Source organism: Streptomyces sp. CA189, assembly GCF_056428985.1.
Map to the genome: position 1 here is coordinate 56955 of NZ_JBWJVM010000006.1, position 57061 is coordinate 114015.

52 protein-coding genes, 1 tRNA gene and 1 pseudogene (2 of these 54 only partly in view) are annotated in these 57061 nt (G+C 71.0%); 16 read left to right on the forward strand and 38 right to left on the reverse strand.

Annotated elements, in window-relative coordinates; all coding sequences use genetic code 11:
* The 5 genes in view from AC061S_RS07010 to AC061S_RS07030 are tightly spaced (at most 55 nt apart) and all read right to left on the reverse strand, a layout consistent with a single transcriptional unit that may run on beyond the window.
* A protein-coding gene (locus tag AC061S_RS07010) for a YbaK/EbsC family protein (protein ID WP_478684961.1) crosses the window boundary here: on the reverse strand, positions 1-202 show its 5' end (the start). The gene continues 272 nt to the left of window position 1, outside the view; the window shows 202 of its 474 coding nt (coding positions 1-202); it begins with the start codon at positions 200-202; its stop codon lies beyond the left edge, outside the window.
* Between the two features lie 55 nt (positions 203-257).
* Positions 258-1448 (reverse strand): serine hydrolase domain-containing protein, encoded by a 1191-nt coding sequence (locus AC061S_RS07015; RefSeq protein WP_478684962.1) that lies wholly within the window; start codon positions 1446-1448, stop codon positions 258-260.
* A gap of 28 nt (positions 1449-1476) precedes the next feature.
* Positions 1477-2259, reverse strand: a complete 783-nt coding sequence (locus AC061S_RS07020; protein ID WP_478684963.1) for an energy-coupling factor ABC transporter ATP-binding protein — start codon at positions 2257-2259, stop codon at positions 1477-1479.
* Entirely contained in the window at positions 2247-3008 is a 762-nt protein-coding gene (gene cbiQ, locus AC061S_RS07025; RefSeq protein ID WP_478684964.1) for a cobalt ECF transporter T component CbiQ, read from the reverse strand. The genes AC061S_RS07020 and cbiQ overlap by 13 nt, the downstream gene beginning before the upstream one ends.
* 1 nt (position 3009) lies before the next feature.
* Positions 3010-4077, reverse strand: coding sequence for an energy-coupling factor ABC transporter permease (locus tag AC061S_RS07030; RefSeq protein WP_478684965.1), 1068 nt, complete (start codon positions 4075-4077; stop codon positions 3010-3012).
* Positions 4078-4272: 195 nt separating this feature from the next.
* Between AC061S_RS07030 and AC061S_RS07035 the strand changes: the two genes are divergently transcribed.
* Positions 4273-4725 carry an SsgA family sporulation/cell division regulator gene (locus AC061S_RS07035; RefSeq protein ID WP_478684966.1) on the forward strand — a complete coding sequence of 151 codons (453 nt, stop codon included), beginning with the start codon at positions 4273-4275 and terminating at the stop codon, positions 4723-4725.
* Between the two features lie 128 nt (positions 4726-4853).
* Here AC061S_RS07035 and AC061S_RS07040 read toward each other — a convergent pair whose 3' ends face one another.
* Both AC061S_RS07040 and AC061S_RS07045 read right to left on the reverse strand, forming a co-directional pair.
* Positions 4854-7061, reverse strand: coding sequence for an MMPL family transporter (locus AC061S_RS07040; RefSeq protein ID WP_478684967.1), 2208 nt, complete (start codon positions 7059-7061; stop codon positions 4854-4856).
* A 144-nt stretch (positions 7062-7205) separates the two neighbouring features.
* A complete protein-coding gene (locus AC061S_RS07045) occupies positions 7206-7796 on the reverse strand; it encodes a TetR/AcrR family transcriptional regulator (RefSeq protein ID WP_274553102.1) in 591 nt (196 codons plus the stop codon).
* A gap of 209 nt (positions 7797-8005) precedes the next feature.
* On the opposite strand from AC061S_RS07045, the gene AC061S_RS07050 reads away from it, so the two are divergent.
* Positions 8006-11302, forward strand: coding sequence for a S41 family peptidase (locus AC061S_RS07050; protein WP_478684968.1), 3297 nt, complete (start codon positions 8006-8008; stop codon positions 11300-11302).
* 124 nt (positions 11303-11426) lie between these two features.
* On the opposite strand, the gene AC061S_RS07055 is transcribed toward AC061S_RS07050, so the two are convergent.
* The 4 genes from AC061S_RS07055 to AC061S_RS07070 all read right to left on the reverse strand — a co-directional run bounded on the left by AC061S_RS07055 (position 11427) and on the right by AC061S_RS07070 (position 15093).
* Positions 11427-11594 carry a hypothetical protein gene (locus AC061S_RS07055; protein ID WP_478684969.1) on the reverse strand — a complete coding sequence of 56 codons (168 nt, stop codon included), beginning with the start codon at positions 11592-11594 and terminating at the stop codon, positions 11427-11429.
* A gap of 78 nt (positions 11595-11672) precedes the next feature.
* Complete coding sequence (locus tag AC061S_RS07060; RefSeq protein ID WP_478684970.1) at positions 11673-12557, reverse strand: SDR family oxidoreductase; 885 nt, start codon at positions 12555-12557, stop codon at positions 11673-11675.
* Positions 12554-13546, reverse strand: a complete 993-nt coding sequence (locus tag AC061S_RS07065) for an alpha/beta fold hydrolase (RefSeq protein ID WP_478684971.1) — start codon at positions 13544-13546, stop codon at positions 12554-12556. Before AC061S_RS07065 ends, AC061S_RS07060 begins: the two co-directional genes overlap by 4 nt.
* A complete protein-coding gene (locus AC061S_RS07070; protein WP_478685107.1) occupies positions 13543-15093 on the reverse strand; it encodes a flavin-containing monooxygenase in 1551 nt (516 codons plus the stop codon). The genes AC061S_RS07065 and AC061S_RS07070 overlap by 4 nt, the downstream gene beginning before the upstream one ends.
* 220 nt (positions 15094-15313) lie before the next feature.
* On the opposite strand from AC061S_RS07070, the gene AC061S_RS07075 reads away from it, so the two are divergent.
* On the forward strand, positions 15314-15994 hold the full coding sequence (locus tag AC061S_RS07075) for a MerR family transcriptional regulator (protein WP_478684972.1): 681 nt from the start codon (positions 15314-15316) through the stop codon (positions 15992-15994).
* Here AC061S_RS07075 and AC061S_RS07080 read toward each other — a convergent pair.
* The 4 genes and pseudogenes from AC061S_RS07080 to AC061S_RS07095 form a co-directional block, all read right to left on the reverse strand.
* Positions 15976-16779, reverse strand: coding sequence for an exodeoxyribonuclease III (locus AC061S_RS07080; protein WP_478684973.1), 804 nt, complete (start codon positions 16777-16779; stop codon positions 15976-15978). The two genes, AC061S_RS07075 and AC061S_RS07080, sit on opposite strands and share 19 nt — an antisense overlap.
* A gap of 35 nt (positions 16780-16814) precedes the next feature.
* Positions 16815-17216, reverse strand: a complete 402-nt coding sequence (locus AC061S_RS07085) for a hypothetical protein (RefSeq protein WP_478684974.1) — start codon at positions 17214-17216, stop codon at positions 16815-16817.
* 270 nt (positions 17217-17486) lie between these two features.
* Positions 17487-17924, reverse strand: a pseudogene (locus AC061S_RS07090) (recombinase family protein); the annotation flags it as partial.
* Positions 17843-18319, reverse strand: a complete 477-nt coding sequence (locus tag AC061S_RS07095; protein WP_478684975.1) for a recombinase family protein — start codon at positions 18317-18319, stop codon at positions 17843-17845. The gene AC061S_RS07095 and the pseudogene AC061S_RS07090, both read right to left, overlap by 82 nt.
* 136 nt (positions 18320-18455) lie before the next feature.
* Between AC061S_RS07095 and AC061S_RS07100 the strand changes: the two genes are divergently transcribed.
* A complete protein-coding gene (locus AC061S_RS07100) occupies positions 18456-18704 on the forward strand; it encodes a hypothetical protein (RefSeq protein ID WP_478684976.1) in 249 nt (82 codons plus the stop codon).
* A 98-nt stretch (positions 18705-18802) separates the two neighbouring features.
* The gene (locus AC061S_RS07105; protein ID WP_478684977.1) at positions 18803-19303 is read left to right on the forward strand and encodes a GNAT family N-acetyltransferase; all 501 of its coding nucleotides are present in this window, start codon (positions 18803-18805) and stop codon (positions 19301-19303) included.
* On the opposite strand, the gene AC061S_RS07110 is transcribed toward AC061S_RS07105, so the two are convergent.
* The 9 genes from AC061S_RS07110 to galU all read right to left on the reverse strand — a co-directional run bounded on the left by AC061S_RS07110 (position 19300) and on the right by galU (position 26098).
* On the reverse strand, positions 19300-19962 hold the full coding sequence (locus AC061S_RS07110; protein ID WP_478685108.1) for an MFS transporter: 663 nt from the start codon (positions 19960-19962) through the stop codon (positions 19300-19302). The genes AC061S_RS07105 and AC061S_RS07110 overlap by 4 nt on opposite strands.
* On the reverse strand, positions 19911-20591 hold the full coding sequence (locus tag AC061S_RS07115; protein WP_478684978.1) for an MFS transporter: 681 nt from the start codon (positions 20589-20591) through the stop codon (positions 19911-19913). The genes AC061S_RS07110 and AC061S_RS07115 overlap by 52 nt, the downstream gene beginning before the upstream one ends.
* A 107-nt stretch (positions 20592-20698) precedes the next feature.
* A tRNA-Ala gene (locus tag AC061S_RS07120) sits at positions 20699-20772 on the reverse strand.
* Between the two features lie 78 nt (positions 20773-20850).
* Positions 20851-21876 carry a divisome protein SepX/GlpR gene (gene sepX / locus AC061S_RS07125; protein WP_478684979.1) on the reverse strand — a complete coding sequence of 342 codons (1026 nt, stop codon included), beginning with the start codon at positions 21874-21876 and terminating at the stop codon, positions 20851-20853.
* A 172-nt stretch (positions 21877-22048) separates the two neighbouring features.
* Complete coding sequence (locus AC061S_RS07130; RefSeq protein WP_478684980.1) at positions 22049-22654, reverse strand: GNAT family N-acetyltransferase; 606 nt, start codon at positions 22652-22654, stop codon at positions 22049-22051.
* 17 nt (positions 22655-22671) lie between these two features.
* The gene (locus AC061S_RS07135; protein WP_478684981.1) at positions 22672-23274 is read right to left on the reverse strand and encodes a MogA/MoaB family molybdenum cofactor biosynthesis protein; all 603 of its coding nucleotides are present in this window, start codon (positions 23272-23274) and stop codon (positions 22672-22674) included.
* Positions 23271-23774 (reverse strand): cyclic pyranopterin monophosphate synthase MoaC, encoded by a 504-nt coding sequence (gene moaC / locus AC061S_RS07140; RefSeq protein WP_243335354.1) that lies wholly within the window; start codon positions 23772-23774, stop codon positions 23271-23273. The genes AC061S_RS07135 and moaC overlap by 4 nt, the downstream gene beginning before the upstream one ends.
* Positions 23775-23847: 73 nt before the next feature.
* The gene (glp, locus tag AC061S_RS07145) at positions 23848-25191 is read right to left on the reverse strand and encodes a molybdotransferase-like divisome protein Glp (protein ID WP_478684982.1); all 1344 of its coding nucleotides are present in this window, start codon (positions 25189-25191) and stop codon (positions 23848-23850) included.
* 4 nt (positions 25192-25195) lie between these two features.
* Positions 25196-26098, reverse strand: a complete 903-nt coding sequence (gene galU / locus AC061S_RS07150; RefSeq protein WP_478684983.1) for a UTP--glucose-1-phosphate uridylyltransferase GalU — start codon at positions 26096-26098, stop codon at positions 25196-25198.
* A 92-nt stretch (positions 26099-26190) separates the two neighbouring features.
* Here galU and AC061S_RS07155 point away from each other — a divergent pair, with 92 nt between their 5' ends.
* A complete protein-coding gene (locus AC061S_RS07155; RefSeq protein ID WP_478684984.1) occupies positions 26191-26802 on the forward strand; it encodes a 5-formyltetrahydrofolate cyclo-ligase in 612 nt (203 codons plus the stop codon).
* 9 nt (positions 26803-26811) lie between these two features.
* Here AC061S_RS07155 and AC061S_RS07160 read toward each other — a convergent pair whose 3' ends face one another.
* Complete coding sequence (locus AC061S_RS07160; RefSeq protein WP_478684985.1) at positions 26812-29658, reverse strand: penicillin acylase family protein; 2847 nt, start codon at positions 29656-29658, stop codon at positions 26812-26814.
* A 325-nt stretch (positions 29659-29983) separates the two neighbouring features.
* Here AC061S_RS07160 and AC061S_RS07165 point away from each other — a divergent pair, with 325 nt between their 5' ends.
* The 7 genes from AC061S_RS07165 (at position 29984) to mscL (ending at position 36752) form a co-directional block, all read left to right on the forward strand.
* Positions 29984-31549 carry a potassium/proton antiporter gene (locus AC061S_RS07165; protein ID WP_478684986.1) on the forward strand — a complete coding sequence of 522 codons (1566 nt, stop codon included), beginning with the start codon at positions 29984-29986 and terminating at the stop codon, positions 31547-31549.
* A gap of 365 nt (positions 31550-31914) precedes the next feature.
* Positions 31915-33255 carry an MFS transporter gene (locus tag AC061S_RS07170; protein ID WP_478684987.1) on the forward strand — a complete coding sequence of 447 codons (1341 nt, stop codon included), beginning with the start codon at positions 31915-31917 and terminating at the stop codon, positions 33253-33255.
* A 67-nt stretch (positions 33256-33322) separates the two neighbouring features.
* Positions 33323-33634, forward strand: coding sequence for an FmdB family zinc ribbon protein (locus tag AC061S_RS07175; protein ID WP_327253141.1), 312 nt, complete (start codon positions 33323-33325; stop codon positions 33632-33634).
* Between the two features lie 105 nt (positions 33635-33739).
* The gene (locus tag AC061S_RS07180) at positions 33740-34573 is read left to right on the forward strand and encodes an S-methyl-5'-thioadenosine phosphorylase (RefSeq protein ID WP_478684988.1); all 834 of its coding nucleotides are present in this window, start codon (positions 33740-33742) and stop codon (positions 34571-34573) included.
* Between the two features lie 20 nt (positions 34574-34593).
* Positions 34594-35376, forward strand: a complete 783-nt coding sequence (gene pyrF, locus AC061S_RS07185) for an orotidine-5'-phosphate decarboxylase (RefSeq protein ID WP_478684989.1) — start codon at positions 34594-34596, stop codon at positions 35374-35376.
* Positions 35377-35534: 158 nt separating this feature from the next.
* Positions 35535-36128 carry a hypothetical protein gene (locus AC061S_RS07190; protein ID WP_478684990.1) on the forward strand — a complete coding sequence of 198 codons (594 nt, stop codon included), beginning with the start codon at positions 35535-35537 and terminating at the stop codon, positions 36126-36128.
* Positions 36129-36248: 120 nt separating this feature from the next.
* Positions 36249-36752: a large conductance mechanosensitive channel protein MscL gene (gene mscL, locus AC061S_RS07195; RefSeq protein WP_478684991.1), complete on the forward strand. Its 504-nt coding sequence runs from the start codon at positions 36249-36251 to the stop codon at positions 36750-36752.
* 13 nt (positions 36753-36765) lie between these two features.
* On the opposite strand, the gene AC061S_RS07200 is transcribed toward mscL, so the two are convergent.
* From AC061S_RS07200 to nirB, 12 genes are all read right to left on the reverse strand, one after another.
* Positions 36766-37008, reverse strand: a complete 243-nt coding sequence (locus AC061S_RS07200) for a hypothetical protein (RefSeq protein ID WP_478684992.1) — start codon at positions 37006-37008, stop codon at positions 36766-36768.
* A 37-nt stretch (positions 37009-37045) separates the two neighbouring features.
* On the reverse strand, positions 37046-38473 hold the full coding sequence (locus tag AC061S_RS07205) for a NarK family nitrate/nitrite MFS transporter (protein ID WP_478684993.1): 1428 nt from the start codon (positions 38471-38473) through the stop codon (positions 37046-37048).
* Between the two features lie 2 nt (positions 38474-38475).
* Positions 38476-38844, reverse strand: coding sequence for a hypothetical protein (locus AC061S_RS07210; RefSeq protein ID WP_478684994.1), 369 nt, complete (start codon positions 38842-38844; stop codon positions 38476-38478).
* Entirely contained in the window at positions 38841-39524 is a 684-nt protein-coding gene (locus tag AC061S_RS07215; protein ID WP_478684995.1) for a QcrA and Rieske domain-containing protein, read from the reverse strand. The genes AC061S_RS07210 and AC061S_RS07215 overlap by 4 nt, the downstream gene beginning before the upstream one ends.
* Entirely contained in the window at positions 39521-40120 is a 600-nt protein-coding gene (locus tag AC061S_RS07220; protein WP_478684996.1) for a 4Fe-4S dicluster domain-containing protein, read from the reverse strand. Before AC061S_RS07220 ends, AC061S_RS07215 begins: the two co-directional genes overlap by 4 nt.
* Positions 40121-40126: 6 nt before the next feature.
* Positions 40127-42445 (reverse strand): molybdopterin oxidoreductase family protein, encoded by a 2319-nt coding sequence (locus tag AC061S_RS07225; protein WP_478684997.1) that lies wholly within the window; start codon positions 42443-42445, stop codon positions 40127-40129.
* Positions 42446-42680: 235 nt separating this feature from the next.
* A complete protein-coding gene (locus AC061S_RS07230) occupies positions 42681-43775 on the reverse strand; it encodes an MFS transporter (RefSeq protein ID WP_478684998.1) in 1095 nt (364 codons plus the stop codon).
* Positions 43776-43868: 93 nt separating this feature from the next.
* Positions 43869-44696, reverse strand: coding sequence for a pyruvate formate-lyase-activating protein (gene pflA, locus AC061S_RS07235; RefSeq protein WP_478684999.1), 828 nt, complete (start codon positions 44694-44696; stop codon positions 43869-43871).
* Between the two features lie 110 nt (positions 44697-44806).
* Positions 44807-47077, reverse strand: a complete 2271-nt coding sequence (gene pflB, locus AC061S_RS07240) for a formate C-acetyltransferase (RefSeq protein ID WP_478685000.1) — start codon at positions 47075-47077, stop codon at positions 44807-44809.
* Between the two features lie 332 nt (positions 47078-47409).
* Complete coding sequence (locus AC061S_RS07245) at positions 47410-48690, reverse strand: RNA-guided endonuclease InsQ/TnpB family protein (RefSeq protein ID WP_478685001.1); 1281 nt, start codon at positions 48688-48690, stop codon at positions 47410-47412.
* Between the two features lie 102 nt (positions 48691-48792).
* A complete protein-coding gene (locus tag AC061S_RS07250) occupies positions 48793-50214 on the reverse strand; it encodes a NarK family nitrate/nitrite MFS transporter (RefSeq protein WP_478685002.1) in 1422 nt (473 codons plus the stop codon).
* 164 nt (positions 50215-50378) lie between these two features.
* A complete protein-coding gene (gene nirB, locus AC061S_RS07255) occupies positions 50379-53165 on the reverse strand; it encodes a nitrite reductase large subunit NirB (protein WP_478685003.1) in 2787 nt (928 codons plus the stop codon).
* Between the two features lie 271 nt (positions 53166-53436).
* Here nirB and AC061S_RS07260 point away from each other — a divergent pair, with 271 nt between their 5' ends.
* From AC061S_RS07260 to AC061S_RS07270, 3 genes are all read left to right on the forward strand, one after another.
* Entirely contained in the window at positions 53437-54159 is a 723-nt protein-coding gene (locus AC061S_RS07260) for a sirohydrochlorin chelatase (protein ID WP_478685004.1), read from the forward strand.
* A 28-nt stretch (positions 54160-54187) separates the two neighbouring features.
* Complete coding sequence (locus AC061S_RS07265; RefSeq protein ID WP_478685005.1) at positions 54188-55342, forward strand: low temperature requirement protein A; 1155 nt, start codon at positions 54188-54190, stop codon at positions 55340-55342.
* A gap of 85 nt (positions 55343-55427) precedes the next feature.
* Positions 55428-56690, forward strand: coding sequence for a cytochrome P450 (locus tag AC061S_RS07270; protein WP_478685006.1), 1263 nt, complete (start codon positions 55428-55430; stop codon positions 56688-56690).
* Between the two features lie 115 nt (positions 56691-56805).
* Here AC061S_RS07270 and AC061S_RS07275 read toward each other — a convergent pair whose 3' ends face one another.
* On the reverse strand, positions 56806-57061 hold the 3' portion of the coding sequence (locus AC061S_RS07275; RefSeq protein ID WP_478685007.1) for a DUF5949 family protein. The gene runs 239 nt beyond the window's last position; the window shows 256 of its 495 coding nt (coding positions 240-495); its start codon lies off the right edge, out of view; the stop codon is at positions 56806-56808.

A 57061-nucleotide genomic window follows, 5' to 3' on the forward strand; every position in this document is an offset into this window, starting at 1 on the left:
GGGAGGCCCCGTCCATGAGGACGAGCACGGGGACCCCGTCGGCCGCGAAGATCAGCGACTTCACGATCTGGCTGAGCTCGCAGCCGATCGCGGCGGCCGCGTCGGCGGCGGTCCGGGTGCCGTCGGGGAAGCTCCGTACGTCGGGCTCCAGCCCCAGTGCGGCGAGGGCTTCGGCGAAGAGGGGATGCGCGGTGGTCGTCATGGGGGCACGCTAGCGCTCCCCGCACCGGCCTCGCGACGTCCTTTCGCGGACCCGGCTACAGCGCCGAGCGCAGGGCCCGGACCAGGGCCTGGGCGCGCGGGTCGGCGGTGACCGACTTGGCGAGGGCGTTGGTGACGTAGCCGAAGCCGATCCCCGCCTCCGGGTCGGCGAAGGCCAGCGAGCCGCCGCGGCCGGGGTGCCCGAAGGAGGCCGGGGACAGCAACGGGGAGGCCGGGCCGTGCAGCATGTAGCCGGGGCCGAAGCGGGTGTTGACCACCAGGACGCGGTCCGGTCCGGACGAGAGCTCACGGCCGGCGAGTGCGGTGGTGGCCGGGGTGAAGATCCGTGCCCCGTCCTCCACCACGCCGATGGTGGCCGCGTAGAACCGGGCCAGGGCGCGGGCCGTGCCGATGCCCGCGGAGGCCGGCAGCTCGGCCGCCCGGTAGGCGGGGTCGTTCTCGTCGGGCAGCGGGTCGATGGCCGCGAAGGCGCGGCGGGTGAGGGAGTGCGGGTCGGCGTAGGCCTCGGAGACGTTGCGCCGCGGCCGGGTCCTGAGCAGGCCCGCGCTCTCCGGCGGATCGACCGGCGCCACCCGGCCCACCCGGTGGGCCTCGGTCTCCGGCAGGCCGATCCAGAAGTCGATGCCCAGCGGCTCCGCTATCTCCTCGGCCAGGATGGAGCCCAGCGAGCGGCCGGTCGCCCGCAGCACCAGCTCGGACAGCAGCCAGCTGAAGGTCTGCGCGTGGTAGCCGTGCTCGGTGCCCGGCTCCCAGAAGGCCTGCTGGGCGGCGACCGCGCGCGGTCCGGTGACCCCGTCGGCGGCCTCGGCCGCGGTCAGCCCGCGGTCCAGGGCCGGGACCCCTGCGCGGTGGGCGAGCAGATCGCGGACCCGGGTGCGCTCCTTGCCGCCCGCCTTGAACTCCGGCCAGTACGAGCCCACCGGCGCGTCCAGGTCGAGCAGTCCGCGCTGCTGGAGCAGCAGCGGTACGGCGGCGGCCACGCCCTTGGTCGCGGAGCGGACGAGCTGCGCGGTGTCCTCGGCCCAGGGCTCCGCACCGTCGCCGCCGTCCGCGTCGGCGTCCCCGCCGCCGTCCGCGTCCTTGGTGCCGGCCCAGAGGTCCACGACCTTGCGCCCGTCGCGGTACACGGCCACCGCCGCGCCCCGGTCCCCGAGCACCTGGAAGTTGCGTACGAACGCGTCCCTGACGGGCTCGAAGCCCTCCGCCACCACACCCTTGATGTCCACGGGGTGTGCAACAACCTCCGACCGGCGCTTATGCCACCGTTACGGAGCGCGGGTCGAAGCCGAAGGGCAGCTCCAGCCGGTGCGCCCGCATCAGCTCCTCGTCGCACAGCACGTCCTGGGTCCTGCCGTCCGCCACGATGGTGCCTTCGCTGAGGATCACCGCGCGCGGGCAGAGCTCCAGCGCGTAGGGCAGGTCGTGGGTCACCATCAGCACGGTCACGTCCAGCGAGCGCAGGATGTCCGCGAGCTCGCGGCGCGAGGCCGGGTCCAGGTTGGAGGACGGCTCGTCCAGTACGAGGATCTCGGGCCGCATGGCCAGTACGGTCGCCACCGCGACCCGGCGGCGCTGCCCGAAGGACAGGTGGTGCGGGGGGCGGTCCGCGAAGGCGGCCATCCCGACCTGCTCCAGGGCCTCCCGGACCCGTTCCTCCAGCTCGGCGCCGCGCATTCCGCCGGCGGCCGGGCCGAAGGCCACGTCCTCCCGGACGGTCGGCATGAAGAGCTGGTCGTCCGGGTCCTGGAAGACGATGCCGACCCGGCGGCGGACCTCGGCGAGGTTGCGCTTCTCCACGGGCAGGCCGGCCACGGTCACGGAGCCGACGCCGCCGGTCAGGATGCCGTTGAGGTGCAGCACCAGGGTGGTCTTGCCGGCGCCGTTGGGCCCGAGCAGCGCCACCCGCTCCCCGCGCCCGACGGAGAGGTCGACTCCGAAGAGGGCCTGGTGGCCGTCGGGGTAGGCGTAGGCGAGGCCGGCGACTTCCAGCGAGGGCGGGGTGGGGGCCGGGGCCGGGGCTGCGTTCACAGGGTCCATCCGATCAGACAGACGGCGAGCGCCGTCACCGGGAGTGCGGCCGCGTACGCCCACTGCGTGCCGGTGGCCGCCACCTCGTCGATCACCGGCATGGAGCCGGCGTAGCCGCGGCTGACCATCGCGAGGTAGACCCGCTCGCCGCGCTCGTAGGAGCGGATGAACAGGGCTCCGGCGGTCTTCGCGAGGACCCCCCAGTGCCGGATCCCGCGCGCCTCGAAGCCGCGGGAGCGCCGGGCGATGGACATCCGGCGCAGCTCGTCGCTGATGACGTCCCCGTACCGGATCATGAAGGAGGCGATCTGGACGAGCAGCGGCGGCAGCTTGAGCCTCTGGAGGCCCAGCAGCAGGGCCCGCAGCTCCGTGGTGGAGGCGAGGAGTACGGACGCGGCCACGCCGAGGGTGCCCTTGGCCAGGACGTTCCAGGCGCCCCAGAGGCCGGAGATGCTGAGCGACATGCCCAGGACCTCCACCCGCTCGCCCTGGGCCACGAAGGGCATCAGGACGGCGAAGGCCACGAAGGGCACCTCGATCAGGAGCCGGCGCAGCAGGAAGCCGGCCGGGATCCGGGCCACGGCCGCGGCCGCCGCGATGAGGACGGCGTACAGGCCGAAGGCCCACACCTCTTCGCGCGGTGTGGACACGACGACGATGACGAAGCCGAAGGTCGCGGCGAGTTTGCAGTGCGGCGGCAGGCCGTGGACCGGGGAGTTCCCGGGCCGGTAGAGCTTGTGGGCGTGGCCCGCGCCCATGTCAGGCGGCCGGTACGGCCGTGGAGGCGGCCGTCAGGTCGGCACTGCGGCGGCGGCGCACGGTCCAGAACACGCCGGTGCCGACCGCGACGGTCGCGCCCACGCCGATGATTCCGGCGAGGCCGCCGGAGAGGCGGGCGTCGGAGACGTCCTTGACGCCGTAGTCGGCGAGCGGGGAGCCGGCGGCCGCGTGCTCGGTAACCTTCTGGTCGATGCCGTTGTCGGCGGCGACCTTCTCCAGTCCGTCGGGGCTGGCGGAGGCGTAGAAGGAGACGAAGCCGGCCAGGGCCAGCGCGGCGACCAGGCCGGTGATCCACACGGGCTTCGTGGAACGGGCCGCGACCGGCACGGCGGCGGGGGCGGGAGCGGGAGCGGCCGGGGCGTCGACCAGTTCGCCGCCGACGCGCAGCTTCAGCGGGGCGGACAGGCCGCGGGCGCCGTGGACGAGGTCGGGGCGGACGGCGATCACGGCGCCGACGGTGGCGGCGGTGATGACGGCCTCGCCGATGCCGATGAGGACGTGGACTCCGACCATGGCCCCGAACACCTTGACCAGCGGGACGTCGGTGGTGCCGCCGACGGCGAAGAGGAGGGTGAAGAAGGCGGCCGAGGCGGGCACGGAGAGCAGGGCTCCGGCGAAGGCGGCGACGGTGACCGAGCGGCGGCTGTCGGGCAGCAGCTTGACCAGCCCGCGGAAGACGGCGTAGGCGACGACCACGGTGACGACGCCCATGGTGACGATGTTGACGCCGAGGGCGGTCAGGCCGCCGTCGGCGAACAGGAGGCCCTGCATGAGCAGGACCACGGACACGCACAGCACACCCGTGTAGGGGCCGACGAGGATCGCGGCCAGCGCGCCTCCCAGCAGGTGGCCGCTTGTTCCGGCGGCGACGGGGAAGTTGAGCATCTGGACGGCGAAGATGAAGGCGGCGACGAGGCCGGCGAGGGGCGCGGTGCGCTCGTCGAGCTCCCGGCGGGCGCCGCGGAGGCTGACCGCCACGGCTCCGGCGGCGGCGACACCTGCGGCAATGGAGACGGGGGCATCGATGAAGCCGTCGGGCACATGCATGGTTCTGCTCCGCTTCCTGCGGTCCGGCGAACGGTCCGTTGACCTGACAAAATCTTTAACCGTTCAAGAATAGGGCCTTCTTGCGAACGCTTGGCAAGAGCGGTGGCGTCACAAATAGCTCCGCGCGGATTCGTGGGAATGTGCGAGGCTGGGGGCAATACGGACGCAAATGTTCCGATTCGAGGAGTCTTGTCGATGTCAGCCGCCGCCGAGAATCCATCCGCAGGTGCCACCGCGACCCGGGCCGCGACCGCCACGACCCCCCTCATCGAGGCCCCCTTCACCGAGGCCCCGTTCATCGAGGAACGTGTGCGCGCCCGAGTGATCACCGACGACCCGCTCTACCGGGCCATCCCGGTCGCCCTGCGCTTCGTCCCCGACGAGCCGCTGGCCGTACGGATCGTGTTCCCCGCCGACCTCTCCCCCGAGGGCACCGACAACGAGTGGGTCTTCCCCCGCGCCCTCCTGGAGGCCGGCCTCCAGGCCCCGACCGGGACCGGGGACGTACGCGTCTGGCCCTGCGGGCGCGTCCAGGCCGTCGTCGAGTTCCACTCCCCGGAGGGCGTCGCGGTGGTCCAGTTCGACATCGCCGCCCTGCGCCGCTTCCTGCGCCGGACGTACGCACCCGCGCCCGCGGCCACCCGTTAGGCCCAGCCGGGCCCGCCCGATCCGGACGTCCTGTGCCCGGCCCGGCCCGGGCGCACGGGAACGGCCCCGCACCTTTCGGTGCGGGGCCGTTCTGCGTGCGTGGTGCGTGCGTGGCGCCGACCCGCGGGTCAGACGTTGGCCAGCTCGCGGTCCTTGTCGGGACCGGAGCCGTCCGAGGACTCCCCGAGGTGCTTGCGCAGGCTCTCGCCCTCCACGTCCACGTTCGGCAGGATCCGGTCGAGCCACTTCGGCAGCCACCAGGCCTTGTGGCCGAGCAGTGCGAGGACGGCCGGGACGATGGTCATGCGGACGACGAAGGCGTCGAAGAAGACGGCGATGGCCAGCGCGAAGCCGATCATCTTCACCATCTGGTCGCTCGCGCCCATGAAGCCGGAGAACACCGCGATCATGATGACCGCCGCGGCCACGACCACCCGGGCGCTGTACTGGAACCCGGTGACGACGGCCTGGCCCGGCCGCTCCCCGTGGACGTACGCCTCACGCATGCGGGTGACCAGGAAGACCTCGTAGTCCATGGCCAGGCCGAAGACCACGCCGACCATGAAGATCGGCATCATCGACATGATCGGGCCGGTCTGCTCCACCCCGAAGAGCGAGCCCAGCCAGCCCCACTGGAAGACCGCCACGACGGCGCCGAGGGCGGCGACCACCGAGAGCAGGAAGCCGAGGGCCGCCTTGAGCGGGACCAGGATCGAGCGGAAGACGAGCATCAGCAGCAGGAAGGCGAGGCCGACGACGAGTGCCAGGTAGGGCAGCAGCGCGTCGTTCATCTTCTGCGAGAAGTCGATGTTCATCGCGGTCGCGCCGGTGACGAACACCTTGCCGCTGTCGCTGCCCTCGCGGATCTCGCGGACCAGGTCCTCGGTCGCCACGGAGGACGGACGGTCCTTCGGGACGACCGTGATGACGGCCGCGTCCTTGGCCTCGTTCTGCATGGCCGGCATGACGGCGGCCACGCCGTTCAGGCCCTTGATCCGCTCGACCGTCTGGTCGGCGAGCGCCTTGTCCCCGTCCACGACGACCATCAGCGGGCCGTTGAAGCCGGGGCCGAAGCCCTCGGAGAGCAGGTCGTACGCCTGGCGCTGGGTGGTGGACACCGGCTGGGCGCCGTCGTCGGGCAGGCCCATCTCCAGCTTGCTCGCCGGGATGGCGACGATGCCGAGGCCGATCACGCCCGCGAGCAGCACCATGACGGGGCGGCGCAGGATGAAGCGGGCCCAGCGGGTGCCGCCGTTGGGCTTGGCCTCGGCGCCTTCGGCGGCCGCCTTGCCCTTGCCGAGGAAGCGGGACTTCGTCCCGGCGGGCAGCACCTTCTTGCCGGCGAATCCGAGCATGGCCGGGACCAGCGTCAGGGCGACGAGGACGGCGATGACCACGGTGCCGGCGGCGGCGAAGCCCATCTTGCTGAGCATCGGGATGTTGACGACGGCCAGGCCCACGAGAGCGATGACCACGGTCAGACCGGCGAAGACCACGGCGGAACCTGCGGTTCCGACGGCCCGTCCGGCGGCCTCGTCGCGCTCACGGCCCTCGGCGAGCTCCGCGCGGTAGCGGGAGACGATGAAGAGGGCGTAGTCGATGCCGACCGCGAGGCCGATCATCATCGCGAGGGTGGAGGTGGTGGTGCCGAGGTCCAGCACGTTGGCGAGAGCGGTGATGGAGGAGATGCCGATGCCCACGCCGATGAGCGCGGTCAGCAGCGGCAGCCCGGCGGCGATGAGCGAGCCGAAGGTGATGACGAGGACGATCGCGGCGATCGCGATGCCGATGATCTCGCCGGAGCCCGTCTCGGGGGCGGCCTGCAGGGCGTCGCCGCCGATCTGGACGTTCAGGCCGCCGGCCTTGGCGGCCGTGGTGGACTCCGTGATGGCCTCACGGGTGGCGTGGGTCAGCTCCATGCCGCTGACCTTGTACTTGACGCTCACGTAGGCGGTGGAGCCGTCCTCGCTGACGGCCTTGGCCTCGTACGGGCTGGTGACCGAGGAGATCTGGTCCTTGCCCGGACCGTCCTTCAGCTCGCTGACGATCTTCTCGACCTGGGGCTTGACCGCCTCGGAGTCGACCTTCTCGCCGGCCGGGGCCTTGATCACGATGCGGGCGGTGGCGCCGTCGGCGGCCATCCCCGGGAAGCGCTGGTCCAGCAGGTCGAAGGCCCTCTGGGCCTCCGTGCCGGGTATGGAGAAAGAGCCTGAGGTGGGTGTGGACGCGGTTGCCGCGCCGAAGCCGGCGACGAACAGCAGCGCCACCCAGACGAGGGCGACGAATCGGCGGCGCCGGAAGGCACCTCTGCCGAGTCGGTAAAGGAAGGTGGCCACGTCGGTGGTTCTCCCGTTCGGGTCGTGGGATGGATCAGGGCATGGAATGCCGTTCCGACGACGAGAGCGGCGTGTCAGGAGAGGCAGGAATCGAGCGCGGGGACAGCGCGGGCGGGCGGCTGCCGGGTGAGCAGCCGGGCAGGATCAGACGCCGAGGGCGGGGAAGACCACGGCGTCGATGAAATCACCGAGGAAGGTCCGGTCGACGGACCGGTCCTCGATGAGCGGAAGGGCGATGAACGCCCCGATGAGCATGTGCGGCACGAAGGCCAGGGCCGGACAGTCCGGAGCGATCTCGCCCCGGTCCACCGCCCTTTGCAGCATCTCTTGCAGACCGTTGATCTCCGGATCGACCAGCAGGTCCCGCAGTGCCTTGTGGAGCTCGGGGCTCTCGTGCACCGCGTGGGTCAGGCCCCGCATCAGCGCGGTGTCCTTCGCCATCTGGGCGTCGTCGGAGTTCTCGATCATGACCCCGAAGTCCCCGCGGATGCTGCCCGTGTCGATCTCCCGGAGGGAGACCGGCTGGGTGCAGCGCAGGGCCTTCGCGACCAGCTCGGGCTTGCTCCCCCACTGGCGGTAGAGGGTGGCCTTGCTGGACTTCGTACGGGCGGCGACCGCGTCCATGGTCAGCGCCTCGTAGCCGACTTCGCGCAGGAGGTCGAGGACCGCCCCGTGGAGTTCGGCTTCCCGCTCGGGGGTGATCCGGCTGCGACGCGACATGACCTCTTCGACCATCTCGGCATCTCCTCCCGACCTTGCCCAACCGAACGAAACCGTTTCGTACGGATCGACCATACCCCGGCACCAAACGAAACGAAACCGTTCCGTTTCGCTTAGCGGGTGGTGTCGGTCACACCCCGGCGACCGCCCGCCGCCCCGGCGCGAAGCGGCATGGATCACCTGTACGAGTTGCCAGCCCCCCTCCGCGCGGAAAGCATTGGGGGGTGAGTCACGACGCGGCGTACCTCCGGTTCCCCCATCTCCACGACGATCTGCTGTGCTTCGCCACCGAGGACGACCTCTGGGTGGCGCCCCTGGTTCCTCCCGGATCGCCCGCGGGCCGGGCCTGGCGGATCACCGTCGACCGGACCCGGGTGGGCCACCCCCGGTTCTCCCCCGACGGCAAGCACATCGCCTTCACCACTTGGCGCAGCCTCGACCCCGAGATCCACCTGGCCCCCGTCGCGGGCGGCCCGGCGCGCCGCCTCAGCTACTGGGGCGCCACCGACACCCGGGTCTGCGGCTGGACCCCGCCCGACAAGGACGGCCGCAGCGACATCCTGGCCGTCTCCTCGCACGGCCAGCCCTTCTCCTACTTCGCCTGGGCGTACACCCTCCCCACCGACGGCAGCCCCGGCGGCCGGCTCCCCTGGGGGCCCGTCTCCGACATCGCCGTCCACGACGAGGCCTCCGACGGGGAGGAGCCCGGTGAGCGCCGCACCCTGCTGCTGACCGGCAAGCCCCCGCACGAGCCCGCCGCGTGGAAGCGCTACCGCGGCGGCGCCACCGGCCGGCTGTGGCTGCACGGCGAGCGGCTGCTGGAGGGCATCGAAGGCCACCTGGACTCACCGATGTTCGTGGACGGCCGGATCGCCTTCCTCTCCGACCACGAGGGCATCGGCAACCTCTACTCCTGCCTGCCCGACGGCACGGACCTGCGCCGGCACACCGACCACGCCGAGTTCTACGCCCGGCACGCCTCCAGTGACGGCTCGCGGATCGTCTACCAGTGCGCGGGCGACCTGTGGATCGTCGAGTCGCTCGCCCCGGACGCCTCCCCGCGCAAGCTGGAGGTCCGCCTCGGCGGCCCCCGCGCGGGCCGCCGCACCTACCAGGTCCCGGCCGCCAGCCACGTCGACTCCCTCTCCGTGGACGCCACCGGGCGGGCCAGCGCCGTCGTCGTGCGCGGCAGCCTCTACTGGCTCACGCACCGCGACGGGCCCGCCCGCACCATCGCGGACACCCCGGGCGTACGGGTCCGTCTGCCCGAGATGCTCGGCAGCGGCGGGCAGGTGGCGTACGTGACCGACGCGGAGGGCGAGGACGCGATCGAGATCGCCTACCTGCCCCGCGCCTCGGGCGACCGCGAGCCCCGCCGGCTCGCCTCGGGCGCGCTGGGCCGCGTACTGGAGCTGCTCTCCGATCCGGACGGGGAGCGGCTCGCGATCGCCTCCAACGACGGCCGGCTGCTGCTCATCGACGCGACGGAGGAGTCCAACGGGGAGGCCAGCGAGCTGATCCGGTCGGACAACGGGCCCGTCACCGACCTCGCCTTCTCCCCCGACGGCTGCTGGCTGACCTGGTCGCACCCGGGCATCGGCCGCTCGCTGCGCCAGATCAAGATGGCCCGGATCTCCGGTCCCGGCGCGCGCACGATCGTGGACGTCACCAACGGCCGCTTCGAGGACGAGAACCCGGTCTTCACCCGGGACGGGCGCTACCTCGCCTTCCTGTCCTGGCGCGGTTTCGACCCCGTCTACGACGTCCACACCGGCGACCTGTCCTTCCCGCTGGGCTGCCGCCCGTACCTGGTGCCGCTGTCCTCGGCCACCCCCTCCCCCTTCGCCTTCTCCCCCGACGGGCGCCCGGCGGCGGGCGGACTCGACCCGGTCGAGGGGGACTCGGAGTCCGGCGACGGAGCGGTCACCGTGGAGGTGGAGGGCCTGGAGAGCCGGGTGACGCCCTTCCCCGTCTCGGCCTCCAAATACTCGGCCCTGTACCCGGTGCACGGCGGCGGGCTGGTGTGGCTGCGCTGGCCGATCTCGGGCGCGCTCGGCGAGACCTTCGCCAACCCGGCCGACGTCAGCGGCAAGCCGACGCTGGAGTACTTCGACCTCACGAAGGCCCGCAAGACGGAACTGGCCTCCGGGCTGGACTGGTTCGCGGTCAGCGGCGACGGCACCCGGCTCGTGGTCAACGAGGACGGCGACCTGCGGGCGGTCCCGGCGACCGAGTCGGGCGACAGCGACTCCACCGTCTACCTCGACCTGCGGCGCATCCTGCACGAGGTGGACCCGGCGGCCGAGTGGCGCCAGGCCTTCGAGGAGGCGGGGCGGCTCATCCGCGCCTACTTCTGGGAGCCCGGGATGTGCGGCATCGACTGGGACGGGGTGCTGCGCCAGTACCGCTTCCTGGTCGAACGGGTCGCCTCCCCGGACGAGTTCGCCGACCTGCTGCGCGAGGTCCTCGGCGAGCTCGGCACCTCGCACGCGTACGTGTCCCCGGCCCGCCGCAACGAGGGGCCCCCGCACTACCAGCGGGCCATCGGCCTGCTCGGTGCCAACCTCTTCCCCCGCGACGGGGCCTGGGTCGTCGGCCGGATCCTGCCCGGCGAGTCCTCCGACTCCAAGGCCCGCTCCCCGCTCGCGGGCACCGGCATCCGCGAGGGCGCGGTCCTCACCCACGTGGACGGCCGGCCGGTGGACCCGGTCGCCGGGCCGTACCCGCTGCTGTCGGCGGCCGGCGGCACCACCGTGGAGCTCACCTTCGAGCCCGCCGAGGGCCAGGGCCGCTCCCGCCGGGTCGCGGTCGTCCCGCTGATCGACGAACGGCCGCTGCGCTACCAGGACTGGGTGGCCAAACGCCGGGCCGTGGTCCGGGAGATCAGCGACGGCAAGTGCGGCTACCTGCACATCCCCGACATGGGCGGCTCCGGCTGGGCGCAGTTCAACCGCGACCTGCGCGCCGAGATGGCGAAGCCGGCCCTGCTCGTGGACGTACGCGGCAACGCCGGCGGGCACATCAGCGAGCTGGTGGTGGAGAAGCTGACCCGCTCGATCCTCGGCTGGGACCTGACCCGCAACGCGCAGCCCGTCTCCTACGCCTCCAACGCGCCCCGGGGCCCGATCGTGGCGCTGGCCGACGAGGCGACCTCCTCCGACGGGGACATGATCACGGCCGCCTTCAAGCTGCTGGGACTCGGCCCGGTCGTCGGCCAGCGCACCTGGGGCGGGGTGGTCGGCATGACCGGCCGGCACACCCTCGGCGACGGCACGGTGATCACGGTGCCGATGAACGCGGCCTGGTTCCCCGAGTACGGCTGGTCCGTGGAGAACCAGGGTGTGGAACCCGACCTGCCGATCCTGCGCACCCCGCTCGACTGGGCGGAGGGGCGGCACGCGCAGCTCGACGACGCCGTGCACCTGGCGCTGGAGCTGCTGGAACAGGACCCGGCGGCGGTACCGCCCGGCTACACGGAGGTGCCGGACCGGCGCCGGCCGAAGCTGCCGCCGCGGGGGTGAGCGGGCGGGGCGGGAGACCGTATCCGTAGGGCATGCGAAAGGGGTGCGACCCGGGAACGGCGGGTCGCACCCCTCAGCGCGTGTTTCTAGGTACCGCGCGTGTTTCTAGGTACCGCTACTGCCGCTACTTGTCGAAATTCTCGACGGCCCCGTCGAAGGGTTCGCGGGCCCTGTCCTTGGCCTGGTCGACGGCCTGCGAGGCGCGCTCGGACGCCTCGTCCTGCTTGCCGGAGGCCTTCGCCCGCTCCGCGAGTTCCTTGGCCTTGTCCTGGAACTGGTCCTTGATACCCATGTGTCCTCACTCCTGTAGCGGTGTTCGGTAAGGGGAACCCGACCAGTCTCGCCCAGGTGGACATTCATCGCATTCCGGTCAGCGGCTCTGGCTGCGCTCCTGCTCGTCCGCGGCCCCACCGGCCCCCACAAGTCCCTTGGAAACACTGGCCAGTCGAGGTTCGAACCGCTTCATCTCGCGCTGTCCGACTGCCGAGATGATCCCGGGCAGGTACCCGCGGAACCCCTGCATGCCGCGCAGCCACCACTGCGCGTACACGTGCGCGGAACGCCGCTCGATGCCCGCCACGATCCGGTCGACGGCCGGCCCCAGCGGGTAGGTCCGGTTCGACGGCCACGGCAGCCGCTGGCGCAGTTCGCGCATGACCTCGTCCTGGTCGGCGCCGCGCACCATGTCGGTGTCGGTCCAGGACAGGTAGCCGACGCCCACCTTGACCCCCTTGTAGCCGACCTCGGCGCTCAGACAGTGCGCGAAGGCCTCGACCCCGGACTTGGAGGCGCAGTAGGCGGTCATCATCGGCGCCGGGGTGATCGCCGCGAGGGAGGCGATCTGCAGGAAGTAGCCGCGGCTCTCCATCAGCACCGGCAGGAAGGCGCGGGCGGTGACGGCGCCGCCGATGAGGTTGACCTCGATGACCCGGCGCCATGCGTCGGGGTCGGAGTCGGCGAAGGGCCCGCCGGAGGCGACGCCTGCGTTGGCGACGACTATGTCCACCTTGCCGAAGCGCTGCTTGACCTCCTGCGCGACCCGGGCCATGGCCTCGTGGTCGGTGACGTCGGCGTACCAGTGGTCACTGTCGGTGTGCAGCCGCTCGGAGACCTCCTTGAGGGCCTCCGGCTCCAGGCCCACGAGGGCCACCTTCGCGCCGCGGGCGGACAGTTTGCGGGCGAGCAGTTCACCGACTCCGCGCGCGGCACCGGTGACGACGGCGACCTGGCCTTCCAGACTCCTGCGAGCACTCACGGCGTCTTCTCCTTGGCGGGCTTGTGGTTCGGGGAGGTCGGGGAGGTCAGGGCGTGAGGGGCGATGGGAGCGGCGGGGGCGGCGCCCGCGGCGAGGTACACCTCGGCGAGTTCGCGCACGGCGGCGGTGACGGCCTCCGGAGCCTCGATCGGGCTCATGTGCCCCACCCCGGTCAGTTCGGTGAGCCCCACGCAGTGGGGCAGCGCGGCCGCCAGCCCCCGGGCGTGCACGATCGGCGTCAGCCGGTCGCTCTTCCCGCCGAGGACGGCGGTGGGCACGGTGAGCGCGGCCAGCTGCGCGTCGAGGTCCAGGGAGGCCAGCACCCCGGACCAGGCGTGCCGCACCCGGGTGGGGCAGGCGTGGACGATCCGCGCACAGGCCTCGACCTTGTCGGGCGCGGAGCCGGGGCCCATCGTGGCGTACTTCAACACCTTGCGGGCGACCGGGGTGACGGGCCCGAGCGGGGCCCGGGATCCCAGGACCGCCCCGGTGATACGGGTCCTCGCGCGGCCCGCCCGCCACGGCAGGACCTGTGCCTCCGCGACCAGCCGGCCGCTGCCGGTGCTGCACAGCAGGGCGGCCGCGGCGTGTTCGGCGAACTCCGGCCGGGCGGCGGCGGCCATGACCGTCATCCCGCCCATGGAATGGCCCGCTATGACGGCACGCTCGCCGGGGGCGAGGGTGGCCCCCAGGACGGCGACCAGGTCGTCGGCGAGGGCGGCGGTGCCGTAGCCGGAGCCGGCCGGGCTCCGGCCGTGGCCCCGCTGGTCATAGGCGATGACCCGGTACCCGGTGGACAGGGCCCGTATCTGCGCGGCCCAGAAGGCCGTGGAACAGGTCCAGCCGTGCGCGAGCACGACGGCCGGGGCCCCGTCCTCGCCGTGCACCTCCACGTGCAGGCGCGAACCGTCGGCGGAGGTGGCGACCAGCTCCCGGCGCGCGGCCGGCGGGGCGTACGGCCCCGCGGTCACGTACGTCAGGCGGCTCACGCCGCCCCCTCCGTCACCGCTTCGGCCGCACCGGCCACCGGGACCCGTTCGCGCTCGCGCTCGCGGACCCGTACGACCTCGTACTCGCTCAGGTCCACGCCGAGCGTCTCCCGGCGGAACTCCCCGGTCGTGCCCGGCCAGACGGTGGTGTTGCGCCCCTGCGCGTCCAGGTACCAGCTGGTGCAGCCGCCGGTGTTCCACACCGTCCGCTCCATGCGGGTCTGGACCTGCCGGTTCCACGCGTTGACCGCGGACGGCCGCGCGGCGAGGGCGACCCGCCCTCCCAGACCGCTTCCACCGAGGAGGGCGAGCTGGCGCATGTAGTCCGCCATGTAGTTCAGCTGCGATTCGATCATCAGGATCATCGAGCTGTTCCCGAGCCCGGTGTTCGGCCCGATGATCGTCATCCAGTTCGGGAAGCCCGCCGCGGTGGCCCCGCGCAGCGACTGCATCCCGTCCTTCCAGACCTCCGCGAGGGTCTTGCCGTCCACGCCCACCACCCGGTCGGCGATCGGCATGTCGGTGACGTGGAAGCCGGTGCCGAAGACGATCGCGTCGACCTCGGTCTCGGTCCCGTCGGCCGCGACCAGCACCGACCCCCGGATCTCCTTCAGCCCGGAGGCCACCAGATCCACGTTCGGCCGGGCGAGCGCCGGGTAGTACTCGCTCGACAGCAGGATCCGCTTGCAGCCGATGCGGTACGAGGGCGTCAGCTTGGCCCGCAGCGCCGGGTCCTTGATCGAGCGCGCCATGTTCGCCTTGGCGAGGGACTCGATCAGCCCGAGCTGGTTCGGCCGCTTGGTGAAGGCGCTGACCTGGAGTTCCCGTATCCCCCACAGCAGCCCGCGGCGGGCCGCCCGGGTGAAGGGGAGCTGGCGGTGCAGCCAGCGCTCCACCGAGGTGATCGCCCGGTCGGTGCGCGGCATCACCCACGGCGGGGTGCGCTGGAAGAGGGTGAGCCGCTCCACCTCGGGCGCGATGGCGGGCACGATCTGGATGGCGGAGGCGCCCGTACCGATCATGGCGACGCGCTTGCCGCGCAGGTCGTAGTCGTGGTCCCAGCGGGCGGAGTGGAAGACCTTGCCGGGGAAGCCGGCGAGGCCGGGTATCTCCGGCATCTTCGGGTCCGACAGCGGCCCGGTGGCGGAGACGACCACGTCGGCGGTGAGGTCCCCGCCCGAGGTCTCGATCTCCCACCGCATCCCGTCCGCGTCCCACCTCATCATCCGGACCTCGTGGTTCAGCCGGATGTGGCGGCGCAGCCCGAAGGTGTCGGCCACGCGCTCCAGGTACTCCCTGATCGCGGGCTGCCCGGAGAAGGTGCGGGGCCAGTCGGGATTGGGGGCGAAGGAGAACGAATACAGATGGGAGGGCACGTCGCAGGCGCACCCGGGGTAGTTGTTGTCCCGCCAGGTGCCGCCGACGGAGTCCGCGCGCTCCAGCACGACGAAGTCCGTGATCCCCTCGCGCCGCAGCCGCACCGCGGCGCCCAGCCCGCCGAACCCGGACCCGATCACCGCCACGCGTACGTGCTCGCGCCCGTCCATGCCACCGCCCATGCCAGCCACCTTCGGATGCCGATGCCAACGCCCACTCAGATGCTGCCAGCAATCACTGGCACAATCGGGAGAGTAGAGCAGCTCCGTACTCATGGGTAGGGGTCGCGCCGGGAAAGTTACCGGGAGTACGCCCTAGGCTGCCCGCGTGCCGCACAATGCGACGCAGGACGCGGCGCCACCCACCACAACCACAGAAGCAAGGACCACAGTGCGCGAATACCGCACGGAAGAGCTGGCCGAGGCCGCCGGCATACCCGTACGCACCCTGCGCTTCTACCGTGAGCGCAAGCTCCTGCCGCCGCCCCGCCGCGAGGGCCGCATCGCCTGGTACGACGACCACCACCTGGCCCGGCTGCGCACCGTCGCCGCCCTGCTGGAGCGCGGCCACACCCTCGGCGGCATAGCCGAGCTGACCGTCGCCTTCGAGAACGGCCGCGACGTCGGCCAGCTGGGTGAGCTGCTCGGCATCGGCTGGTCGGAGGAGACCCCGGTCCGCCTGACGCCCGAGGCCCTCGCCGACTACTTCGAGGGCGAGGTCACCCCGGAGAACCTGGCGGCCTCGCTCGACCTCGGCTACCTCGCCACCGACGGCGAGGAGATCGTCCACGTCAGCCGCCGGCTCCTGGACGTCTCCTCGGCCCTGGTCCGCGAGGGCGTACCGCTCTCGGCCGTCCTGGAGGCGGGCCGCCGGGTCCGCGAGCACGCGGACGCGATGGCGGCCCTGTTCGCGGAGCTCATCTCCACCCACATCTCGGAGGAAGCGGTCCCGCGCCTGCGCCCGCTGGCCAAGAGCGTGGTCGAGGCGGAACTCACGATGGCCATGGACCGCCTCCGCCCGCCGGCGCCGGGCCCCTCACTGCCCTCGTCCCCTCAGACGCCGAGCTCGTAGACCACGGTCACGGGCGCGTGGTCGGACCACCGCTCGGGGTGCGTCTCGGCCCGCTCCACGAACGCCTTGACGGCCTTGGCCGCCAGCCCCGGCGTCGCCACCTGCAGATCGATCCGCCAGCCGGCGTCGTTGTCGAAGGCCCGCCCGCGGTACGACCACCAGGAGTACGGCCCCTCGGTGTCCGGGTGCAGGCTCCGCACCACGTCCACGTACCCGGCGGCGTCGTACACCTGCCCGAGCCACTCGCGCTCCTCGGGCAGGAAGCCGGCGTTCTTCCGGTTGGTCTTCCAGTTCTTCAGGTCGGCTTCCTGGTGGCAGATGTTCCAGTCGCCGCAGACGACGACCTCCCGCCCGTCCGCCGCGGCCCGCGCCTTGAGCTCCTTCAGGTAGCCGAGGAACTCCGCCATGAACCGGTACTTCTCGTCCTGCTTCTCGGTCCCGGCCTCCCCGGAGGGCAGGTAGAGGCTGGCGACGGTCACACCCGGCAGGTCGACCTCCAGGTACCGCCCGCTCGTGTCGAACTCCTCGCTCCCGAATCCGACCCGCACCCGCTCCGGCTCGCGCCGCGTGTACACCGCGACCCCGGCCCGCCCCTTGGCGGCGGCCGGCGCGAACACGGTGTGCCACCCCTCGGGCGCCCGCACCTCGTCCGGAATCTGTCCCTCCTCGGCCCGCACTTCCTGCAGGCAGACGACGTCGGCGTCCGACCCGGCCAGCCACGGGGAGAACCCCTTCTTGGCGGCGGCGCGGATTCCGTTCACGTTTACGGACGTCACAGTGATCAAGACATGCTCCCCACATCGCACAAAACGGGAACAGCCTACTCGGCGGCACCATCCGGTGGACCGTTCGTCTCATCGCCATCGACCCAGGGGTCCGGCTCCCACAGCGGATGCACGGTGATGATCACGGGTGCCCCCTCGCGCCGCCTGAAGGTAACTCGACGAACGAGCTGCTTGAGCAGCGCGTTCTTTTCGGAGTTCAGGAGCACGTCCCACTCCTGCGCCAGCCCAACGATCAGGGGCTCAAAGTCGGCGCGATCAAGCATTGCCTCGCCTACGGTCACCTTTTCGAGCAGCGCCGTCATGGCTCTCTGCTGTTCTTTGGCTGCCGCCACCGTGTCGATGCCCTCCTCCGAATCCCTATGCGGGACGGCCGGTGCGGCTTCGGCTCCGGCCGCTGCTTCGCGAACGATCCAGTCGTACAACTCACCCTCGACCACGGACCGCCGAACCCAGAATCCGGGGCAACCATGCGTACTCGTCACCGAGCGCCGGCCGCAGCAGTAGGAGTACCCCCGTACGAGCTGCTTCTGCCCGTCCGGGCCTTTGCGCTCCCCAGACTCGACCGGGGCGGTACCACGACAGTGATCACACCTGGCAAGGCCGGTGAGTGGATAGAGGGGTTTGACGGAGCGTGGTGGCCTCTTGCGTCTGCCGTCGCGTTCATCCTGGTACTGCTGCCACAGTTCCGGCGAGATGAGTTCCTCGTGCGCGCCGGGTATGAAGATGTGGTTTGGACAGCTGCCGCTGTGCCCACACGCGCATTTCGGGTCGTGTACGCGAAGGAGGCCAGCGGGGAAGCCGGAGTCCATGTACCGCATGAGCACTTGAACGCTCCACGGATTGCCTCGCACCGTGAGGCACCCGTGAGTGTTGAGCCAGCCACACAGGGCGTAGTACGACGTGCCGTCGACGTAGCAGCGGTACGCCTCCGCATACGCGGGCGCGTCGCCGTCGACGTCGGGTTCATACCGTTCTTTCTGAACGGTCCAGCCACCCTTGCCGTCGGGCAGCCGACGCGGGTGCCAGATGTAACCGCCGCGGGGCCGCCCGGTGGCAGGGACCCTCAGCTTGTAGCGGCGATAGTCGTGGGTCTCACGCCACTGCTCACCGAGCTTGTCGGACTCGTAGGCCGCGAACTCAAACAGGACGCCCCGCTGGAGGCGGCCGGTTGCCGTCCGGGCATCAATCTGCTCGGTTGCCGATTCCAGTTGGCCTCCCGCATCCTCGACCCTTTTGAGATGCCAGCGATGCCGTCACGCGAGCGCCCGAATCGGCTGTACTTCCAGACCATGATGCCAGCCGCCTCACCCTTCTCTACCGTGGCGATGGCTCTCACGATCTTGCGATCGAAGTTACGGCCGGTCTGGTCGAGATCGACAACCCACTCGATAATTCGACGTCCCGTACGGCGGGCCCAGTCCTCGATCGCCGCCCTCTGCAGCTCGGGGGAAATCCTCTCTTCCTTCCAGGTCGAGACCCGGATGTAGCCGACGTAGGGCTCAAGCCTGGACAAGTGGACCGGCGCACGCGTCACGCGCATCCCTCCCTTATTCACGGGCACGCAAGGTGCACCAGCTCCCGCGACACCCTCTCGCTACGCCAAACTTTATAGATACCTAGAAAAATATTCAAGGGGTCTAGAAGGTCTATCCTTGAAGGTGGCTAGAATCTCTGACATGAACACTCAGGCCCCCGCTGCCCTCCTCCGAACGGCCATCGAAGCCGTGCGTGCCATGCCCGGTGGTGCGGAGCGTGCAGTCGCGGTGACCGAACTGCTTGGCGCCCTGCGGGAGGTACAAGCGGACCTGCGAAGGATCCGCACGGACGATGTGACCGAGCTACGCAAGACACTCAAGCTGCGAGAGATCGCCGAGCAACTGAGCCTCTCGACCGGTCGCGTCGATCAAATCCTGAAGGGCAAATAGCACACGCACCCTCCGAGGGGCGCCACCACGCGCTGCTCTGGGGCCTTGGCGCGGGCCGCACCACTCGGGCAGTGCGCCGTGGTCCGTAGGATGTTCGAATGTCTCAGGAGATCCAGCTCCGCGCCGTGTCGTACGACCACCCGGACGCGGTCAAGCTCAACGACCAAGTGCAGATCGAATACCAGGAGCGCTACGAGGGCGAGGGCGACGTCACCTTCCTCGACCCGGCGATGTTCGCCCCGCCGAGGGGCCTCTACCTCCTCGCCTACGACGCTTCGGACGCGCCGATAGCCAGCGGCGGCTGGCGCGGCCACGAGGCGAACGACGAGGGCTACGCCGACGGCGACGCCGAGCTGAAGCGCATGTACGTGGTCCCCGAGGCCCGCGGCCTGGGCCTGGCCCGCCGCATCCTCGCCGCCCTCGAAGCGGACGCCCGCGCGGCCGGCCGCCTGCGCATGGCCCTGGAGACCGGCGACCAGCAGCCGGAGGCCATCGCCCTCTACCTCTCCGAGGGCTACACCCTGACGGACGCCAAGTTCGGCCACTACCGCTTCCACGACTCCAGCCGCTGCATGACGAAGCCGCTGAACCCGGCCTAGCCGACCCGCCCCGCGCCGTCCGCCACTCCGGGACGGCGCGGCCCGGACCCGAGCCCGGTTGCCTCTTCCTTCACCTGGGCGAGGCGCTTGTTGCTCAGCACGGGCAGGACCGCGAAGGCGGTCACCGCCATGGCGGTACCACCGACGTAGAAGGCGGCGGGGATCCCGAAGACCTTCGCCACCAGGCCACCCGCAACTCCCCCGACGGTGAAAGCGACCACGGCGACGGACCGGTAGGCCGCGGTGACGCGACCCATCAGTTCGTTCGGCACGATCTGCTGCCGGAGGGTGACGACCTGGATCGTCTGGATCAGGACGACGAAGCCGTCCAGCGCCATGAAGCCGACGGTGGCAGCCGGGCTGATCGCCAGTCCCATGCCGATGACGGATCCGGCCGACAGCAGGTTCGTCACCAGGATCAGCGTGCCCAGCGGCATCCACTCGCCGACCTTGCCGGCCACGAGGCCGCCGATGACCGCGCCGACGGCACCGGCCGCGAGCAGTACGCCGTACCAGCTCGAGGTGACACCCAGCACGTCCGTGGCGAGCAGCACGAGGATGCCGTAGGTGGCGGCGCCGACGGCGTTGCCCATCGCCGCGACGACACTCAGCGACCGCAGTGTCGGGGACGCCCAGTACCACCGCGCGCCGACGGCGATGTCCGCGGCGACGCCCTTACCGTCAGGGGCTCCGCGGACGCCTCCTTCCGGTGCCGGGTGGCCGAGGGGATCAGCGCCAGCAGGCCGACGGCGGCCAGATAGCCGGTGGCTCCGAGTACGAACGGGGCCGCGGCCGCGGAGGCGAAGAGAAATCCGCCCACCGGCGGTCCGACGAACTCGTTGCAGACGACGAACGTGGTCTGCAGCCGTCCGTTGGCCCGGCCCAGGTCGTCCGGGTCCACCAGGGTCGGAAGCCACGCGGACGACGAACTGTCATAGAGCGTCTCGGCCGTCCCGATGGCAAAGAAGACCGCGTAGAGCAGCGGCATGGAGACGCCGTCGCCCAGGACCGCCACCGCGAGAGTCGCGAATCCGGCGACGCGGGTCCAGTTCGCCGCCTGTGCGACGCGCTTTCGGTCCAGCCGGTCCGCGAGGGCTCCGGATATGAAGGCCAGGACCAGCCACGGGGCCCTCTGCGCCACGGTGATGCCGGCGATCAGCGCCGGGTCGTGGGTCACGGTGGCCGCGAGCAGGGGCGCCGCGGCCAGGCTCACCCCGTCGGAAAGATTCGACGTGGCGGTGGCCGCCCACAGCTTCCGGAAGGGCCGTCCACCGGGTGTGGGGTACATCCTTGAGTTCTCCAACGAGGGCCGAAACGACGAGATCCCGGTCAGACGGTGACCGTCTGACCGGGATCTCGTGACGTTCTCGGGAGCAACCCGTGAACTGTCGTTTGTGGACCTGTGGGGATTTGAACCCCAGACCCCCTCGATGCGAACGAGGTGCGCTACCAGACTGCGCCACAGGCCCTTGCGACGTGTGAAACATTAGCATCCCCTCGCGGGTGCTCCAAAACCGGTATCGGGGAGCGTCCGCGCAGGTCATCGATCACTCGTTCGCGGCGCGCGGGCGCTCGTCGCCCTCGTACTGGTCGAAGAGGGGCGTACGGGCCGCGTCGCGCGGGCGGGGGCGCGACGACGGGGTGGACGGCTGGGCGCGCAGGCGGGGTTCCGTCGGCTCGGCCGTGCTGGAGCGGGCCGCGCTCCAGGGGTCCGGGGTCGCCGGGCCGGTGGCGCGCGGGGCGACCGGGGCCGTCACGTACGTCGGCAGCGGCACCGGGACGGGCTCCCAGCTGTCACCGCGGGCGGGTCCGCGCTCGCGTTCGCGCTGCTGGTCCACCCACTCCGCGTGGTCGGTCTGCTCGACCAGGGCGCGCCGGCCGGCCTCCTGCGGGGAGACGGGTGGCGCGGGGTCCGGGTCGGAACCGGCCGAGGCCGTGCCCTCGGGGTGCTCGGCGTGCCGGCGCCGGGGGCGGTTCTCGCGCAGGTGGCGGGCGGCCGCCTCGGCGCGCCGCCGGTCCATGGTGAACTCGTAGCGGCGTCGCTCCTGGACCCGCAGGTGCACGATGTACGTGCTCAGCAGCAGGGCGGGGACGGCCGGGGCCCACAGGTACTGAAGTCCGCCGACGGCGGCGGCGACCGCACCGAGGGTGAAGATCAGGAAGAGCAGCGCGGTGGTGCGCCGGCGGCGGGCCAGGACGACCAGGCGCTGCTCGCGGCGGGCCCGCTCCGCGCGGTCGGCCCGCTCGGAAGCGGCCGATCGCTGCTCGGAACGGGTCGGCGGGGGCACGACGACGGCCCGGGCGTCGGCGGCGTCCACGGGTTTCACCGTTTCCGTCGCGGCGTCCGGGTCCGCGGGGGGCTGGGGCTGCGCCTCCTCGTCACCGCGCTCACGCAGCCCCTTGGCGTAACGGCGCTCCATTCCCGCCCGGCCGGAAAGCAGCCGGATGGCGGTGGAGAAGCGTTCCGTCGGACGGGCTTCGTTCAGCTCGTCCTGCCTCCGGAGCCACATGGGCACCAAGTAGGCGGCCCAGGCCCCGACAATGACTGCGTAGATGAGGCCGCTGCTGCTCACACCCCACACCGTAGAGGGGCGCGGCCGGGCGGATCCGCCAATTGGGACGGCGTGTCGCCCGATCTCGCTGATATCACGGACTTTTTTTGTGATTCTTCGGATCAGGTTATGGGCGAATCGGTCATTGAGCGAAAGAATTCGAACAAATATCGGATTTCTATTGTTCGGAGGACTACGCGGGACCGTGGGGATGGCGCTCACGGTGCCAGCGCCGCAGCAGCCCCTCCCGCACTTCCTCCGTCGTCAGCGCGTACACGAGGTGATCGCGCCAGGCCCCGTCGATGTGCAGGTAGCGCGGGCGCAGCCCCTCCTCGCGGAAGCCGAGCTTCTCCACCACCCGCCGGCTCGGACCGTTCTCCGGCCGGATGCACACCTCGATCCGGTGCAGCCCCACCTTGCCGAAGCAGTGGTCCACCGCCAGCGCGACCGCCGTCGGCATCACACCGCGGCCCGCCACGTCCCGGTCCACCCAGTAGCCGACGTGGCCCGCGCACATCGAGCCCCAGGTGATCCCCGCGACCGTCAACTGGCCCACCAGGCGGCCCTGGTATTCGATGACGAACGGCAGCATGCGCCCCGCGTTCGCCTCCGCCCGCAGGTGGCGCACCATCTGGCGGTACGTCGGCCGCTGGATCACCGGCCCCCAGGGCGCGGGCGGCGGGATCGTCGCCTCCCACGGCCGGAGCCAGTCGCGGTTGCGGCGGTTGACCTCGCGCCAGGCGGCCTGGTCCCGCAGCTTTATCGGCCGGAGCGTGACGTCGCCGTCCGCCAGCACCACCGGCCAGGAGGGGCCGTTCAGCTCGCGCTCCCCGGCGGTCTGGCCTCGGGGCGGGGGTGGTCTCCGCCGCGGATCTGGTCGACGGCGTGCAGCAGGACGCGGGACAGGACCGCGATCCCGTCGCGGACCCCGCCCGTGGAACCGGGCAGGTTCACGATCAGGGTGTGTCCGGCCACGCCCGCCAGGCCCCGGGACAGGGCCGCGGTGGGCACCTTCGCCAGGGACTCGGCGCGGATCGCCTGCGGGATGCCCGGGATCTCGTAGTCCAGGACCCTGGCGGTGGCGTCGGGGGTCCGGTCGGTCGGCGAGATGCCGGTGCCGCCGGTGGTCAGGATGACGTCGTAACCGGCGGCCACGCCCTCGCGCAGGGCCGCCTCCACGGGGTCCCCGTCGGGGACCACGCGCGGGCCGTCCACCGCGAAGCCGAGCGCGCGCAGGCCCTCGGCGAGCACCGGGCCGCCCTTGTCCGCGTACACGCCCTGCGAGGCCCGGTTCGAGGCCGTGACCACCAGCGCGCGCAGCGAGGGGGTCTGCGGGGGCACCGGGTCCGCCTCCTGGGCAGGGGCGTGGGCGTGTGCGTGTGCGTGGCTGTGGACCTCGCCGCCGCGCGGGGCGTTCACGAGCGCGCCCAGTCGCCGGACTTGCCGCCCGTCTTCTCCTCGACCCGCACGTCGGTGATGACCGCGCCCTTGTCGACGGCCTTGACCATGTCGATGACGGTGAGCCCGGCGACCGCGACGGCGGTCAGCGCCTCCATCTCGACGCCCGTGCGGTCCGTGGTCTTGACGGTGGCGAGGATCTCGACGGCGTCGTCGGTGACCTTCAGGTCCACCTTCACTCCGGAGACGGCCAGCGGGTGGCACAGCGGGATCAGGTCGGGGGTCTTCTTCGCCCCCATGATCCCGGCGATCCGCGCGGTGGCGAGCGCGTCGCCCTTGGGCACGCCCTCGCCCCGCAGCAGTTCGATGACCCGGGGAGAGACGAGCACGCGGCCGCTGGCCCGCGCCGTCCGGGTGGTGACGTCCTTCGCCGAGACGTCGACCATCCGGGCCGCGCCGGCCTCGTCGATGTGCGTCAGCCTGGTGCCGGCGGCGCCGCCGGCGCTGCTCTGCGTACTCATATCTGCGTGCCGCTCCCGTCCGGGCCCCGCAAGGGCCTGTGTGGTGCAACACGCTACCCGCATCCGCGGGACCTCAGCCGAGCAGGACCACTTCCAGCTCGGCCCCGGGCTCCACCGAGGTCACGTCCTCCGGTACGACCATCAGCGAGTCGGCGTGCGCCAGCGCGGCGATCAGGTGCGAGCCCGATCCGCCGACCGGGCTGACCGTGCCGCTCTCCGCGTCGTACCTGCCGCGCAGGAACTGCCGGCGGCCCGCCGGGGAGCCGATGGCCTTGTCCGCCTTGAGCACCGCGCGCACGCTCGGCCGGCTGACCTCGGAGGCGGGCAGGCCCATGAGGGCGCGGATCGCGGGGCGCACGAACAGCTCGAAGGAGACGTAGGAGGAGACCGGGTTGCCGGGCAGGGCCAGCAGCGGGGTGTGGTCGGGGCCGATGGTGCCGAAGCCCTGGGGCTTGCCGGGCTGCATGGCGAGCTTGCGGAAGTCGATGCTCGCGCCGTCCACCCCGTCCTCGCCGGTGGAGACGGCGGTGAGGGCCTCCTTGACCACGTCGTACGCGCCGACGCTGACCCCGCCCGTGGTGACCAGCAGGTCGGCCCGGATGAGCTGGTCCTCGATGGTGGAGCGCAGGGTGTCGGCGTCGTCGGCGACGGCTCCGACCCGGTAGGCGATGGCCCCGGCGTCCCGCGCGGCCGCGGCCAGGGCGAAGCTGTTGGAGTCGTAGATCGTGCCGGCCGTCAGGGCCTCGCCGGGCTGGACCAGTTCGCTGCCGGTGGACAGGACGACCACGCGCGGGCGCGGCCGCACCCGTACGGTGCCCCGCCCGATGGCGGCCAGCAGGGCGATCTGCGGCGGCCCGAGGACCGTTCCCGCGGCGAGCGCGAGGTCCCCGGCCTGTACGTCGCTGCCGCGCGAGCGGACGTGCGCCCGCGCCTCGGCCGCGCGGTGGACCCGTACCTCGCCCGCGGCGCCCTTGGGCGACTCGCTGGCGGGGGTCATTCCGGAGGCGGCGCCGCCGCCCGTGCCGCCGTCGGTCCACTCGACCGGTACGACGGCTTCCGCGCCGGGGGGCAGCGGGGCGCCGGTCATGATGCGGGCGGCCTGGCCGGGGCCCACGGTCGGCAGCTCGCCGTCGCCGGCCGCCACGTCCCCGATGACCGTCAGCACCGCGGGGAACTCCTCGCTGGCGCCCTGGACATCGGCGGTCCGGACGGCGTAGCCGTCCATCGAGCTGTTGTCGAAGGGCGGCAGGGCCACGGGCACGGTGACGTCCTCGACGAGGACACAGCCCTGGGCGTCCAGCAGTTGGAGCTCGATGGGCTCCAGCGGCCGGACCGTGCCGAGGACGTCCGCCAGGTGCTCGTCCACCGACCAGAGGCGCTGGGCGGCAGGGTCCTGCGGTGCTTCGGGCTTGCTCAAGGTCCTACATCTCCTCCGTGACGTACTGGTGAAGCCAGGTGCGGAACTCCGGGCCCAGGTCCTCACGCTCGCATGCGAGCCGGACGATGGCCCGCAGGTAGTCCCCGCGGTCTCCGGTGTCGTAGCGGCGGCCCCGGAAGACCACGCCGTACACCGGGCCGCCGACGGTCTCGTCGGCGGCCAGCTTCTGCAGGGCGTCGGTCAGCTGGATCTCACCGCCGCGGCCCGGCTCGGTCTCCCGCAGTATGTCGAAGATCGCGGGGTTGAGGACATAGCGTCCGATGACCGCGTAATTGCTGGGGGCGTCCTGCGGGTCCGGCTTCTCGACGAGCCCGGTGATCCGGACCACGTCCTCCTCGCCCGTGGACTCGACGGCGGCGCAGCCGTAGAGGTGCACGCTCGCCGGGTCGACCTCCATCAGCGCGACGACGGTGCCGCCGGTACGGGCGTAGATGTCGGCCATCTGACGCAGCAGCGGATCGCGGGGGTCGATCAGGTCGTCGCCGAGGAGGACGGCGAAGGGCTCGCGGCCGACGTGCGGCTCGGCGCACAGCACGGCGTGGCCGAGGCCCCGGGGGTCGCCCTGGCGGACGTAGTGCATGGTGGCCAGGTCGCTGGATTCCTGGACCTTCTTGAGCCGGTCGTCGTCGCCCTTGGCGATGAGCGCCGACTCCAGCTCGTAGTTGCGGTCGAAGTGGTCTTCGAGAGCGCGCTTGTTGCGACCCGTGATCATGAGGATGTCGTCGAGCCCGGCCGACACGGCTTCTTCGACGACGTACTGAATGGCCGGCTTGTCCACCACAGGGAGCATTTCCTTGGGTGTCGCCTTGGTCGCGGGGAGGAACCGGGTACCGAGGCCCGCCGCCGGGATGACGGCCTTTTTGATCACGGGGTGCAACTGAGTCATGAGCGGAACGATAGTCGCTCGTGGACGGGGCCATGCGAGGTACAGATGAACATGTTCAGGTTTACCCCGATAGAAACGGATACGAGCCAGCCGTGACACAGAACCAGCCTTCGAGGGCCAAGACGGACCTGCGCCGGGAACTCCTCGCCGCCCGCCGCGCCTTGTCCGCCGACACTCTCCGCACGGCGGCCCGCGCCCTCTCCCGCTCCGCCCTGGAGCTGCCCGAACTCAGCTCCGCCCACACCGTGGCCGCCTACGTCTCCATCGGCTCCGAACCCGGCACCCGCGAGCTGCTCGACGCCCTGCGGGCGGCCGGCACCCGGGTGCTGCTGCCCGTCCTGCTGCCCGACAACGACCTCGACTGGGCGGCGTACGAAGGCCCGGACAGCCTGGCCGAGGCCGCGCACCCGGGGAAGATGCGGCTCCTGGAGCCCGCCGGTCCCCGCCTCGGTCCGGACGCGGTGACCGGCGCCGACGCCGTCCTGCTGCCCGGACTGGCCGTGGACCGGCGGGGGATGCGGCTCGGCCGGGGCGGCGGCTCGTACGACCGGGTGCTGGAGCGGCTGGAGCGCGCCGGGGCCCATCCCGCGCTGGTCGTGCTGCTCTACGACGACGAGGTGGTCGCGCGGGTCCCGGAGGAACCGCACGACCACCCCGTACGAGCGGTGGCCACCCCGTCGGGGGTGCTCCGCTTCAGCGCCTGAACCGGCCGGTCACGAGCCCTCGGGCTGGAGGGTCAGGGTGTCGACCGTGACCTTGGCCACGGCGTCCTTCCCGAAGGGCCAGTCGAGCAGTTCGCCCTTGGCCCACATCGTCGTCTGGTCCGTGTAGTGGTCGTGGTACGCGTGCCCCGAGGCGCCCGTCAGGTTGATCCAGCGGGACTTGTCGAAGTCGGCGAGGTTCACGACCATCCGCATCGACGGCACCCAGGTGACCGCGTACCCGCTGGAGGCGTTCCAGCCGGTCGCGTTGACGGTGGCCTCGCCGCCGCCCAGGTTCCAGGGGCCGCGGTTGAGGAGCCACTGGAGGTAGCCGGGGCCCTCGGTGCCGATCGTCTGGTTCTTGAGCATCAACTGGTGCAGCCGGCCCCAGCTCCAGGTCGACTGGTCCTTGCCGAGCTTGGCGGTCAGCTCCCAGCGCGCGTCCTTCATGGCCCGCGCGAAGAGCTGGTCGCGGTTGGTGGTGGCGGCCACAGTGCGGCCGACGGCGGGCGACTGCCACCACTGCGAGTTCTCGTCCTTGACCAGGCGGCGGACCACCTCGAACCAGCGGTCGCCGCCGTCCGGCTGCGCCGAGTCGGAGTCGCGCTCACCGCACTCGCGGACCATCTTGGCGAGGTCGTCGGCCGGCCCGGTGGTCTGCTCGGGGACGTTCATGCAGCTGCCCTCGACCCGCAGCTCCTTGGGCATCTTGTCGCCGAAGGCCAGCTTGAGGATGTTGCGCCAGACCGCGTTGAAGTACGCGGCGGCCGCCGAGTCGGGCTCCTGGGTGTAGTTCCAGCCCTCCAGCAGCTTCTGCGCGGAGCGGACGTCCGGGTCCGAGACGTCGATCTTGGCCAGCAGCGGGGTCAGCAGCGCGGCGATCTCGCTGCTGTTGTCCATCTGCATGGTGCGCATGTCGTCGGTGGAGATCTTCCCGCTGTCCTTGATCTTCGCCTCGATGAGGTCGTTGATCCGCTGGCTGCGGGCCCCGTAGCCCCAGTCGGTGGTCAGCAGGTACGGGTACTTGCCCGCGCCGGTGCCGCTCTCGGTGACGGCCTGGTTCGCCGTCACGATGAAGCCGCGGTCGGGGTTGTACGCCCACGGCATCTCGTCCGGAGGGACGTAGCCGGCGCCGCCGTCCCTGCCGCCCTTCCAGGCGTACTTGGAGTCCCAGCCGGGGGCCGGCATCTTGCCGTCCGCGCCGCCGCCCCGGATCGGGATGCGGCCGGGGGCCTGGTAGCCGATGTTGTTCTTGTTGTCGGCGTAGATGAGGTTCTGCGAGGGGACCTCGAAGTCGCGGGCCGCCGTGCGGAACTCCTGGAAGTTCTTGGCCCGGTTGATCGAGAAGACGGCGTCCATCGACTTGCCGGGGTCCAGCGCGGTCCAGCGCAGGGAGACCCCGTAGCCGTTGCCGCGGTCCGGGGCGGCGCTGGTCACGGGGGCGCGGGCGCCGACCGTGGTGATCTCGTCGCTGCGGTCGGAGATCAGCGGACCGTTGTTGGTGGACCGGACGGTGATCTTCTTCTCGCCGCCGCCGGCGATCTTGATGACCTCTTCGCGGGTGGCGAAGGGGAGCACCTTGTTGTCGTAGACGTAGCCCTCGGGCTTGACCTGCTCCAGGTAGAGGTCGGTGACGTCGGCGCCGAGGTTGGTCATGCCCCAGGCGATGTCGGTGTTGTGGCCGATGACCACGCCCGGCATGCCGGAGAAGGTGTAGCCGGCCACGTCGTACTTGCACGAGGCCGAGGCCGCCCGGCAGTGCAGGCCCATCTGGTACCAGACCGAGGGCAGCTGCGGGGAGAGGTGCGGGTCGTTCGCGAGCAGCGGCTTGCCGGTGGTCGTGTACCTGCCCGAGACGACCCAGGAGTTCGAGCCGATGCCGCTCCCGGCGGGGCCGAGGATCGCGGGGATCTCGTCGAGGGTGTCGGCCAGCGCGCCCAGCTGCGTGCGCAGGCCCACGGTGGCGCCCTGGGCGGTGGCGTTGCCGGCCAGGCCGGTCTCGCCGACGGTCTGGGTGGAGACCTGGGAGCCGTTGGTGCCGCCCTGCCCGCCGGTGGTGGAGCCGGAGCCCACGGGGCTGCCGGAGCCGGGACCGGCCGCGGGGGTGTACTTGCCGCCCTTGACGGTGCCGCCTTCGACGATCGGACGGTTCCGTTCGAAGGGGTACGGCGGGTAGAGCTCGTCGATCTGCGCCTGCGAGAGCTTGCCCGTCATGAGCGCGCGGTCGATCTCGTCCTGCATGTTGCCGCGGAGGTCCCAGGCCATCGCCTTGAGCCAGGCCACCGAGTCGACCGGCGTCCACTGCTCGGGCTGGTAGCCGTCGCTGAGCTTGAGGGCCGCGTGCTCGACGGAGAGGTCCTTGCCGGACTTCCCCTTCAGGTATGCGTTGACCCCGTCGGCGTAGGCCTGCAGGTACTTCTTCGTCTCGGTCGACAGCTTGGTGTCGTACTCCTGCTGCGCGACCTGGCGCCAGCCGAGCGTGCGCAGGAACGCGTCCGTCTCGACCTGGCCGGAGCCGAACATCTCCGAGAGCCGCCCGGAGGTCATGTGGCGGCGTACGTCCATCTCCCAGAACCGGTCCTGCGCGTGCACGAAGCCCTGCGCGCGGAAGAGGTCGTCGTCGGAGTCGGCGTACAGCTGGGGGATTCCGTTGGCGTCGCGCTTGACGTCGACGGTCCCGGTCAGTCCGGGGACCTTGAGGGAGCCGGTGGTCTGCGGGAACGAGGCCCGCACGCTGTCGACGCTCCAGTACGCGCCGTACCCGAGGCCAGCGAAGAGCGCCAGCACCAGGACGAGCACGATCAGACGGGCGCGTCGTCCCTTCTTCTTGACGGAAGGGGCGGTTTCGTTGGCGGGCATCGCTGTCCTTAGAGGGGCAGGGTGGTCCTGGGAGTGCTGGGAGCAACCATAGGCGCAGGACCGCCCCCGTTGATCCGCCAGGGGTCGAGCTCGTGGTCCGCCCCTGCCGACGGCTCGTGACGACGGGTCATGAGGACAGGGCCCCGCGGGCGTTTCACAATGTGGCTAGTGAGTAAAGGGCGCGTCAAAGATTAGGTAAGGTAACGAAGTACTTGCCGTCCGTGCCCGCGCCGGAACGATCCGTCAGCCGACGTCCCCCGTTCCGCCGTCGCCCGGCACTCGAGGAAAGGGCCGCCCGCTGACTGTCCACACGCTCAATGAGCTCATGCTGGTCTGCTCGCTCGTGCTGCTCGTCGCCGTTGCGGCGGTGCGCGTCTCTTCGCGCAGCGGACTCCCCAGCCTGCTCATTTACCTCGGCATAGGCATCGCCATAGGCCAGGACGGCATCGGCAACGTCGTATTCGACAACGCCGAGCTGACCCAGGTGATCGGCTATGCCGCGCTCGTCGTGATCCTCGCCGAGGGCGGTCTGGGCACCAAGTGGAAAGAGATCAAGCCGGCCCTGCCGGCCGCGATCGTGCTGTCGCTGGTCGGCGTCGCCGTCAGCGTGAGCGTGACCGCGGCGGGCGCGCACTACCTGGTCGGACTCGAATGGCGGCAGGCCCTGCTGATCGGCGCGGTCGTCTCCTCGACCGACGCGGCGGCCGTCTTCTCGGTCCTGCGCAAGGTCCCGCTCCCCTCCCGGATCACGGGCGTACTGGAGGCCGAGTCGGGCTTCAACGACGCCCCCGTCGTCATCCTGGTCGTGGCCTTCGCGACCGTCGGGCCGGTCGACCAGTGGTACGTCCTCATAGGCAAGATCGCCCTGGAGCTGGCGATCGGCGTCGCGATCGGCCTGGCGGTGGGCTTCCTGGGCGCGTACGGGCTGCGGCACGTGGCGCTGCCCGCCTCGGGCCTCTACCCGATCGCCGTGATGGCGATCGCGATCACGGCGTACGCGGCCGGCGCGATGGCGCACGGCTCCGGCTTCCTCGCGGTGTACCTGGCGGCGATGGTCCTCGGGAACGCGAAGCTCCCGCACTGGCCCGCCACCCGGGGGTTCGCCGACGGTCTCGGCTGGATCGCCCAGATCGGCATGTTCGTGCTGCTGGGCCTGCTGGTCACCCCGCACGAGCTGGTCCACGACTTCTGGCCGGCGGTGATCATCGGGCTGGTGCTGACGATGGTGGCCCGACCGCTGGAGGTCTTCGTCTCGCTGCTGCCCTTCCGGCTGCCCTGGCAGGAGCAGGCCCTCATGTCCTGGGCGGGCCTGCGCGGGGCCGTACCCATCATCCTTGCGACCATCCCCATGGTGTCCGGGATCGAGGGCAGCGAGCGGGTCTTCAACATCGTCTTCGTCCTGGTCGTCGTCTACACCCTGGTCCAGGGCCCGACCCTGCCGTGGCTCGCGCGCAAGCTGAAGCTGGGCAGCAGCGACGAGGCCGCCTCCGACCTGGGGATCGAATCGGCGCCGCTGGAGAAGCTGCGCGGGCACCTGCTGTCCTTCGCGATCCCGCCCGCCTCGCGGATGCACGGGGTCGAGGTGAGCGAGCTGCGGCTGCCGCCGGGGGCTTCCGTCACGCTGGTCGTACGGGACGCGCGCAGCTTCGTACCGGCGCCGTCGACCGTGCTGCGGCGCGGGGACGAGCTGCTGGTGGTGGCCACGGACCCGGTACGGGACGCGGCCGAGGCGCGGCTGCGGGCGGTGGCCCGGGGCGGCAAGCTGGCGGGATGGCTGGGGACCGGCGGGAACGAGAACGGGGACGGCGGCGGGGGCGGGAGGGGCAGAGGCTCCGGCAAGGGCTCCAAGGGGTCCGGGAAGGGCTCCGCCAAGCGCTCCGGCAAGGGTTAGAGCGGCGCTCTAATTCAGCATTTTCGGCGGGTTTTGTCCGCATTCACCCCTGATTACGTGGGACTTGAATGCGAAGTTCCAGTTAATCGCAGGTGAAGACACGCCCTGTAGCCCTAATCACAGGGCGTATCGGTCGATCTGCCTGTACGATAAAGGAACAACACATCGAACCAACTCTGCCTGACGCAGAGCTGGCGCGACCGCAAAGCGGCCGTGGCTCCCTCCCGCAGTGGGCGCCCAGGTATCACTCGGTTTTGCGCAAGAGGACAGCTCTCGGGGCTCCCACATGTACGGGTGCGATCGCTCACAAGGCGGTGCATCGTCCGCAGACGGGGAGTTCTACCAGGCAGCGGAAAGGCCAGGCCGTGACATCCGCGGTCACGACCGACAAGTCCGCCACGTCCACCCGACCCGGCTACGGGCAGCTCCTGCGCACGCCCGGCGCCCTCGGCTTCGTTCTCCCGGGATTCGCCGCGCGACTCCCCTTCGGCATGCTGACGATCAGCATCCTGCTGCTGGTCCAGCACACCACCGGTTCCTACGGCAGCGCCGGCATCGTCGCCGCCTTCACCGGTATCTCCATGGCCGTGTTCGCCCCGGTCATGGGCAAGCTCATCGACCGCCACGGCCAGAGTGCCGTGCTGGTCCCGGTGGCCCTGATCCACGCCACCGCCGTCAGCTCCCTGGTGGCGTTCGCGCTGCTGGGTGCGCCCGTCTGGGCGCTCGCACTGGCGGCCGTCCCCGCCGGTGCATCCGTCCCGCAGGTCGGACCCATGGTCCGGTCCCGCTGGGCGGCCAAGCTCGAGGGCTCCCCGCTGCTGCCCACGGCCGCCGCGTTCGAGTCCGTCACCGACGAGTTCACCTTCGTCGTCGGCCCGGTGCTCGCCACCGCGCTGTGCACCGGCATCAACCCGGCGGCCGGTCTGGTCACCGAGGCCGCGCTGACCCTGATCGGCGGCCTGCTCTTCGCCGCCCAGCGCGCCACGCAGCCCAAGCCCGTCGCCCGCCCGGCGCACGGTGAGAAGCACGCTCCGGCCCTGTCGTTCCACGGCCTGCGCGTCCTGATCGTCGCCTTCATCGGCATCGGCGCCGTCTTCGGCGGCATGCAGGTCTCGCTCGCCGCCTTCTCCGAGGAAATCGGCAACCCGGGCGCCAACGGTCTGCTCTACGGCGTCTTCGCCGCGGGCAACATGATCGCGGGCATCGCCTGCGGCGCGATCGCCTGGAAGATCGGCCCGCGCCGCCGCCTGATCCTCGGCTACATCGGCCTCACCGCGGCCGCCTCGGTCCTGTGGGCCGCGAACTCGATGATCCTGCTCGGCGCGCTCGGCCTGGTCGTCGGTCTGTGCATCGCCCCCGCGCTGATCACCGGCTACACCATGATCGAGCAGCTGGTCCCGGCCACCTCGCGGACCGAGGCCTTCACCTGGCTCACCGGCGGCGTCGCCTTCGGGCAGGCCGGCGCCGTGACCCTGGCCGGCCGCCTGACGGACGCGCACGGGTCCTCGTACGGCTTCCTCGTGCCGATGGTGGCCACCGTGCTCGCGCTGGCCATCCTGCTGGCGCTGCGTGCGAAGCTGGCCCCGAAGGCCCCGAGCCGGATCGTCAGCTCGTCCAAGCCGGCCGCTTCGGCCACCTCCGCGGCACCCGCCGCGGGTGTGAACGAGCGTGGTCTGGGTCACCGCGTGCCGGTGACGGTGGACTGATCCGCCGGAATACGTCACCATGGAGCGTCGTTAGCACTCATTGAGTCAGAGTGCCAGGAGGAAATTCGTGCCGACCTACCAGTACCAGTGCACCGAGTGCGGTGAGGGCCTTGAGGCCGTGCAGAAGTTCACCGATGACGCACTGACCGTGTGCCCGAGCTGCGACGGACGCCTGAAGAAGGTGTTCTCCGCGGTCGGCATCGTCTTCAAGGGATCCGGTTTCTACCGGAACGACAGCCGCGGCGCTTCGTCGAGCAGCACCCCTGCCTCGAAGCCCGCATCGACGCCCGCCGCCACCCCGGCCGCGTCCTCGTCCTCGACGGCTTCGTCGTCCTCGACCTCGACCTCCTCGTCGTCGTCGAGCTCGTCGGCCGCCTGACGCGCTCCAAGGCTTCACCGGCTCCAAGGCTTCACCGGTTCATCCGAGGCCCTGCCGTCCCCACGGGACAGCGGGGCCTTCGGCATGCCCCGTTAGGGTGGCCGCATGGCGAATGCAGAGATCGGTGTCATCGGCGGATCGGGCTTCTACTCCTTCCTGGAGGACGTCTCCGAGATCCAGGTGGAGACGCCTTACGGGCCCCCCAGCGACTCCCTCTACCTCGGTGAGCTCGCCGGCCGGACCGTGGCCTTCCTGCCCCGGCACGGCCACAGCCACACCGTGCCCCCGCACAAGATCAACTACCGGGCCAACCTGTGGGCGCTGCGCTCCGTGGGCGTCCGCCAGGTGCTGGGCCCCTGCGCGGTCGGCGGCCTGCGCCCCGAGTACGGCCCGGGCACCCTGCTCGTCCCCGACCAGCTGGTCGACCGTACGAAGTCCCGCGCCCAGACCTTCTTCGACGGGGAGCCGCTCCCGGACGGCTCGGTCCCGAACGTCGTGCACACCACCTTCGCCGACCCGTACTGCCCGGTGGGCCGCTCGGTGGCGCTGGCGGCGGCGCGCGGGCGGGAGTGGGAGCCGGTGGACGGCGGCACCATGGTCGTCATCGAGGGGCCGCGCTTCTCCACCCGCGCCGAGTCCCGCTGGCACGCCGCGGCCGGCTGGTCGGTGGTCGGCATGACGGGCCACCCGGAGGCGGTCCTCGCCCGCGAGCTGGGGCTCTGCTACACCTCGATGGCACTGGTCACGGACCTGGACGCGGGCGCGGAGACGGGCGAAGGGGTCTCCCACACGGAGGTCCTCAAGGTCTTCGGCGAGAACGTCGGCCGCCTGCGCGAGGTCCTCTTCGACGCGGTGGCCGCCCTGCCCCCGACGGAATCCCGCGCCTGCCTGTGCACCCACGCCCACGACGGCTGGGACCTGGGCATCGAGCTGCCTTAGCCGCCCCGGACACTGGCGGGATGAACGACACCGCCGACCCCCGGATCATCGTCGCCCTCGACTTCGACGGCCGCGAGGCCGCCGAGGGCCTGGTGGCACGCCTCGGGGGCGCCTGCAGCTTCTACAAGGTCGGGCTGGAGCTGCTGACCGCCGCCGGGCCGGACCTCGTACGCGGGCTCGTCGGGCAGGGTCACGAGGTCTTCCTCGACTTGAAGCTCTTCGAGATCCCGAACTCCGTGGCCGGCGCCGTGCGCGCCGCGGGCGCGCTGGGCGTGTCCGTGGTGACCGTCCACTCCATGGGCGGTACGGGCATCATGGCGGCCGCGGTGGACGCCGCGCGGGATTTCCCGGGGCTACGGGTGCTGGCGCTGACGGTGGTCACGAGCATGACCGGGAGCGACCTCGCCGACGTCGGCATCGGCTCCGGGGCGGCGGGCTCCGGCTCCGGGGCGGGCGCCGGCTCCGGCGCTGGCTCCGGCTCCGGCTCCGGCTCCGGCTCCGGCGTCAGTGCGAGCACCGACGAGCAGGTGCTGCGGCTGGCCCGGCTGGCGGCGGAGGCCGGATGCGACGGGGTCGTCGGGTCTCCCCGGGAGGCCGGGCCGCTGCGGAGACTGCTGGGGCCGGACCGGCTGATCGTCACACCGGGTGTGACGCTGCCGGGCGGGGAGGCCGGCGGGCACGCCCGCTCCGATACCCCGTGGGCCGCCTTCGCGGCCGGGGCCTCGCACGTGGTGGTGGGGCGGTCGGTGACCCGGGCCGCGGATCCGGTGGCGGCGCTGCGGAGGATCGCGGCGGGTCGGTAACTCCTGCGAGTGACGGGGATATCCACAAGCTGGGGATCCTCCACAGGGCCGAGCGGGATCCGGCGGGACGGCGGATCGTGAGGGACGTCCGGGCGCTGGGTCCGGGCGCTGGGACCGGATTCCGGACCCAGGAATCACTGCGCCAGGTGGTGGCCGTCATGACCGCGAACTCCCGCGTCCCTTCCCTCTCCTCCCTCTCCTCCCCTTCTCCCCTCTCCTCACCCCACGCCCACACCCCGGTGCGCCCCTCCCCCGTCCCCCGGCATCCCTCTTCCGCTCCGTGTCCCCCCGCGCGCTCCGTTCCCCTCTTCGCCCCGCTCCGGGTGGGGCGGGCCGGGGACCGGCTGCGCAGGGCCGTGCGGCGCCGGCGGCGCGGGGCCGCGGCCGGGCTGGCCGTCGTGGCGGCCGTGCTGGCGGTGGGAGGGACCGAGGCGCGGGCCTCGCGGGGCTCCGTACCGCCCGCGGCGCAGCCGCCTCCGGCGGCGGTACGGCTGGTGTCGGCGCCGGTGCGCATCGCGGACGCGGCGACGGTGCGGCTGTTGCGGCCCGGGGACCGGGTGGACGTGGTCGCCGCCGAGCGCGGAGGGCCGCCCCGGGTGGTGGCGGCGGGGGCCCGGGTGGCCGAAGTACCCGTTCCGGAGCAGGGTGTTGGGGACGGCGGGGCTCTGGTGGTGCTGTCCGTCCCCCGGGACACCGCGCGGGCTCTCGTGGGGGCGGGGACCGTGTCCCGACTGGCGGTGACGTTGTGTTGAATCGCACGAACGTCCGGTCAAGTCACCGCGGGGTGAGGGTCGATTGGACACCCCCGGGCCAAACTGCCGTAGCTTTCGGAACCGTTGGCTCCATGTTCGGCAGATACGAAGAAAGGCTCAGTGGTGAGCGAGAAGAAGAAGGAGAGCGTCCTGGCGGGCTTCAAGGCCTTCCTGATGCGCGGCAACGTGGTCGACCTGGCGGTAGCCGTGGTCATCGGTGCCGCGTTCACGAACATCGTGAACTCCGTGGTGAAGGGCATCATCGGCCCGCTGGTCGGCTCCATGGGCACGAAGAACCTGGACGTCTACTCCTCGTGCCTGAAGGACCCTTGCGGCATCGACGCGAAGGGCGAGCCCACCGGCGTGAACATCATGTGGGGCTCGGTGCTCAACGCGACGCTCACCTTCGTGATCACCGCCGCGGTCGTCTACTTCCTGATGGTCCTGCCGATGGCGAAGTACCTCGCCAAGGTGGAGCAGCGCCGCAAGGCGAAGGAAGGCGTCCAGGAGACCATGGAGATCACCGAGCTGGTGGTCCTCAAGGAGATCCGCGACGAACTGATCGCCCAGCGCGGCGCGGGTGGCGGGAGCGTCCACTCCGACGCTCCGAGCCCGCGGCTCTAGGAGGGCCCTCCGGTCAGACGTGGTGCGGGGGCTTCTCGTCGAGGAAGCGGGCCAGGTCGGCCGCGCTTCCGCCGGCGGGCGACCGCTCGCCCCAGCCCCGGTCGGTGTCGTCCGAGGACTGCTGGTCCAGCGGGTCGCCGAAGTCCAGCCGCGGCTTCGGCGGGGACTTCGGCTGGGACTTCGGCTGGGACTGCGCCGCGGGCTCCGGCCGTGCGGGCTTCGGGGCGTGCGGGTCGGTGGCGGGGGCGTCGCTCATGCCTCCAGGGTACGGCCGCCCACGCCACCGGCCCCGCTCAGCTGGGAGCCTCGGCGCCCTTGCGGGCGTAGAACCACCAGCACACCACCAGGCACGTGACGTAGAAGCCGATGAAGATCCACAGCGCGTTGGTGACGGCCATGGCCGCGAACATCGCGGGGATGAAGAAGAAGCCGTAGGCCGCGATGGCCGAGGAGAAGCCGGTGACGGCTCCCGACTCCATCTCCGACTGCTTCAGCGCCGCGGCCTGCACCTCGGGACCCTTGCCCTCGGCCACCTTCATGTGCTGGTCGCGGAAGATCACCGGGATCTGCCGGAAGGTCGATCCGTTGCCCAGCCCGGAGAAGGCGAAGGCCACCAGGAAGCCGATGTAGAAGGACCAGAAGTGGCCCTCCTGCCCTCCGGACGGAAGCGCGAAGATCACCACGACGAGTGCTGCCGCCATGCCGACGAAGGAGAGCAGGGTGACTCTGGCTCCGCCGATCTTGTCCGAGAGCCAGCCGCCGCCCCAGCGCGTGAGCGCCCCGACGAACGGGCCGATCCAGGCGTAGGTGGTGGCCTGGTAGCCCTGTGCCTCGAAGTTGTTCTTGATCAGCAGCGGCAGGCCCGCGGCGAAGCCGATGAAGGACCCGAAGGTGCCGACGTACAGCCAGGTCATCAGCCAGTTGTGCTTGCGCTTGAAGATGATCTTCTGCTGGCTGAAGGGGGCCGCGGCCACCTTGAGGTCGTTCATCAGGAACCAGGCGGCCAGCGCCATGATGACCAGCAGCGGCACCCAGAGGAAGGCGCCGTTCTGCAGCCAGATGTCGGTGTTCTTCTTCCCGTCGTGCTGAGGTCCGCCCGCCGGGGCGCCCAGGACGGCGGCGGTGACCACCAGCGGGGCGACCAGCTGGACCACGCTCACGCCGAGGTTGCCGAGGCCGCCGTTGAGGCCGTTGGCGCTGCCCTTCTCCCGCTTGGGGAAGAAGAAGCCGATGTTCGCCATCGAGGAGGCGAAGTTCGCGCCGCCGATGCCGCACACGGCCGCGATCAGGGCCAGCTCCCAGTACGGTGTACCGGTGTCCTGGAGCGCGAAGCCCAGCCACAGCATCGGGACGACCAGGATGATCGTGCTGAAGGCGGTGAACTTCCGCTCGCCGAACATCGGCCCGATGAAGGTGTAGAGGATCCGGAAGGTGCCGCCGGTGATGCCGGGGATGGCGGTCAGCCAGAACAGCTGCGACTTCGAGAAGCCGAAGCCGACGTCGTTCAGCTTGACCACGGTCACCGACCAGACCTGCCAGACCACGAAGCCGAGCATCAGCGCGGGGATCGAGACCCAGAGGTTGCGCTGGGCGACCCTTTGCCCGGTGCTCTGCCAGAAACCCTCGTCCTCGGGCCGCCAGTCGGCGATCGTGGCCCCGGGCTTGTAGCTCTCGGCACGGTGGCTGCGGGGTGCCGACGGAGTCGGCGTGGGCATCGACATGGTCATCGGTCCTTCGGGTCGAGGAGCCACAGTCCGACCACGACGAGGAAGGACAGGATCAGGAATCCCGCTCCCCACCAGGCCGTGCCGGTGTTTCCCTTCATCCACTCGTTGACGGTCACGGTGAGCGCCCAGAGCTGGCCGATCACGACCGTGAGGGCCAGGGCCAGCCGCGCGTTGAGCCGCGAGGAGCGCTCGGGCTCCTGCTCGGTGCCGGCTCCCGGGCCGGGGCCGGTGTGCCGGATCCGGGGGTCCCCGTACCCGCTGGTGGAGCGGATCTGCGGATACCTCTCCTGCACCGGGCGGTTGAGCCGGGGCTGGGCACTGCCCGGGTGGTATTCCGGGCGGGGCGGCAGCGGGGTCTCGCTCATGTGGGCCTCCTCTCGGTGGTGGCCGCCCGGGCCGAGCCGGGGCAGCCCAGGCGGGCGGACTCCTCCGGGTGGGTGTCGCCGAACTGCCGGCAGAGCGCGTCCTTGGCCGGCTCCCCCGACCGGGCGGTGGCGACGGCCCAGACGCTGCCGTCGCCCTGCTCGGTGAGGTAGATCCTCGGCAGCGGGCGCGGCGGCGGACCGGCCGTCACCTCGCCGGTGCGGGCGTCGAAGACACCCTCGTGGCAGGGGCAGTACAGCTCCCCGTCGGCGCCCCGGTCCTCGCGCCACAGCACCCCGCAGGCCAGGTGGGTGCAGACGGCGGAGTAGCCCACGAGGGAGCCGTCCCCGAGGCGCACGGCCAGGGCCCGGTCGTCCTCGCCGGGGAACCGGAAGGCCACGGACTGGCCGGGGGCCAGCCGGTCGGCGACCTTCTTCGGGTCGGGCAGGCCCTCGTTGTCGCCGTGCCGGTGCAGGATGCCGGCGGCCACGCCGACACCGCCGATGGCCAGGCCTCCGGAGACGGTGGCGACGATCCGCAGGTAGTCACGGCGGGTGGTGAGGGAGTCGGCGCTGATCCGGTCGCGCAGCTGCTCGATGGCGGCGTCGGCGGCCGCTCCGCCGTCCGCACGGCCGTCGCCCTGACTCCCTGGGTGCGGAGGGGGCTGCTCGGTGACGCTCATCGGACGTCCCTTCCGTTGATCTCGACGACGGGCAGGCCGCCGGGGACGGGCCACTGGACCTTGTCGGCGGGGACGACCATGGCCACGCCGGTCTGGACGACGACGTCGCCGAAGACGAAGGAGTCGGCGACCTGGACGCCGGGGCGCTCCGCCTGGAGCTCTTCGAGGGTTCCGTAGAAGAGGGCGCCGGTCGGGCAGACGGTCGCGCACATCGGGGCGAGGCCGTAGGAGGTGCGGTCGTAGCAGAGGTTGCACTTCATCTGCAGCTTCGCCTGGAGGTCGATCTTCGGGATGCCGAAGGGGCAGGCGTTGACGCAGTTGGAGCAGCCGATGCAGCGGGTGGTGTCGGCCTGCTGGACCACCCCGTCGGCGGTCAGCAGGATCGCGTCGGCGGGACAGACCTCGGCGCAGGGCGCGACCGGGTCCTCGCAGTGCATGCAGACGCTCGGGAGGGAGGCGACGGACACGCCGGGTTCGGTGTAGTCCAGGTGGATCATCGATTTGCCGCGGTGCGAATCGCACTCGCGGCAAGCCGATACGCAGGCCTGGCAGCCGATGCAGCGACCCGGGTCGATGAAGATCGTGCGGCCCATCATGGCGGGTCAGCTCCTCTCCGCCGTGCCACGGCCCTGCGGGGCCGTGGGGGGCAGGGGGTCGGTGCGGGAGACCTGGGTTTCCGGATAGGCCTCGCGCCCCGGGGCGGTGGGCGGGGCGGGCACCTCGTCGACCCGCTCGGCGGCCTCGATCCGGGCGGCGCAGACCTTGTACTCGGGGATCTTCGAGCGGGGGTCGAGGGCGTCGATGGTCAGGGCGTTCGCGGACGTCGGGACGGGCCAGTGGTACGGGATGAAGACGGTGTCGGGCCGGATCGCCTCGGTGACCAGGGCCGGGAACACCTCGCTGCCGCGCCGGGTGACCACCCGTACCGGTTCGCCGTTGCGGAAGCCGTGCGAGGGGTGGACCTCCACCCAGGGGCGGGGGGTCTGCTCGACGAGGGCGCCCAGCCTGCGGGTCTGGTTGCCGGAGAGGAAGTGCGCGACGGTGCGGCCGGTGGTGAGGGAGAGGGGGAATTCCTCGGTGTAGGCGTCCATGGGCAGATGCCATTCCACGACCTGCATGTGGATCTTGCCGTCGGGGTGGTAGGTCCGGCCGTCCTCGAACAGCCGGGGGGTGCCCGGGTGCTCGGTGGAGGGGCAGGGCCAGGCGATCCCGCCGGTCTCGTCGAGGCGGTCGTAGGTGATGCCGTAGTAGTCATTGACCGTGCCGGCGGAGGCGACGCGCAGCTCCTCGAACACCTCGCGGGAGCCGGGGAAGTCGAAGTGCTTCCCGGCGCCGAGCCGTCGGGCGAGCTCGCAGATGACCCAGGTGTCGGTGCGTACTCCGGCGGGGGGCTCCTGGGCCTTGTTGTGCTTGACCACGCGGGCCTCGGCGTTGGCCATCACGCCCTCGTCCTCGGCCCAGGTGGTGACGGGGAAGACCACATGCGCGTTGGCCGCGGTCTCGGAGAGGAAGAAGTCGAACTGCGCGTGGAACTCGGCGGTGTCGTAGCCGTCCTTGACCACCGCGTAATTGGGGAGGGAGACGAAGGGGTTGTTGCAGATGCCGATGAGGCCGCGGATCTCCTTGCGCTGCATCTGCCAGACCATCTCCATCATGGAGGTGCCGGCGGTGGGGAGTTCCGACTCCTCGATGCCCCAGATCTGGCAGATCTGCTTGCGGTGCTCCGGATTGGTGATCGAGCGGCCGCCGGGCAGCATGTCGGACTTCTGGCCGTGTTCGCGGCCGCCCTGGCCGTTGCCCTGGCCGGTGATGGTGCCGTAGCCGGCTCCGGGCTTGCCGATGTGGCCGGTGGCCACGCACAGGTTGATGACGGACAGGCAGTTCTCGACGCCCTGGGAATGGTGCTCGATGCCCCGGGCGTGCCAGGCCATGGCCTTGCCCGCGCCGGCGAAGACGCGTGCCACCTGGACGATCTGCGAGGCCGGTACCCCGCAGATCTCCGCGGAGCGGGACGGCGGGTACTCGGCGACGGTCTTCTTGACCTCGTCCCAGCCGGTGGTGTGCGCGGCGATGTAGGCCTCGTCGGTGAGGCCTTCGGCGATGACCACGTTCAACACGGCGTTGAAGAAGGCCGAGTCGGTGCCGGGCTTGAGCGCGACGTGGATGTCGGCGGTGCGGGCGATGGCCGTCTCGCGCGGGTCGACCACGATCAGCGAGGCTCCGCGGTCCCGGGCGCCCCACAGGTACTGGGTCATCACGGGGAAGCACTCCCCCACGTTCGACCCGGCGATGAGCAGGCAGTCGGTGAGGAGGATGTCGGAGAAGGGGTTGCCGGCCCGGTCGATGCCGAAGGCGAGCTTATTGGCCCCGGCGGCGCTGACCATGCACAGGCGGCCGTTGTAGTCGACGTGCTTGGACTTCAGCGCGACCCGGGCGAACTTACCGACCAGGTAGGTCTTCTCGGAGAACAGGCTGGCTCCGCCGAGCAGCCCGAAGGCGTCGTTGCCGTGGGCCTCCTGGATGCGCCGGATCTCGGAGACGGTGAAGTCAAGGGCCTCGTCCCAGGAGCACTCCTTGAACTCCTCGTCCCGGGAGCGCCGCATCAGCGGGGCGGTCAGCCGGTCCGGGTGGTTGACCTGCTGGTAGGCGTTGATGCCCTTGGGGCACAGCCGCATCCGGTTGATGTCGTGGTTGCGGGGCTCCACGCCGAAGACCTTGCCGCCCTTGTCCACGCGCAGGTACATCCCGCACTGCACCCCGCAGAAGCAGCAGTGGGTGGGCACCAGGGTCTCGCCGTTCTGGTCAGCGTGCCACTGGTCGGCGGGGATGCCTCCGGCGTCGCGGAAGTTGCGGGTGCCGGGCGGTGCGATGGAGGGGTCGATGGGCAGCGGGGCCCTCTTCGAGGAGTCCGTCGCGGTCACTTGAGCCTCCGGGAAATTGCGCCGTCTTCGGGAATCGGGCTCGCGCCACGACAGAAGCGAGTAGCTTGATTCGCGGGCGGTGCGTAGCGAGAACCAAGCACGCGCATCACCCTTTGCATTGCTGCTCTCCGGGCTGGTCTCAACCCGGCTGGTGCTGATCGTGGAAGACCTGATGGGCCGCTGGCCCGCCCAGGCGACGTGAGCCAGGAATCCCCTCCTCCGGGAGCGGGAGGTTTCAATTGAAGCCCTTCTTGACATGGGCCAGGTAGACGCTGCCGCGCAGCACTCTCTTGCAGCGCGGGCAGTACTCGACGAAGGCGTCGAAGTCGAGCTTCAGGTCCTTCATCGTGCCGCGCAGGTTCTCCACGTAGGGCGTGGTGTCGATGGGCTCCTCGCAGCGCTTGCAGAGGAAGACCTGCTCGTCCTGGCGGGCCGTGTACTTGAAGAGCTGCATGCCGACGGCCGCCGGGCGCTGGACGATGTGGAAGAACTTCCCGAACGGGATGTAGATGAGGGTGAACACCACCGACACCATGTGCAGGATCGCGAGGAACTCGTATCCGCCGCCGTGCAGGAAGATCGAGGAGAAGGTCAGCAGCAGGCCGGTCACGGAGATGACGATCAGGCAGATCAGCGGCAGCAGGTCGTAGGCGAAGCGCTGGCCGGTCATGGCCCCGCGGTCCTTCATCCGCCGGTACAGGAAGTACGAGGCGCCGGGAATGACGAGGACGGCGGCGATGTCCAGGCCGTGGAACATCAGCCAGCCCAGGACGCTGAGCGCGTCGAAGCCGAGGACCTTGATGCCCCAGACCCGCATGTCGTAGCCGGGGCCCGCGCCGCTGTCCGAGGTGAAGGTGAACCAGCCCCAGGTCAGCGGGAAGGTGATCGCCGCCGCGAGGAGGCAGCCCCAGAACATCAGCTGGTGGGCGATCCAGCGGGGGCGCGAGCGGGCGCCGAGGAACTTCTGGAAGCCGAGGTAGGTGGCGATCATCTTCGGCAGGGCGGTGGGCGCCTTGCGGAAGTTCTCCACCGACCAGAAGCTGCCGATGCCCTTTTTGAAGAGGCGCCGCGCGCCGGGGGCCGAGACCCACACGGTGTACCGGTAGGCCACGCCGAAGGCCAGGAAGACGGTGGCCACGGCGTAGGGCAGCAGGGCCGAGTCGAAGTCCCGGAGCAGCCGGCTGCCGAGCACGATCGCGAGGATGAGCAGGAGCGAGACGACGGTGCCGGCCAGGGTGGCCCGTGCGGTGACGGACCGCCCGGCCGGCGGCGGGGTCTCGGGCGCCGGTGGGGGCGGCGCGGCGTCGATGACATCTGAGGGCTCGGACACAGCACCACGCTAGGTGGTCTGTACCGATTCAGCCCGTTATGCCGAGTTTATGGGTGTGCCATTCGAGTGAGGGCTCGAAGAGGGGGCCGCGGCTCAGACCGCGTTCAGTCCCTGCGCCGCGAAGATCGCCTTCGCCTCGGCGACCTGGCCGGCGGTCGGCGACGGCGTGTCGTGGAGGGTGAACTTCATGTCGAGCGCCTCCCACTTGCTCTCGCCGAGCTTGTGGAAGGGCAGCACGTCGACCCGCGAGACGTTGCCGAGGGTGCCGGCGAAGGCGGCGACGCCCTCGATGTTCTCCCGGGCGTCGGTCAGTCCGGGCACCAGCACGAACCGCAGGTGCACCTCCTTGCCGAGGCCGGCGAGACGGCGGGCGAAGTCCAGGGTCGGCTCCAGCGGGCGGCCGGTCACCTTCTTGTACGTCTCCCGGTCCCAGGACTTGATGTCGAGCAGGACCAGGTCCACATCGCGCAGCAGCGCGTCGGTGGCGCGGGCCCCGAGGAATCCGGAGGTGTCCAGGGCGGTGTGCAGCCCGAGGTCGTTCTTCATCCGGTGCAGCAGCTCGCCCGCGAAGACGGGCTGGAGCAGCGGTTCGCCGCCGGAGATGGTGGCGCCGCCCCCGGAGGCCGAGATGAACTTGGTGTACTTGCGCGCCTCGCCGATGACGTCGTCGGCCGAGGTGCGCTTGCCGTTGCGCATCCGCATGGTGTCGGGGTTGTGGCAGTACAGGCAGGTCAGCGGGCAGCCGGACAGGAAGGTCACGAACCTGGTCCCGGGGCCGTCGACCCCGGTGGACAGGTCCCAGGAGTGCACCGTGCCCTCGCTCGGCCGCTGCGTCGCGGCGGCGGCGGGCGTCTGGCCGGCGCTCACGCTGATCGCGTTGGCGTGGCCGACGGGGAGGCTCGTACCGAAGAGGACGGTCATGGCAGGTGCTCCAGCTTCCAGATTCCGTGGACTGATCTGGTGACGCGCGGTCCCGGGGCCGGGTGAGGGCCGGCCCCGGGCCGCGCGTGCTCGTGGGTCTCTCCGAGAGGTCAGAGAGAGCCGTGGAAGGTGCGGTTCAGCACGTCGAGCTGCTGAGCGCGCGTGAGGCGGACGAAGTTCACCGCGTATCCGCTGACGCGGATGGTGAGCTGCGGGTAGTTCTCCGGGTGCTCCATGGCGTCCATGAGCGTGTCGCGGTTGAGCACGTTCACGTTCATGTGGAAGCCGTCGACCGCCATGTAGCCGTCGAGGACGCCCGCCAGGTTCTTGATCCGCTCCTCGGGGGTGCGGCCCAGGCCGTCGGGGGTGACGGTGTTGGTCAGCGAGATGCCGTCCTCGGCGTCCTCGTACGGGAGCTTCGCGACCGACAGCGCCGAGGTGACGTAGCCGTGGGTGTCGCGGCCGTTCATCGGATTGGCGCCCGGGGAGAACGGCTCGCCGGCGCGGCGTCCGTCCGGCGTGTTGCCGGTCTTCTTGCCGTAGACCACGTTCGAGGTGATGGTCAGCACCGACTGGGTGTGCTCGGCCTCGCGGTACGTCGGGTGCTTGCGGATCTTCTTCATGAACTCCTCGACCAGCCACACGGCGATCGAGTCGACACGGTCGTCGTTGTTGCCGTAGGCCGGGTAGTCGCCCTCGATGGTGTAGTCGGTGGCGAGGCCGGTCTCGTCGCGCACGGCCGTGACCTTGGCGTACTTGATGGCGGCCAGCGAGTCGGCGGCGACCGAGAGGCCGGCGATGCCGCAGGCCATGGTGCGGCGCACGTCGCGGTCGTGGAGCGCCATCTCGATGCGCTCGTAGGCGTACTTGTCGTGCATGTAGTGGATGACGTTCAGGGCGTGGACGTAGGTGTCGGCGAGCCATTCCATCTGCTCGTCGAACTTGGCCATGACCTGGTCGTAGTCCAGCACCTCGGAGGTGAGGGCGCCGGTGGACGGGCCGACCTGGGCGCCGGACTTCTCGTCGCGGCCACCGTTGATCGCGTAGAGCAGGGTCTTGGCGAGGTTCACACGGGCGCCGAAGAACTGCATCTGCTTGCCGACCGGCATCGCCGAGACGCAGCAGGCGATGGCCGTGTCGTCGCCGAAGCGCGGGCGCATCAGCTCGTCGGACTCGTACTGCACCGAGGAGGTGTCGATCGAGACCCGGGCGCAGAACTCCTTGAAGCCCTGCGGAAGCTGCGGGGACCAGAAGACGGTCATGTTCGGCTCGGGGGCCGGGCCGAGGTTGTAGAGGGTGTGGAGGTAGCGGAACGAGGTCTTGGTGACCAGCGGACGGCCGTCCTCGCCCATGCCGGCGATCGACTCGGTGACCCAGGTGGGGTCGCCGGAGAAGAGCTCGTCGTACTCCGGGGTGCGCAGGAAGCGGACGATGCGGAGCTTGATGATGAAGTCGTCGACCAGTTCCTGGGCCTGCTCCTCGGTGAGGAGGCCGGCCTCGATGTCGCGCTGGAGGTAGACGTCGATGAAGGTGGAGGTGCGGCCGAGCGACATGGCCGCGCCGTTCTGCTCCTTCACGGCGGCCAGGTACGCGAAGTACAGCCACTGGATGGCCTCGCGGCCGGTGGTGGCCGGGCCGGAGATGTCGTAGCCGTAGGAGGCGGCCATCGCCTTGAGCTCGGCGAGGGCGCGGATCTGCTCGGAGAGCTCCTCGCGCAGGCGGATCGTCTCCTCCAGCGAGCGGTTGCCCGCGGGGAGGGAGTTGATCTCCTCCTTCTCCTCCTTCTTGACGGCGATGAGGCGGTCGACGCCGTAGAGCGACACGCGGCGGTAGTCGCCGATGATGCGGCCGCGGCCGTACGCGTCCGGCAGGCCGGTCACGATGCCGGCCTTGCGGGCGGCGCGGATGTCGGGGGTGTACGCGTCGAAGACACCGGCGTTGTGGGTCTTGCGGTACTCCGTGAAGACCTTCTCCAGGTCGTCGGAGACCGGGTAGCCGTAGGTCTCCAGGGCGCCGGCGACCATGCGCCAGCCGCCGTAGGGCATGATCGCGCGCTTGAGCGGGGCGTCCGTCTGGAGGCCGACGATCAGGTCCTTGTCGCGGTCGATGTAACCCGGGGCGTGTGCGGTGATCGACGACGGGATGTCGTACGAGACGTCGTAGACGCCCTTCTCGCGCTCTTCCGGGAACTTGTCCGTGATCGCCTTCCACACGGCGGTGGTGCGCTCGGTGGGGCCGGCGAGGAAGGTGTCGTCACCCTCGTACGGCGTGTAGTTCTGCTGGATGAAGTCGCGGACGTCGATGGCATCGCGCCACAGACCGCCCTTGAAGCCGTTCCAGGCCTCGCCGTTCTTCGTGGTTTCCGCAGGGGTGGCAGTCATCGCCCGCACCTTCCGAGTCGCCTCATTGCTTGTATCCATTGCACGCCTTTTGATCGATCATTTGGCGCCGCGTTGGTCCCGAGCTGGGGCCCGAAAGTCCCCTGATCCCCAGCACCAAGGGTCCCCCATCCCGGTTGACCTGGCACTTTGAGCAGGCCAAAGGTCCATCGTGCGCTTGTGAAAACTTTCACAATATCTGCCAAGCCGTGGGAGAACCGGGATTTAGCGGCAGGCCGAGCCGTTGCCGATGGGTGGGAAGGAGAACGTCCCGAGGGAAAAGCAGAAGAAGAAGCCTTGAAGTGCTCTTCCGGCCGAGGCCGGGAGATTCCCTCCTACCTTGCGGTGGCGGGCTTGACGCGTCTCCGCGCCTGACGACTGCACCTTCCGGCAGCCGGGACGAGCGCGAGGCCCATCCGGTAGAGATGCAAGACGTTCCGGGCCGCGTTGTCGTCGGCGTTGCCCGACCACCCGCAGTCAGGGTTCTTGCACACGAACGTGGCCTGGTCCTCCCGGCTGCCCGGCGTGATGAAGCCGCACACGGAGCAACGTCGGGAGGTGTTCGGGGCCGGGACCTTGTGCAGGGCACCGCCGTTGCGGGCGGTCTTGTACGTCAGGAGTTCGACGGTCCGACCCCACGCCTCGCGGCTGATGGAGCGGTTGAGGCCGGACTTCTGAGCGACATTCTTTCCCGGCTGGTCCACGGTGCCCTTGGCAGACCTGACCATGTTCGTGATCGTGAGCGCTTCCACGACCACCGTGCTGTACTTCCCGGCGATGTGAGTGGTGGTCTGATGCTGCCAGTCGAGGTGCCGGCGCTTGGCTCTCGCGCGCAGCCCTGCGATCTGGCCATAGGTGACCCGCAGACGACGGGAAGCCCCCTCCCCGCGATTACGGAATCCCTTGCGATGCGCAGCCCGCTGCTCCAGCCGGAGCAGCTTGGCCTGCTCCTTGGCAGTCAGCCACTCTCCATGCTCGTACGTCGTGCCATCAGAGAGGGCCAGGGGCACTGTGATACCAGCATCGATGCCGACTTCCGGACCGGTGTGCGGCTCGGGCTTGGCTTCCAAGGTCTGGACGCGAAAGGCGATGTGCCAGCCAAGAGCGTCCTTGACCAGTCGCGCCCCCGTGATCCGATTGGCCTTGTCAGCCCGCTTGCCGACGGGGAGGTCCTTGGTCCAGCGGAAGCGGACACGCCCGATCTTGGGAATGTTAACCATGCCCCAGCGGCGGTTCACGCGGACAACGTTCAGGTCTCTTCCCTGCGGGATGCCCATCGACATCACCGCCCGCAACCTGGCCTTGAAGTTCGGGGCCTCCGCCCGGCCCTCCCAGCAGTTCTTCCATGCCTGGAAGTACGTCTTCAATACGGCCTGCGCGGCCTGCGCGGGGAGCGTGCCGAGCCAGGCGATGTCTTTACGGGCCTGACGTATCGCGGAGTCCGCCGCGGCCAGCGACCGGCGCTCCTTGGGGAGCATCGTCCACCAGTCATGCAGAAGATTCCAGATCGTCCGCGCGGCGTGCGCCTGATCGTCCATGAGCCGGACCTCTGCAGGGGTCAGCGCCAGCCGGGCACGATGCCCGAACTGCCGCTTCTCCAAGGCGCCTTCACTCATGAGCTCAAGCGTATCGGCGAATTTCGCCTACTGAAGGTCTAATCCGGATATGCGCACCACCATCATGTCGCCCCCTTGGCCTTCACCACCGCATACCGGCGTCTAGCTCGGCGCCTCGGCGCCGGGGCGGGCGTAGAACCACCAGGCGACGACCACGCAGCTGGCGTAGAAGGCCACGAAGCCCCACATCGCGCTGGTCACGGCGAAGTTGGCGAACATCGCCGGGATGAAGAAGAAACCGTAGGCGGCGATGGCCGCGGTGAAGCCGGTCACCGCGCCCGACTCGATCTCGGCCTGCTTCAACGCCTTCGCGTACTGCGGGGTGCCCTCCGTCAGGCCCTTGAGGTGCTGGCCGCGGAAGATGACCGGGATCTGGCGGAAGGTCGAGCCGTTGCCGATGCCCGAGAAGAAGAACGCCGACAAGAAGCAGAGGAAGAAGCCCTGGAAAGAGCCCTGGTCGGAACCGGCCGGCAGGAAGGTGATCACGCCGATGATCGACGCGCCCATGCCCACGAAGGACAGGATCGTCACCCGGGCGCCGCCGAACTTGTCGGCGATCCAGCCGCCGGCCCAGCGGGCCAGCGCGCCGAGCGCCGGGCCCATCCAGGCGTAGGTGGCCACGGAGTACGCCGGGAAGGTCGTCTTGATGAGCAGCGGGAGCGCCGCCGCGAAACCGATGAAGGAGCCGAAGGTGCCGACGTAGAGCCAGGTCATCAGCCAGTTGTGCTTGCGCTTGAAGATGATCTTCTGCTGGCTGAAGGGGGTGGAGGCCACCTTCAGGTCGTTCTGGCCGAACCAGGCGATGGCCGCGAGGACGATCAGGACCGGCACCCAGACGAACGCGGCGTTCTGGAGGTAGATCTCCGAGCCGTTCGCCTTCTTCTGGCCCGAGCCGATCGCCAGGACCGAGGTGGTGATCAGGATCGGGGTGAGCAGCTGGACCACGGAGACGCCCAGGTTGCCCAGGCCGCCGTTGATGCCGGTCGCGTTGCCCTTCTCCTGCTTCGGGTAGAAGAAGCCGATGTTCGCCAGGGAGGAGGAGAAGTTGGCGCCGCCGATGCCGCAGAGCGCGGCGATGGCGACCAGCGTGGTGTAGGAGGTGGTGGGGTCCTGCACCGCGAAGCCCAGCCACAGCAGCGGCACGATCAGGATGACCGTGGAGACCGCGGTGAAGCGGCGCTGGCCGATCATCGGGCCGATGAAGGTGTAGAGGATGCGGGCGGTACCGCCCGTGATGCCGGGGACCGCCGTCAGCCAGAACAGCTGGGACTGCGAGAAGCCGAAGCCGACGTCCTTGAGGTTGGTCGCCGTGATGCTCCAGACCTGCCAGACCACGAAGGCCACCAGCAGGGCCGGCACCGCGATCCACAGGTTGCGGGTGGCGACCTTCTTGCCGGTGGTCTGCCAGAAGGACGGGTCCTCCGGCGTCCACTCCGTGATCGTGCGACCGGGGCGGTACTGCGCCGGATCGGGCGCCTGCACTCGGGCGGTCGCCGCGCGCGCTTCCTGCTTGGCGGAACTCATGGCATGTCCTGAACGTTCGGAGGGGTTGAGAAGAAATGAAGCTGAAAGTCCTGACCTTCTTAGGGTCCGCCTACAGGGGGGCCTCACATCAGGGGAGAACGTCGCGTGGGCGACAGGACAAGGTCCCGTCGCCCACAGTGCGTTGGTACGGCGCCCGCAGAGCCTTAGGGCTTGAGCTCCACCAGCGGCAGGGACACCTCGGGGTCGTCCAGGCAGATGCCGGTCCGCAGGTCGAAGACCTGCTTGTGCATCGGCGAGGCCACGACGGGCACCCCGTCGCGCGAGCCCATGATGCCGTTGGCGATGACGTCGGCTCCCGAGAAGGGGTCCCGGTTGCCGACCGCGTAGACCTCGCCCGCGCGGTCCTTGAAGACGGCGGCCTCGGTGCCGTCCGGCAGCACCGCCGTCCGCCCGCGGCCCGGCTCCAGGGACTGCGCGGCGTCTTCGGCGCCACCGGCCGCCCCGAAGTCCACGCTCCCGAAGCGCTCCAGCGCCGCCGGGTCCTCCAGGACCGCGGACCACTCGTCCTCGTACGCCGACACGTGGCGCTCCATCTGCGCCTCCAGCTCCGCGCAGATGCCGAGCGAGTCCTCGATCAGGACGGCCTTGAGGTGGTCCAGCCCCGCGGTGCTGCCACCGAGCCGCTCCAGCCAGGCGGCCGTCCGCTCCAGGCGTTCGCCGGTGCGGATGTAGTACATGAGGAACCGGTCGATCAGCGCGAAGAGTTCGGCGGCGTTCAGGTCCGAGGCCAGCAGGTCGGCGTGGCGCGGGGTCGCGCCGCCGTTGCCGCTGACGTACAGGTTCCAGCCGTTGGCGGTGGCGATGACGCCGATGTCCTTGCCCCGCGCCTCCGCGCACTCGCGCAGGCAGCCGGAGACGCCGCCCTTGAACTTGTGCGGGGTGCGCAGACCCCGGTAGCGCAGCTCCAGGTCGATCGCGAGCTGGATGGAGTCGCCCTGCCCGAAGCGGCAGAAGCGGGCTCCCACGCAGGACTTCACCGCGCGCAGGGACTTCCCGTACGCCTGCCCGGACTCGAACCCGGCGCCGCCCAGGCGCCGCCAGACGTCGGGCAGCTGCTCCTTGCGGACCCCGAAGAGGCCGATGCGCTGGGCTCCGGTGATCTTCGTGTAGAGGCCGTAGTCCCGGGCCACCTCGCCCAGCGCGATGACCTGTTCGGCCGTGATCTCGCCGCCGGCCACGCGCGGGATGACCGAGTAGGTGCCGTCCTTCTGGAGGTTGGCGAGGAAGAGGTCGTTGGAGTCCTGGAGGGCCGCCTGCTCGCCCGCCAGGATGTGTCCGATGCCGAGGTCGGGGGCGAGGGTGCCCAGGACGTTCGCGACGACCGGCTTGCAGACGGCGCAGCCCTCGCCGCCCTCCCCGTAGGACTCCAGCAGCTCGCTGAAGCTGCGGATGCGCTCGGTGCGGATCTTCTCGTAGATCTCCGCCCGGGTCAGGGTGAAGTGCTCGCACAGGCCTCGTGCCTTCTCGATGCCCGCCGCGGCCAGTTCGGCGTCCAGGACCGCTTGCAGCGTGCCGATGCAGCCGCCGCAGCCCGTGCCGGCCTTGGTGCACTTCTTGATGCCGCCGATGTCGGTGAGGGACTCCGCGACGACCGCCTCGCGCACCCGCCCCTTGGTGATGTTGTGGCAGCTGCACACCACCGCGTCGTCGGGCAGCGCGTCCGCGCCGGGCAGCGCCACGCCGTCGCTCGACGGCAGGATGAAGGCCTCCGGCGGGGCCGGCAGCTGCCGGCCCGCGTGCGGCTTCAGCGAGCCGTACGCCTCCGCGTCGCCGACCAGGATTCCGCCGAGCAGCGCGCCGTCGGGGCCCAGCAGCAGCTTCTTGTAGACGCCTTCGCGGGCGTCGGAGAAGACCACCGACACGGCCCCGTCCCGGCCCTCGGGGGCGAAGGGGTCGCCGAAGGAGGCCACGTCGGCGCCCATCAGCTTGAGCTTGGTGGAGGTGTCGGCCCCGGTGAAGGTCAGCTCGCCCGCGCCCGCGAGGGCCTCCGCGACGGTCTCGGCCATCTGGTAGCCGGGCGCGACCAGCCCGTACACCTTGCCGTCGACGGTCTGCGCGCACTCGCCGATCGCGTAGACGTACGGGTCGCTGGTGCGGCAGTGGCCGTCCACGACGACCCCGCCGCGGTCGCCCACGGCCAGGCCGCACTCGCGGGCCAGGCGGTCGCGCGGCCGCACGCCGGCCGAGAAGACCACGACGTCGGAGCCGATCTCCTCGCCGCTGGTCAGCCGGAGCGCCTGCGCCCGCCCGTCGGGGTGGATCTGCACGCCGGCCGCGCCGACGCCCGTGTGCACGGCGACGCCCATGGATTCGATGGTGGCCCGCAGGGCGGCCGCGCCGCCGTCGTCCACCTGCAGCGGCATCAGCCGGGGCGCGAACTCCACGACGTGCGTGGCCAGTCCGAGCGTGCGCAGCGCGCCCGCCGCCTCCAGGCCGAGGAGCCCGCCGCCGATGACGACACCGGTACGGACCTCCGCGTCCGCGGCGTACGCGGTGAGGGCCTCGACGTCGTCGAGCGTGCGGTAGGTGAAGCAGCCCTCCGCGTCGGCGCCGTCGATCGGCGGCACGAAGGGGTAGGAGCCGGTGGCCAGCACGAGCGCGTCGTAGCGGAGCACGTCGCCGGAGCGGGCGGTGACCGTACGGGCGGTGGTGTCGATCAGCTCCGCCGGGTCGCCGAGGCGCAGGTCGATGCCGTACACCTCCAGGAAGCCGGGCGCGACCAGGGACAGCTCCTCGCCGGTGGAGCCGGTGAACGCCGCGGACAGGTGCACGCGGTCGTAGGCCGGGCGCTCCTCCTCGGCGAGGACGGTGACCTGCCAGCCGCCGCGCTCGGGGCGGGTCGGGGCGGCGAGCGCGTCACGCTCGGCGAGCGCCTCCAGCAGGCGGTGCCCCACCATGCCGTGGCCGATGACAACCAGCGTCTGCCCCATGGATCTCACTCCGTGTGTCCCTCTGCCGCGCGGTCCCGGGGCGGCCAGGGCGGCCGGGCCAAGACATCACGCGTGCATGCGTTCCGACCCTTCGACGGTAGGTCCGCCGCACGGCCCCGAACGCCCGAAAAGGACCCCTGGGGACGGGGAAACGACCCTTTCCGCACAGGACCTCCGACCTGCCGCGAGGGCCCTTGGCCAGGCTCCCGGGGGCCCGCGCCGCGCCTAGCGTGGGAGGAGGACCCGGGGCCGGATCAGGGAGGCAGACCACATGCTCGTCATCGCCGTCCACGGCAGCGCGGTTCCCGAGGCCGCCGCCACGATCGACCGGCTCGTCGCCGCCGTCGAGGCCGTCAGCGGGGTGCACGCGCTGGTCGGCCACCTCGACGTGCAGCGCCCCTCGCTCGCCGAGGTGGTACGGGAGCACCCGCGCGCGGTGGTGGTCCCGCTGCTGCTCGGCGACGGCTTCCACCGCCGCGTCGACATACCGGCCGTCCTGGCGGGCACCGACTGCGTCCTCACCGAAGGCCTCAGCGGCGAGCGCGACGTCGCCCGCGCCCTGCACGGCCGGCTGCGCGAGGCCGAGCGGCGCCGCGGCCCGTACACCCGGGCCGACGCCGTGGTGGTGGCCGCCGCCGGCTCCTCCCGCCCCGGCGGCAACGCCGGTACGGAAGCCTGCGCGGCCCAGCTCGCCGCCCTGCTGGAGTACGACGACGGCGGCGCCCCCGTCCCCGCCGTCCCCGCCTACCTCACCTCCGCCGGCCCCACCGTCCCCGAAGCCCTGGCCTCCCTGCAGGCCGCCGGGTACCGCCGGATCGCGGTGGCGGCGCACCTGCTGGCCCCGGGCCGCTTCACACGCGCCCTGAACACCTCGGCCGCCTGGACGGTCTCGGAGCCGCTGGCCGACCACCCGCGCCTGGCCCGGCTGGTCCTGGCCCGGTACGAGTCCGCCCGGGGCACGCGGGCCCTGAGGGCCGCGCGCCTCGCCTGCTGAGTCCCGTAGGACTGCTGTCCTGGGCGGTATGCCTCTGGCTTACGCACCCATGACCGCCCGCAGCCGGGACGAGGGCCACCGCGCCGCGACCCCGCTGGAGCTGTTCTTCGACCTGTGCTTCGTCGTCGCCATCGCGCAGGCGGGCGCGGCCCTCGTGCACGCGCTGGCCGAGGGCCATCCCGGCACCGGCGTGATCAGCTACTTCTTCGTCTTCTTCGGCGTGTGGTGGGCGTGGATGAACTTCACGTGGTTCGCCTCCGCCTACGACTGCGACGACGTCCCGTACCGGATCGCGACGCTCGTCCAGATCTGCGGCGTGCTCGTCTACGCCGCGGGCGTGAGCCGGGCGTTCGACGAGAACGACTGGACGGTGGCCGTCATCGGCTACCTGATCATGCGCGTCGCGCTCACCGCCCAGTGGCTGCGCGCCGCCTCCGGCGAGCGCGGCGAGGCCCGCACGGCGGCCCTGAAGTACGCGGCCGGGCTGGTCCTCTGCCAGGCCGGCTGGGTGGCGCTGCTGTTCGCCCCGGACAGCACCAAGCGCTGGCTGTTCCTGATCGTGGCCGCCGCGGAGCTGCTGGTTCCGGTGGTCGCCGAGCGCGGCCACCAGACACCGTGGCACGCCCGCCACATCGTGGAGCGCTACGGCCTGTTCACCATCATCGTGCTCGGCGAGACGATCGCGGCGAGCACGGTGGCCGTGAAATCGGCGCTCGACGAACACGAGGCCCTCGGCGAACTGCTGCCGATCGCGGCCGGCGGGCTGCTCATCGTCTTCGCCGCCTGGTGGATCTACTTCGCGGTGCCGATGCACGAGCACCTGACCTCCAACCGGGAGGCGATCCCGTGGGGGTACGGACACCTGCTGATCTTCGCCTCGGGCGCGGCCATCGGCGCGGGCATCGAGGTCGCGGTCGAGCACGCGGTCGGCAAGGCACACGTCTCGCAGCTCGCCGCGAACGCGGCCGTCACCGTCCCGACCGCGCTCTTCCTGCTGATGGTCTGGCTGCTGCACTCCCGCCACTTCAAGCGGGGCCTCGCCCAACAGCTGACCCTGCCGGTCTCCGCCCTCGCGGTACTGGCGTGCACTTGGGCGGGCGGGTACGCGGTGCTGTACGCGGGCCTGGTCGCGACGGCGACGGTGGCGGTCGGCCTGACCCTGGCGACGCGTGCCGACCGTTGACGCCGTGCGGCGCCGCTTCCTGGGGCTCCGCCCCGGACCCCGCGCCGAACCGTCACCCCCGTGGCCCCGGGACCGTTTCCAGGCCATGACACTCCCCGCACAACGCCCCGGCCCAGCCCCCGGCAGGGCTGCTGACTCCACAGAGCTGGCCGACCCTGCCTTCTGGCAGGCGCCCCCCGCCCACCGGCTGGCCGCCTTCGCCCGCCTGCGGGCCCTGGACTCCCCCGTGTTCGTCCCCGAAGGCAGCGGGCACTGGGCCCTCGTACGGCACGCGGACGTGCAGGAGGCGAGCCGGCTGCCCAAGGTGTTCGCCAGCGCCCCCGGGGTGACGACGCCCGAGCCGGCCCGGTGGGTGCGGGCGCTGTTCGGGGACTCGATGGTCAATCTGGACGGCGTCGAGCACGCGCAGCTGCGCAAGATCGTGCAGCGGGCCTTCACCCCCCGGCTGCTGGCGGCCGCCGAGGAGGACATCCACGCGGTGGCGGCACGCATCGTGGACGACGTACTGGACCGCCGGCCGGACGAGTTCGTCGAGGCGGTGGCCTCGAAGCTGCCCCTGGAGGTCATCTGCAACATGATGGGCATCCCGGAGCGCTACCGTGCCGAGATCGCCGACCGCGTCAACCACGCCTCCGAGAACATCGGCGTCGAGCGGGGCCTGGCGGCCCGGCTGCGGATGCCCGGACGCGGACTGCGGGCCCTGGCCCGGATGCAGCGGATGGTGGCGGGCATCGGGCGGGAGCGTCGCGAGAACCCGACCGACGACCTGATCTCGGCCCTGGTCTGCGCGAACGTGGACGGCGAGGCCCTCGGCGCCCGCCAACTCGGCGCGTTCTTCTCCTTGTTGATGGTCGCCGGGGTGGAGACCACCCGCAACGCCATCACCCACGGCCTGACCCTGCTGACCGACCATCCGGACCAACGCGACCTGCTGCTGGCGGACTTCGAGGCGCACGCGGACGGCGCGGTGGACGAGATGATCCGCCACTCCACGCCGATCATCCAGTTCCGCCGGACCGTCGTCGCCGAACACACTCTGGGCGGGCATGCGTTCGTCCCCGGCGACAAGGTGGTGCTGTACTACGCCTCCGCCAACCGCGACGAGGCCGTCTTCCCCGACCCGGACGCCTTCGACATCACCCGCTCCCCCAACCCCCACCTGGGATTCGGCGGCGGCGGACCGCACTTCTGCCTGGGCGCGCACCTGGCGCGGGTGGAGATGAAGGCCCTCTTCCGCGAGCTGCTGACCCGCCCGGTCGGCCTGCGCGCGGTCGGCCTGCCGGATCTGGCCGGGTCCAGCTTCGACAACCGGGTCCGCTCGCTGCGCTTCGCCTTCGAACAGCCGTAGACCGGGGCGGGGGGCGGCCCGATGCGCCGGCTCGGAAAAGGCCGACCGGCCACCGGGCAGACTGGGAGCCCGGCGGCCGGAGCGGGGGTCGTCGCGTGTGCGCGTACGGGGGTGCCTACCTCTGCAGGCGCCGCACCGCGAGGACGGCGTGGGCGCTGTGGTTGAGCACCTCGGTGTCACCCGCGAACGCCTGCAGCGTCTCGGCGTCGACCGGCTGTCCGGGAACCGCCTCGGGCCAGGCGCGGGTGGCGAAGAGGAAGTACGCCTGCCCGCTGTCGGCCGCCGCCTTGACCCACTCCGGCGGGGCGATGCACTTCGCGTTCATGCCCGGCAGGGTCAGCGCGATCTGGTTGCCCTCCAGGAGGATCTGC

Bases quoted from the DNA above. Each gene is read 5' to 3' on its own strand.
- AC061S_RS07020 (WP_478684963.1), bottom strand. From the start codon at position 2,259: ATGGACCCTGTGAACGCAGCCCCGGCCCCGGCCCCCACCCCGCCCTCG.
- cbiQ (WP_478684964.1), bottom strand. From the start codon at position 3,008: ATGGGCGCGGGCCACGCCCACAAGCTCTACCGGCCCGGGAACTCCCCG.
- AC061S_RS07030 (WP_478684965.1), bottom strand. From the start codon at position 4,077: ATGCATGTGCCCGACGGCTTCATCGATGCCCCCGTCTCCATTGCCGCA.
- AC061S_RS07035 (WP_478684966.1), top strand. From the start codon at position 4,273: ATGTCAGCCGCCGCCGAGAATCCATCCGCAGGTGCCACCGCGACCCGG.
- AC061S_RS07045 (WP_274553102.1), bottom strand. From the start codon at position 7,796: ATGGTCGAAGAGGTCATGTCGCGTCGCAGCCGGATCACCCCCGAGCGG.
- AC061S_RS07055 (WP_478684969.1), bottom strand. From the start codon at position 11,594: ATGGGTATCAAGGACCAGTTCCAGGACAAGGCCAAGGAACTCGCGGAG.
- AC061S_RS07070 (WP_478685107.1), bottom strand. From the start codon at position 15,093: ATGGACGGGCGCGAGCACGTACGCGTGGCGGTGATCGGGTCCGGGTTC.
- AC061S_RS07095 (WP_478684975.1), bottom strand. From the start codon at position 18,319: ATGCGCGTGACGCGTGCGCCGGTCCACTTGTCCAGGCTTGAGCCCTAC.
- AC061S_RS07100 (WP_478684976.1), top strand. From the start codon at position 18,456: ATGAACACTCAGGCCCCCGCTGCCCTCCTCCGAACGGCCATCGAAGCC.
- AC061S_RS07105 (WP_478684977.1), top strand. From the start codon at position 18,803: ATGTCTCAGGAGATCCAGCTCCGCGCCGTGTCGTACGACCACCCGGAC.
- AC061S_RS07115 (WP_478684978.1), bottom strand. From the start codon at position 20,591: ATGTACCCCACACCCGGTGGACGGCCCTTCCGGAAGCTGTGGGCGGCC.
- moaC (WP_243335354.1), bottom strand. From the start codon at position 23,774: ATGAGTACGCAGAGCAGCGCCGGCGGCGCCGCCGGCACCAGGCTGACG.
- galU (WP_478684983.1), bottom strand. From the start codon at position 26,098: ATGACTCAGTTGCACCCCGTGATCAAAAAGGCCGTCATCCCGGCGGCG.
- AC061S_RS07160 (WP_478684985.1), bottom strand. From the start codon at position 29,658: ATGCCCGCCAACGAAACCGCCCCTTCCGTCAAGAAGAAGGGACGACGC.
- AC061S_RS07165 (WP_478684986.1), top strand. From the start codon at position 29,984: ATGCTGGTCTGCTCGCTCGTGCTGCTCGTCGCCGTTGCGGCGGTGCGC.
- AC061S_RS07180 (WP_478684988.1), top strand. From the start codon at position 33,740: ATGGCGAATGCAGAGATCGGTGTCATCGGCGGATCGGGCTTCTACTCC.
- pyrF (WP_478684989.1), top strand. From the start codon at position 34,594: ATGAACGACACCGCCGACCCCCGGATCATCGTCGCCCTCGACTTCGAC.
- AC061S_RS07190 (WP_478684990.1), top strand. From the start codon at position 35,535: ATGACCGCGAACTCCCGCGTCCCTTCCCTCTCCTCCCTCTCCTCCCCT.
- AC061S_RS07200 (WP_478684992.1), bottom strand. From the start codon at position 37,008: ATGAGCGACGCCCCCGCCACCGACCCGCACGCCCCGAAGCCCGCACGG.
- AC061S_RS07205 (WP_478684993.1), bottom strand. From the start codon at position 38,473: ATGTCGATGCCCACGCCGACTCCGTCGGCACCCCGCAGCCACCGTGCC.
- AC061S_RS07210 (WP_478684994.1), bottom strand. From the start codon at position 38,844: ATGAGCGAGACCCCGCTGCCGCCCCGCCCGGAATACCACCCGGGCAGT.
- AC061S_RS07215 (WP_478684995.1), bottom strand. From the start codon at position 39,524: ATGAGCGTCACCGAGCAGCCCCCTCCGCACCCAGGGAGTCAGGGCGAC.
- AC061S_RS07220 (WP_478684996.1), bottom strand. From the start codon at position 40,120: ATGATGGGCCGCACGATCTTCATCGACCCGGGTCGCTGCATCGGCTGC.
- pflA (WP_478684999.1), bottom strand. From the start codon at position 44,696: ATGACCGTCCTCTTCGGTACGAGCCTCCCCGTCGGCCACGCCAACGCG.
- pflB (WP_478685000.1), bottom strand. From the start codon at position 47,077: ATGACTGCCACCCCTGCGGAAACCACGAAGAACGGCGAGGCCTGGAAC.
- AC061S_RS07245 (WP_478685001.1), bottom strand. From the start codon at position 48,690: ATGAGTGAAGGCGCCTTGGAGAAGCGGCAGTTCGGGCATCGTGCCCGG.
- AC061S_RS07250 (WP_478685002.1), bottom strand. From the start codon at position 50,214: ATGAGTTCCGCCAAGCAGGAAGCGCGCGCGGCGACCGCCCGAGTGCAG.
- nirB (WP_478685003.1), bottom strand. From the start codon at position 53,165: ATGGGGCAGACGCTGGTTGTCATCGGCCACGGCATGGTGGGGCACCGC.
- AC061S_RS07260 (WP_478685004.1), top strand. From the start codon at position 53,437: ATGCTCGTCATCGCCGTCCACGGCAGCGCGGTTCCCGAGGCCGCCGCC.
- AC061S_RS07265 (WP_478685005.1), top strand. From the start codon at position 54,188: ATGCCTCTGGCTTACGCACCCATGACCGCCCGCAGCCGGGACGAGGGC.
- AC061S_RS07270 (WP_478685006.1), top strand. From the start codon at position 55,428: ATGACACTCCCCGCACAACGCCCCGGCCCAGCCCCCGGCAGGGCTGCT.